Source organism: Caballeronia sp. LZ003 (genome assembly GCF_031451465.1).
GTDB lineage: Bacteria > Pseudomonadota > Gammaproteobacteria > Burkholderiales > Burkholderiaceae > Caballeronia.
This window is the reverse complement of the sequence record NZ_JARUXJ010000001.1, coordinates 1,074,044-1,131,714: the sequence shown is the minus strand read 5'-3', so window position 1 is coordinate 1,131,714 and position 57,671 is coordinate 1,074,044. Positions and strand designations below refer to the sequence as shown.

At 60.8% G+C, this 57,671-nt stretch carries 43 protein-coding genes, 1 tRNA gene and 1 pseudogene (1 of these 45 cut by a window edge); 19 read left to right on the top strand and 26 right to left on the bottom strand.

From position 1 onward, the window contains the following. The 4 genes and pseudogenes from lpdA to aceE form a co-directional block, all read right to left on the bottom strand. A protein-coding gene (gene lpdA, locus QCE79_RS05180) for a dihydrolipoyl dehydrogenase (protein WP_309845202.1) crosses the window boundary here: on the bottom strand, positions 1–889 show its 5' portion. The gene continues 854 nt to the left of window position 1, outside the view; the window shows 889 of its 1,743 coding nt (coding positions 1–889); it begins with the start codon at positions 887–889; the stop codon falls past the left edge of the window. 117 nt (positions 890–1,006) lie between these two features. Beyond that, positions 1,007–1,231, bottom strand: a pseudogene (locus QCE79_RS05175) (biotin/lipoyl-containing protein); the annotation flags it as partial. A 174-nt stretch (positions 1,232–1,405) separates the two neighbouring features. Then, positions 1,406–3,073, bottom strand: a complete 1,668-nt coding sequence (gene aceF / locus QCE79_RS05170) for a dihydrolipoyllysine-residue acetyltransferase (protein ID WP_250464331.1) — start codon at positions 3,071–3,073, stop codon at positions 1,406–1,408. Between the two features lie 79 nt (positions 3,074–3,152). Next, positions 3,153–5,849 (bottom strand): pyruvate dehydrogenase (acetyl-transferring), homodimeric type, encoded by a 2,697-nt coding sequence (gene aceE, locus QCE79_RS05165; protein WP_244827599.1) that lies wholly within the window; start codon positions 5,847–5,849, stop codon positions 3,153–3,155. A gap of 281 nt (positions 5,850–6,130) precedes the next feature. Between aceE and fixL the strand changes: the two genes are divergently transcribed. From fixL to QCE79_RS05135, 6 genes are all read left to right on the top strand, one after another. Further along, a complete protein-coding gene (gene fixL / locus QCE79_RS05160; RefSeq protein WP_244827598.1) occupies positions 6,131–8,683 on the top strand; it encodes an oxygen sensor histidine kinase FixL in 2,553 nt (850 codons plus the stop codon). After that, complete coding sequence (gene fixJ, locus QCE79_RS05155; protein WP_244827597.1) at positions 8,680–9,321, top strand: oxygen response regulator transcription factor FixJ; 642 nt, start codon at positions 8,680–8,682, stop codon at positions 9,319–9,321. The genes fixL and fixJ overlap by 4 nt, the downstream gene beginning before the upstream one ends. 561 nt (positions 9,322–9,882) lie before the next feature. Beyond that, positions 9,883–11,145: a DUF3300 domain-containing protein gene (locus QCE79_RS05150; RefSeq protein ID WP_309845199.1), complete on the top strand. Its 1,263-nt coding sequence runs from the start codon at positions 9,883–9,885 to the stop codon at positions 11,143–11,145. 42 nt (positions 11,146–11,187) lie between these two features. After that, the gene (locus QCE79_RS05145) at positions 11,188–12,093 is read left to right on the top strand and encodes a DUF2950 domain-containing protein (protein ID WP_404989047.1); all 906 of its coding nucleotides are present in this window, start codon (positions 11,188–11,190) and stop codon (positions 12,091–12,093) included. Between the two features lie 218 nt (positions 12,094–12,311). After that, entirely contained in the window at positions 12,312–13,166 is an 855-nt protein-coding gene (folD, locus tag QCE79_RS05140; protein ID WP_309842404.1) for a bifunctional methylenetetrahydrofolate dehydrogenase/methenyltetrahydrofolate cyclohydrolase FolD, read from the top strand. 198 nt (positions 13,167–13,364) lie between these two features. After that, complete coding sequence (locus tag QCE79_RS05135) at positions 13,365–15,470, top strand: M3 family metallopeptidase (RefSeq protein WP_309842402.1); 2,106 nt, start codon at positions 13,365–13,367, stop codon at positions 15,468–15,470. Between the two features lie 51 nt (positions 15,471–15,521). Here QCE79_RS05135 and QCE79_RS05130 read toward each other — a convergent pair whose 3' ends face one another. The 7 genes from QCE79_RS05130 to QCE79_RS05100 all read right to left on the bottom strand — a co-directional run bounded on the left by QCE79_RS05130 (position 15,522) and on the right by QCE79_RS05100 (position 25,344). Beyond that, positions 15,522–16,796 (bottom strand): amidohydrolase family protein, encoded by a 1,275-nt coding sequence (locus QCE79_RS05130; RefSeq protein ID WP_244827594.1) that lies wholly within the window; start codon positions 16,794–16,796, stop codon positions 15,522–15,524. 312 nt (positions 16,797–17,108) lie between these two features. After that, on the bottom strand, positions 17,109–17,699 hold the full coding sequence (locus QCE79_RS05125) for a GNAT family N-acetyltransferase (RefSeq protein ID WP_250464325.1): 591 nt from the start codon (positions 17,697–17,699) through the stop codon (positions 17,109–17,111). A 281-nt stretch (positions 17,700–17,980) separates the two neighbouring features. After that, a complete protein-coding gene (locus QCE79_RS05120; RefSeq protein ID WP_309842398.1) occupies positions 17,981–20,722 on the bottom strand; it encodes a sensor histidine kinase KdpD in 2,742 nt (913 codons plus the stop codon). 32 nt (positions 20,723–20,754) lie between these two features. Beyond that, positions 20,755–21,312 (bottom strand): potassium-transporting ATPase subunit KdpC, encoded by a 558-nt coding sequence (gene kdpC / locus QCE79_RS05115; protein ID WP_309842394.1) that lies wholly within the window; start codon positions 21,310–21,312, stop codon positions 20,755–20,757. 11 nt (positions 21,313–21,323) lie between these two features. After that, positions 21,324–23,456: a potassium-transporting ATPase subunit KdpB gene (gene kdpB, locus QCE79_RS05110; RefSeq protein ID WP_309842391.1), complete on the bottom strand. Its 2,133-nt coding sequence runs from the start codon at positions 23,454–23,456 to the stop codon at positions 21,324–21,326. 14 nt (positions 23,457–23,470) lie between these two features. Continuing rightward, positions 23,471–25,252 (bottom strand): potassium-transporting ATPase subunit KdpA, encoded by a 1,782-nt coding sequence (kdpA, locus tag QCE79_RS05105; RefSeq protein ID WP_309842388.1) that lies wholly within the window; start codon positions 25,250–25,252, stop codon positions 23,471–23,473. Beyond that, complete coding sequence (locus QCE79_RS05100) at positions 25,249–25,344, bottom strand: potassium-transporting ATPase subunit F (protein WP_244827589.1); 96 nt, start codon at positions 25,342–25,344, stop codon at positions 25,249–25,251. The genes kdpA and QCE79_RS05100 overlap by 4 nt, the downstream gene beginning before the upstream one ends. Positions 25,345–25,713: 369 nt before the next feature. Between QCE79_RS05100 and xth the strand changes: the two genes are divergently transcribed. Then, entirely contained in the window at positions 25,714–26,490 is a 777-nt protein-coding gene (gene xth / locus QCE79_RS05095) for an exodeoxyribonuclease III (RefSeq protein ID WP_309842384.1), read from the top strand. Positions 26,491–26,506: 16 nt separating this feature from the next. Here the strand turns inward: xth and ntrC are convergent, their stop codons facing one another. From ntrC to glnA, 3 genes are all read right to left on the bottom strand, one after another. Further along, positions 26,507–27,985, bottom strand: a complete 1,479-nt coding sequence (gene ntrC / locus QCE79_RS05090; protein ID WP_309842381.1) for a nitrogen regulation protein NR(I) — start codon at positions 27,983–27,985, stop codon at positions 26,507–26,509. 133 nt (positions 27,986–28,118) lie between these two features. Then, on the bottom strand, positions 28,119–29,261 hold the full coding sequence (gene glnL, locus QCE79_RS05085) for a nitrogen regulation protein NR(II) (protein ID WP_309842379.1): 1,143 nt from the start codon (positions 29,259–29,261) through the stop codon (positions 28,119–28,121). A 206-nt stretch (positions 29,262–29,467) separates the two neighbouring features. Continuing rightward, entirely contained in the window at positions 29,468–30,883 is a 1,416-nt protein-coding gene (gene glnA, locus QCE79_RS05080; protein WP_244827585.1) for a type I glutamate--ammonia ligase, read from the bottom strand. A gap of 376 nt (positions 30,884–31,259) precedes the next feature. Between glnA and QCE79_RS05075 the strand changes: the two genes are divergently transcribed. Then, a complete protein-coding gene (locus QCE79_RS05075) occupies positions 31,260–31,724 on the top strand; it encodes a rhodanese-like domain-containing protein (RefSeq protein WP_309842374.1) in 465 nt (154 codons plus the stop codon). Between the two features lie 14 nt (positions 31,725–31,738). On the opposite strand, the gene QCE79_RS05070 is transcribed toward QCE79_RS05075, so the two are convergent. The 6 genes from QCE79_RS05070 to hrpA form a co-directional block, all read right to left on the bottom strand. Further along, a complete protein-coding gene (locus QCE79_RS05070; RefSeq protein ID WP_309842370.1) occupies positions 31,739–32,434 on the bottom strand; it encodes a copper homeostasis protein CutC in 696 nt (231 codons plus the stop codon). After that, entirely contained in the window at positions 32,431–33,243 is an 813-nt protein-coding gene (locus QCE79_RS05065; protein ID WP_309842367.1) for a molybdopterin-binding protein, read from the bottom strand. The genes QCE79_RS05070 and QCE79_RS05065 overlap by 4 nt, the downstream gene beginning before the upstream one ends. A 12-nt stretch (positions 33,244–33,255) precedes the next feature. Then, complete coding sequence (locus QCE79_RS05060; protein ID WP_250508843.1) at positions 33,256–34,095, bottom strand: EI24 domain-containing protein; 840 nt, start codon at positions 34,093–34,095, stop codon at positions 33,256–33,258. A gap of 71 nt (positions 34,096–34,166) precedes the next feature. Continuing rightward, a complete protein-coding gene (locus tag QCE79_RS05055; RefSeq protein ID WP_309842363.1) occupies positions 34,167–35,186 on the bottom strand; it encodes a sterol desaturase family protein in 1,020 nt (339 codons plus the stop codon). 88 nt (positions 35,187–35,274) lie between these two features. Continuing rightward, entirely contained in the window at positions 35,275–36,288 is a 1,014-nt protein-coding gene (locus tag QCE79_RS05050) for a beta-propeller fold lactonase family protein (protein ID WP_309842361.1), read from the bottom strand. 150 nt (positions 36,289–36,438) lie between these two features. Continuing rightward, entirely contained in the window at positions 36,439–41,205 is a 4,767-nt protein-coding gene (hrpA, locus tag QCE79_RS05045) for an ATP-dependent RNA helicase HrpA (protein WP_309842358.1), read from the bottom strand. A 22-nt stretch (positions 41,206–41,227) separates the two neighbouring features. On the opposite strand from hrpA, the gene argA reads away from it, so the two are divergent. From argA to proP, 3 genes are all read left to right on the top strand, one after another. After that, on the top strand, positions 41,228–42,598 hold the full coding sequence (gene argA, locus QCE79_RS05040) for an amino-acid N-acetyltransferase (RefSeq protein ID WP_244827577.1): 1,371 nt from the start codon (positions 41,228–41,230) through the stop codon (positions 42,596–42,598). A 65-nt stretch (positions 42,599–42,663) separates the two neighbouring features. Continuing rightward, entirely contained in the window at positions 42,664–42,936 is a 273-nt protein-coding gene (locus tag QCE79_RS05035) for an oxidative damage protection protein (protein WP_244827576.1), read from the top strand. A gap of 669 nt (positions 42,937–43,605) precedes the next feature. Continuing rightward, positions 43,606–45,081 carry a glycine betaine/L-proline transporter ProP gene (proP, locus tag QCE79_RS05030; RefSeq protein WP_309842355.1) on the top strand — a complete coding sequence of 492 codons (1,476 nt, stop codon included), beginning with the start codon at positions 43,606–43,608 and terminating at the stop codon, positions 45,079–45,081. A 57-nt stretch (positions 45,082–45,138) separates the two neighbouring features. Here the strand turns inward: proP and QCE79_RS05025 are convergent, their stop codons facing one another. Next, positions 45,139–45,612, bottom strand: a complete 474-nt coding sequence (locus QCE79_RS05025; RefSeq protein WP_250508840.1) for a metallophosphoesterase family protein — start codon at positions 45,610–45,612, stop codon at positions 45,139–45,141. A 102-nt stretch (positions 45,613–45,714) separates the two neighbouring features. Between QCE79_RS05025 and QCE79_RS05020 the strand changes: the two genes are divergently transcribed. The 8 genes from QCE79_RS05020 to QCE79_RS04985 all read left to right on the top strand — a co-directional run bounded on the left by QCE79_RS05020 (position 45,715) and on the right by QCE79_RS04985 (position 54,932). Next, a tRNA-Leu gene (locus tag QCE79_RS05020) sits at positions 45,715–45,799 on the top strand. Between the two features lie 109 nt (positions 45,800–45,908). Then, a complete protein-coding gene (locus QCE79_RS05015) occupies positions 45,909–46,922 on the top strand; it encodes a hypothetical protein (RefSeq protein WP_309842353.1) in 1,014 nt (337 codons plus the stop codon). Between the two features lie 718 nt (positions 46,923–47,640). Then, positions 47,641–48,783: a hypothetical protein gene (locus QCE79_RS05010; protein ID WP_309842352.1), complete on the top strand. Its 1,143-nt coding sequence runs from the start codon at positions 47,641–47,643 to the stop codon at positions 48,781–48,783. Between the two features lie 39 nt (positions 48,784–48,822). Beyond that, positions 48,823–50,151, top strand: a complete 1,329-nt coding sequence (locus QCE79_RS05005; RefSeq protein WP_309842350.1) for an aminotransferase class III-fold pyridoxal phosphate-dependent enzyme — start codon at positions 48,823–48,825, stop codon at positions 50,149–50,151. 1 nt (position 50,152) lies between these two features. Then, complete coding sequence (locus QCE79_RS05000) at positions 50,153–51,157, top strand: alcohol dehydrogenase catalytic domain-containing protein (protein ID WP_309842348.1); 1,005 nt, start codon at positions 50,153–50,155, stop codon at positions 51,155–51,157. An 80-nt stretch (positions 51,158–51,237) separates the two neighbouring features. Next, positions 51,238–52,002, top strand: coding sequence for a 3-deoxy-manno-octulosonate cytidylyltransferase (locus QCE79_RS04995; protein WP_309842343.1), 765 nt, complete (start codon positions 51,238–51,240; stop codon positions 52,000–52,002). A gap of 430 nt (positions 52,003–52,432) precedes the next feature. Beyond that, positions 52,433–52,765, top strand: a complete 333-nt coding sequence (locus QCE79_RS04990; RefSeq protein ID WP_309842341.1) for a helix-turn-helix transcriptional regulator — start codon at positions 52,433–52,435, stop codon at positions 52,763–52,765. Between the two features lie 568 nt (positions 52,766–53,333). Further along, positions 53,334–54,932, top strand: a complete 1,599-nt coding sequence (locus QCE79_RS04985) for a S8 family serine peptidase (RefSeq protein ID WP_309842338.1) — start codon at positions 53,334–53,336, stop codon at positions 54,930–54,932. Positions 54,933–55,217: 285 nt separating this feature from the next. Here the strand turns inward: QCE79_RS04985 and QCE79_RS04980 are convergent, their stop codons facing one another. The 5 genes from QCE79_RS04980 to QCE79_RS04960 form a co-directional block, all read right to left on the bottom strand. Then, complete coding sequence (locus QCE79_RS04980) at positions 55,218–55,472, bottom strand: hypothetical protein (RefSeq protein ID WP_309842336.1); 255 nt, start codon at positions 55,470–55,472, stop codon at positions 55,218–55,220. A gap of 128 nt (positions 55,473–55,600) precedes the next feature. Further along, complete coding sequence (locus tag QCE79_RS04975) at positions 55,601–56,170, bottom strand: lysis system i-spanin subunit Rz (RefSeq protein WP_309842333.1); 570 nt, start codon at positions 56,168–56,170, stop codon at positions 55,601–55,603. Positions 56,171–56,205: 35 nt separating this feature from the next. Then, entirely contained in the window at positions 56,206–56,703 is a 498-nt protein-coding gene (locus QCE79_RS04970) for a lysozyme (RefSeq protein WP_309842330.1), read from the bottom strand. A gap of 70 nt (positions 56,704–56,773) precedes the next feature. Then, on the bottom strand, positions 56,774–56,974 hold the full coding sequence (locus QCE79_RS04965; protein WP_309842328.1) for a hypothetical protein: 201 nt from the start codon (positions 56,972–56,974) through the stop codon (positions 56,774–56,776). A 306-nt stretch (positions 56,975–57,280) separates the two neighbouring features. Beyond that, positions 57,281–57,577, bottom strand: a complete 297-nt coding sequence (locus tag QCE79_RS04960; protein ID WP_309845193.1) for a pentapeptide repeat-containing protein — start codon at positions 57,575–57,577, stop codon at positions 57,281–57,283. Between the last annotated feature and the right edge of the window lie 94 nt (positions 57,578–57,671).

Sequence of the window (57,671 nt, the reverse complement as noted above, 5' to 3'; positions counted from 1 at the left end):
TTTCCAGCCCGATGATTCCGCCGCCCACCACCAGCATGCGCTTCGGAATCTGACGCAGTTCGAGCGCGCCGGTCGAGTCGACCACGCGCGGATCGTCCGGGAAGAACGGCAACTTCACCGCCTGCGAACCCGCCGCGATGATCGCCTTCTTGAACTTGACGACCTTCTTGCCGCCGTCGCCCTGCACTTCCATGTGGTTCGGATCGACGAACGTACCGACGCCCGTCACCACCTGTACCTTGCGCGCCTTCGCCATGCCCGCGAGACCGCCGGTCAGCTTCTTGACGACGCCTTCCTTGAAGCCGCGCAGCTTGTCCAGATCGATGCTCGGCTTGCCGAACGTGATGCCGTGCGATTCGAGATGCTTGGCTTCGTCGAGCACGAGCGCCGTATGCAGCAGCGCCTTCGACGGAATGCAGCCGACGTTCAGACACACGCCGCCCAGGGTCGCATAGCGTTCGACAAGCACGGTGCTCATGCCGAGATCCGCTGCGCGGAACGCCGCCGAATAGCCGCCGGGGCCTGCGCCGAGCACGAGCATGTCGCACTCGACATCCGCGCTGCCCGAATAACTGCCTGCCTTCGGCGCGGGCGCGGCGCTCGCCTTTTCGGCGGGCTGCGGTTGCGCGGCCGTCGGCTTGGTCGGCACTTCGCTCACGCCTCCGCCCTGACCTTCGAGCGTCAGAATCACGCTGCCTTCGGAGACGTTGTCGCCCAGCTTGACCTTCAGTTCCTTCACGGTGCCCGCGGCGGGCGAAGGCACATCCATGGTCGCCTTGTCGGACTCGAGTGTGACGAGCGATTGCTCCTTCTCGACCGTATCGCCCGGCTTCACATGGATCTCGATGACCGGAATGTCCTTGAAGTCGCCGATATCCGGCACCTTCACGTCCTGTGCGCCGCCGCCCGACGCCGTGGGCGTGGGTGCAGCCGGCTTTGCGGACGACGCTTCCTTCGGCGCTTCGGCCTTAGGTTCCGCAGCGGCGCTCGCGCCTTCGGTTTCGATCATCGCGATGACCGAGCCTTGCGAGACTTTGTCGCCCTGTTTGACCTTCACTTCCTTGATCGTGCCTGCCTGGTCGGCGGGCACTTCCATGGTGGCCTTATCGGTTTCGAGCGTGATGACGCCCTGTTCCTTTTCGATGGCGTCGCCGGGCTTGATATTGACTTCGATGACATCGACATCGGAGAAGTCGCCGATGTCGGGTACTTTTAGTTCGACGAGACTCATATTTGTCCCCTATGTCGACCAGAGCCGGTGCCTGAAGCGCCTGACCCGGGTCCCATGCAAGATGATGGCGAAAAAGAGCGGTTGGAGCAGGCGCGCGCACTGAAGCGCACGCCGGTCCCAGCGTCTCACGTGTCTTGCCCGCACAATCGAGCGAGGAAGACACGCGCCACTTTTTTAGAGAATCACCCGGCGGAAGTCCGCCAGAATGCCCGCGAGATAGGCGTTGAAGCGCGCCGCCTCCGCACCGTCGACGACGCGGTGGTCATACGACAGCGACAGCGGCAACGTGAGGCGCGGCACGAACTGCTTGCCGTCCCACACCGGCTTCATCGCGCCACGCGACAGACCCAGGATGGCCACCTCCGGCGCGTTGATGATCGGCGTGAAGTTCGTGCCACCGATGCCGCCCAGCGACGAAATCGAGAAGCAGCCGCCTTGCATCTGGTCCGGCTTCAACTTGCCTTCGCGCGCGAGCTTCGAGAGATCCGTCATCTCCTTCGCGATATCCATCAAGCCCTTCTTGTCGGCGTCGCGGATCACCGGGACGACGAGGCCGTTCGGTGTATCGGCTGCGAAGCCAACGTGGAAATACTTCTTGAAGACGAGGTTGTCACCGTCGAGACTCGCGTTGAAGGTCGGGAATTTCTTCAGCGCGGAAACCACTGCCTTGATGACGAAAGCCAGCATCGTGATCTTGATGCCCGACTTCTCGTTTTCCTTGTTCAGCTTCACGCGCAGCGCTTCGAGCTCGGTGATGTCCGCTTCGTCGTTGTTCGTGACGTGCGGGATCATCACCCAGTTGCGATGCAGGTTCGCACCCGAGATCTTCTTGATGCGCGACAGCGGCTTTGGATCGACAGGACCGAACTTCGTGAAGTCGATCTTCGGCCACGGCAGCAAGTTGAGGTCGCCACCGCCGCCAGCCGGCGCGGCAACCGCGGCGGGCGCTGCGCCCTGACCCGACATGACGCCCTTCACGAACGCGGTGATGTCGCCTTGCGTGATGCGGCCTTTCGGACCGGAACCGCGCACGCGCGTGACATCGACGCCGAGTTCGCGCGCGAACTTGCGCACCGAAGGCGACGCGTGGCTCGACGTGCGTGTGCCATCGCCTGCGGGAATAGCGGGCGCCTGCGCGAGCGCGGACGGCTGGGCGGGCGCGGGCGCGGGTTTGGCGGGCGCATCGGGCGGCGCTTCGACCGGCTTCGGCGCTTCCTGCTTCGGCGCCTCCTGCTTGGGCGCGGAAGCGGCCGGGCTGCTTTCGCCGCCTTCGAGAATCAGAATCAGCGTGCCTTCTGACACCGTATCGCCGAGCTTGACCTTCAATTCCTTGACGGTGCCAGCGGCAGGCGAAGGCACATCCATGGTCGCCTTGTCGGATTCGAGCGTGACGAGCGACTGTTCCTTCTCCACCTTGTCGCCAACCTTCACGCCGATTTCGATGACCGGGATATCCGTGAAGTCGCCGATATCCGGCACCTTCACTTCCACCGATCCGCCGCCGCTCGAAGCCTGAGCGGCTTGCGCGGGTTGCGACTGCGTGGTCGTGCCGGCCGGCGCTTCCTGCTTGGCGGGCGCGTCGGTTTTGGCGGGCGCGGAAGCGCCGCTTTCCAATACGACGATCAACGTGCCTTCCGACACGTTATCGCCCACTTTGACTTTTACTTCCTTGACCGTGCCCGCGGAGGAGCTCGGTACATCCATGGTGGCCTTGTCGGATTCCAGCGTGACGAGGGACTGTTCCTGTTCAACGACATCGCCCACCTTGACCAGAACCTCGATCACGGGAATGTCCTTGAAATCGCCGATGTCCGGCACTTTGACTTCGATCGCTTGACTCATTATTAGTGTCTCCTGTGTTGCATGCGGCGCGCCCCCGCTTCGGGAGCGCGCCGCATCACAACGCACGGGGGCGATGCCTTTAGACGGTCATCGGGTTGGGTTTAGCCGGGTCGAGGTTGTACTTCTTGATCGCCTCAGCGACGACCTTGCGCTCGATCGTGCCTTCGTCGGCGAGCGCGTTGAGCGCGGCCAGCGTGACCCAGTAGCGGTCGACTTCGAAGAAGTGGCGCAGTGCTTCGCGCGTGTCCGAGCGGCCGTAGCCGTCGGTGCCGAGCACCACGAACTTGTTCGGGACATAGGCGCGAATCTGGTCGACGAGCGCGCGGATGTAATCCGTCGACGCGATCACCGGACCTTGCGCGCCCTTGAGCAGCTTGGTGACATGCGGCACTTGCTTTTCGTCGGCCGGATGCAGCAGGTTCCAGCGGTCGATTGCCTGACCTTCGCGAGCCAGTTCCGTGAAGCTCGGCACGCTCCACAGGTCGGCGGCCACGCCCCAGTCGTTCTTGAGCAAGTCGGCGGCGGCGATCACTTCGTTGAAGATCGTGCCCGCGCCCATCAACTGGACGCGCGGACCCTTTGCCGCGCCTTCGGCCTTCCTGAACGCGTACATGCCCTTGATGATGTCCGCGGCAACTGATTCACCTTGCGGAATCGCCGGATGCTCGTAGTTCTCGTTCATCACGGTGATGTAGTAATACACATCTTCCTGGTCGGCGACCATGCGGCGCAGGCCGTCCTGCATGATGACCGCGAGTTCGTAACCGAAGGTCGGGTCGTAGCTCACACAGTTCGGGATCGATGCTGCCCACAGCAGCGAGTGGCCGTCTTCGTGCTGCAGGCCTTCGCCGTTGAGCGTCGTGCGCCCAGCGGTGCCGCCCAGCAGGAAGCCGCGCGAACGCATGTCGCCCGCCGCCCAGGCCAGGTCGCCGATGCGCTGGAAGCCGAACATCGAGTAGAAGATGTAGAACGGGATCATGATCTCGCCGTGCGTCGAATACGACGTCGCGGCCGCGATCCAGTCACACATGCCACCGGCTTCGTTGATGCCTTCCTGCAGAATCTGCCCGGTTTCCGATTCCTTGTAGAACATCAGCTGGTCGGAGTCTTCAGGAATGTACTTCTGGCCGTCCTGATTCCAGATGCCGATCTGGCGGAAGAGGCCTTCCATGCCGAAAGTACGCGACTCGTCCGGCACGATCGGCACGATACGCTTGCCGATGGCCTTGTCCTTCAAGAGGATGTTGAGCACCCGCACGAACGCCATCGTCGTGGAGATTTCGCGGCCTTCGCCCGTGCCCTTGAGCAGCGGCTCGAATGCCGACAGTTCCGGCACCGGCAGCGACTCCGCCTTCTCGCGGCGCGACGGCAGATAGCCACCCAGTTCCTGACGGCGGGCGCGCATGTATTCCAGTTCCTTCGAGCCTTCCTCGAAGGTGAGATACGGCACGTCGGCAATCTGTTCGTCGGTCAACGGCAGACGGAACTGGTCGCGGAACTTCTTCAGCGTGTCGATCGGCAGCTTCTTCTGCTGGTGCGTGATGTTCATGGCCTGGCCGTGTTCGCCCATGCCATAACCCTTGATGGTCTTGGCGAGGATCACGGTAGGCGAGCCCTTCGACTTCTGCGCCTGATCGTAAGCCGCGTAGATCTTGTGCGGATCGTGGCCGCCGCGGTTCAGGTTCCAGATGTCTTCATCGGACCAGTCGGCCACCAGCGCCTTCAGTTCCGGCGTGTTGAAGAAGTGCTCGCGCACGAACGCGCCCGATTCCGACTTGTAGGTCTGGTACTCGCCGTCGACCACTTCCATCATGCGGCGCATGAGCGCGCCGGTCTTGTCGCGTGCGAAGAGCGCGTCCCAGCGGCTGCCCCAGATCACCTTGACGACGTTCCAGCCCGCGCCACGGAATTCGCTTTCGAGTTCCTGGATGATCTTGCCGTTGCCGCGCACCGGACCGTCCAGACGCTGCAAGTTGCAGTTGATGACGAACACGAGGTTGTCCAGACGCTCGCGCCCGGCCATGCCGATTGCGCCGAGCGATTCCGGCTCGTCCGTTTCGCCGTCGCCGAGGAACGCCCAGACTTTGCGGCCCTGCGTCTTCACGATACCGCGCGCTTCCATGTACTTCATGAAACGCGCCTGATAGATGGCCATGATCGGGCCCAGGCCCATGGACACCGTCGGGAATTGCCAGAAGTCCGGCATCAGCCACGGATGCGGATACGAGGAGATTCCCTCGCCGCCCACTTCCTGACGGAAGTTGTTGAGCTGCGCCTCGGTCAGACGGCCGAGCAGGAACGCGCGCGAGTAGACGCCCGGCGACGAGTGACCCTGCACGAACACGAGATCGCCGCCATGTTCCTTCGACGGTGCGTGCCAGAAGTGATTGAAGCCGACGTCGTAGAGCGTCGCCGCCGAAGCAAACGAAGCGATGTGACCGCCGACATTGGTGTCCTTGCCCGCGCGCAACACCATGGCGATGGCGTTCCAGCGCGTGTACGAACGAATGCGGTGCTCGATGTCCTGGTCGCCCGGAATCTTGGCCTGGCCGGCGACGGGAATCGTATTGATATAGGGCGTATTCGCCGAAAACGGCAGATGCTCGCCATGCACGCGGGCGAATTCGATCTGCTTTTCGATCAGGTAGTGCGCGCGATCAGGACCGACTGCCGAAATGACGCCGTCGAGTGCGTCGAGCCACTCGGCGGTTTCCTGAGGATCGTCGTCTTTGGCATTGGCGACATATTTGAGAACTTCGTCGGGTACAGCGGACATGCTCGTCTCCTGATGTGAGGATCGCTCTAAGAACCGCCGACAGTCGCCCGCCGAAAACCGGGCACTGGCCGCGTGCCGGCAATTCTAAATAGGGTCCAGACTTTGTAGCAAGGAATTTTTCGAATCATGAGAGATGATCTCATAATGCGGAAAATTGCTGCAATGCACCGTCCGATAAGGCTTTTTTAATCAGACTTTTCTCCTCCTTTTCCCGCAATTGAGCCGTCTCTAGCACCTTTTTACGCTAATTAACAATCAGACGCTGCGTTACAATCGCTTCCATGTTGACCGATCGGCTTCTCGCACGCTCGGCGCGGGTCGCGCGCAAGCCGACCGACTCGTCGCCCACCCGCTGGCACCACGGACCGTGGTGGTCGAACTCCTATTTACTCACGCCGCTCATTTCGATCCTCGTTTTTCTGGTCGTCATGAGCCTGATTCTCTGGAGTCTCAACCGCCGCGAGCAGCAGCAGCAGGAAGACACGCTATATCGGAACGTCGCCTGGGCCCAGCAACAGATTCGTCTTTCGATGACGGGTGCGCAAGAGCAGATCCAGGCGTTATCGCGAGACATCGCAAGCGGTCATGGCGACCCTCAGACATTCCAAACGTCTTCCACCGACATCATGCAGGGGCATCCCGAGATCCTCTACATGAACTGGTACACGAGCCAGCACAAACCGCGCTGGCCCAATACGCCGCTGCCGGTACTCGGGTCGCGGCTCGCCAAACCCAACGACACGCAGATGGACGAAGCGGTGCAGGCCGCCTTCGAGGAAGCGCGCACGACGCGTCGCCAGGTTTATTCGCCCTTACTCTACGACGACCTCGGCAACGGCTACATCACCTTGCAAACGCCGGTGTTTCGCGACCGCGAATTCCTCGGGTCCATCGCGGCGGTGTTTTCCATCGAAGGCATTCTGAAGCACGACATTCCGAGCGAGCTGTCGGCGAAGTACAAGATCTCCATCACCGATCTGAACAATCGCGAACTCGCGACGACATCGAGCCGTCCACGCCTGCCGCGCGACATGTTCTACGATCTGCCGCTCGATCCGCCCGGCCAGGGGTTGTCGGTGCGCGTGTATTCGTATCCGCAGCTCACGAACTTCACGAACAACACACTGGTGTGGCTCGTCGCCGGCCTGTCGTGCTTCGTGCTCTGGAGCTTGTGGAGTCTCTGGAAGCACACGCGTCAGCGCTTCGAGGCGCAACAGGCGCTTTACGCCGAAGCGTTCTTCCGCCGCGCGATGGAAAACTCCGTCTTGATCGGCATGCGCGTGCTCGACATGCACGGCCGCATCACGCACGTGAATCCCGCGTTCTGCCGCATGACGGGTTGGGACGAAAGCGATCTCGTCGGCAAGAACGCGCCGTTTCCATACTGGCCGCGCGATGCCTATCCCGAGATGCAGCGCCAACTCGACATGACGCTGCGCGGCAAGGCGCCCTCTTCCGGTTTCGAGTTGCGCGTGCGCCGCAAGGACGGTTCGTTCTTCCACGCGCGTCTTTACGTGTCGCCGTTGATCGACAGTTCGGGCCGCCAGACCGGCTGGATGTCGTCGATGACGGACATCACCGAACCCAAGCGCGCGCGCGAAGAGCTCGCCGCCGCCCACGAACGCTTCACCACGGTGCTCGAAAGTCTCGATGCCGCCGTCTCCGTTCTCGCCGCCGACGAAGCCGAACTGCTGTTCGCGAACCGCTATTACCGGCATCTCTTCGGCATTCGTCCGGACGGGCACTTGCAGCTTGCGGGCGCCGGTTTCGATGGCGCTTCGGGTTCGTCGGAGCTGAGTTCGTCGGACACCATCGACATGGTCGATACCTACGCCGGACTGCCCGCCACCGCGCTGACCGAAAGCTCGGCCGACGCGCAGGAAGTCTATGTGGAAGGCATCCAGAAGTGGTTCGAAGTGCGCCGCCAGTACATTCAGTGGGTGGACGGCCATCTCGCGCAGATGCAGATCGCGACCGACATCACGCAGCGCAAGCAGGCGCAGGAACTCGCGCATCAGCAGGAAGAGAAGCTGCAGTTCACGAGCCGTTTGATGACGATGGGTGAAATGGCGTCGTCGCTCGCGCATGAGCTGAATCAGCCGCTCGCGGCCATCAACAACTATTGTTCGGGCTGCGTCGCCTTGGTGAAATCCGGGCGCATGACACAGGAATCGCTCTTGCCCGCGCTCGAAAAAACCGCGCAGCAGGCGGTGCGAGCAGGCATGATCATCAAGCGCATTCGCGAGTTCGTGAAGCGCAGCGAGCCGAAGCGGCAGGCGACGCGCGTGGCCGATATCGTCGCGGATGCAGTCGGTCTCGCCGAAATCGAGGCGCGCAAACGCAAGATTCGCATCGTCACGGAAATCCGCTCGCGCATGCCCGTGATCTACGTCGATCCCGTGCTGATCGAACAAGTGCTCGTGAATCTGTTGAAAAACGCAGCCGAAGCAATGCATGATGCAAAACCGAATGCCGTCGATCCCGTCATCCGCGTGATCGTGCAGCGGCTCGACGGCGGCGTGGTGTGCATCAGCGTGGTCGATCAGGGCCCGGGTGTGGATGAAGCCACCGCCGAGCGTCTCTTCGAACCGTTTTACAGCACCAAGTCCGATGGCATGGGCATGGGGCTGAACATTTGCCGTTCGATCATCGAATCGCATCGCGGCCGCCTTTGGGTCGTGAACAATGTCGAATCGGACGGACACGTGACCGGCGCGACTTTCCATTGCAGCCTGCCGATCGGCGAAGTGGATGGGTCGGGCACGGACTCGGGCGGCAACGCCGGGTCGCAAAGCGAACATACGAGACAACAAACAGTTACGGGAGAACTATGAGCAGTCCAGTCACCACTCAGGAAACCGTCTTTGTCGTGGACGATGACGAAGCCGTGCGTGATTCGTTGCGCTGGCTGCTCGAGGCGAACGGGTATCGCGTGCAGTGTTTTTCGAGCGCGGAATCGTTCCTCGACGTCTATCTGCCGATCGCGCATTCGGGCGCCATTTCGTGCCTGATTCTCGATGTGCGCATGGCCGGCATGACCGGCCTCGAGTTGCAGGAAAAGCTGATCGCCGAGAATTCGCTTCTGCCGATCATCTTCGTGACCGGTCACGGCGATGTGCCGATGGCCGTCTCGACGATGAAGAAAGGCGCGATGGATTTCATCGAGAAACCTTTCGACGAAGCCGAACTGCGCAAACTCGTCGAGCGCATGCTCGAAAAAGCGCGCAACGAAAGCAGCAGCGTGCAGCAGCAACGCGCGGCCGCCGAGCGGCTTGGCAAGCTCACGGCGCGCGAGCATCAGGTGCTGGAGCGGATCATCGCCGGGCGGCTGAACAAGCAGATCGCCGACGATCTCGGCATCAGCATCAAGACGGTGGAAGCGCATCGCGCGAACATCATGGAGAAGCTGTCCGTGAATACCGTTGCCGACCTTCTGCGTCTCGCGCTTTCAAACAAGCCGCAGCAGCAATAACCGTAGTTCATTGCCTAAAGGCAACCTTCAACCATACGGCCGGCATTCGATGCTGGCCGTATGCGTATTTGCGCTTCCAATTCACGCGCCCTTCTCTCGGCATTCCTTCGTTGTCCGCGCATGCAAAACGTGATATTTCGTGGATCACGTTGACACATTACAAGGGCGGCCCGTAACTTGACCGCACCCTCCTTACGGGAACGAGGTCATGCACGACAACGCATTCGTCGCCTTTTCAAACGGTGCTTCGGCACGCGGGCAAACGTTTGAATTGAGTGCTGCCAAAAGCAGCGTGATTGCCTCGGTGCTTGCTTCGCTTCACTGCCTTCATCGGCTTCGCTCTTACTTTTCGTACCGCCAGTCCATCCCGCTGGTTCACGCTCATCTCTCGCGCATGTCGCGTCATGCGGCGGCGTGTGCGTGTCTGTCGGGCGCCAAGGTCGCGCCCGAAGCATCGAATACCGTGCAACGGAGGAACTGAAATTGACCGCTCATCGCACCCGTTTGACCCGGCCCGCGCGGCAAGCCCGCATGCTCGCGCTGTGCGCGGCGCTTGCCGCCATGCCGCTCGCCGCGCTGCATTGCTCGTCCGTGCTTGCGCAGACTCAAGGCGCGGCCAGTACGGCGCCCAAGCTCGGCAATCAGCAACTCGACGCGCTCACCGCGCCCGTCGCGCTTTATCCCGATGCGCTGCTCGCGCAAGTGCTGATGGCGTCGACGTATCCGCAAGAGGTCACCGAGGCCGCGCAATGGTCGAAGACCAACTCGAACATCAAGGGCGACGATGCCGTCAAGGCCGTGCAGTCCGAGCCGTGGGACCCGAGCGTGCAATCGCTCGTTGCTTTCCCGCAGGCGCTCGCGACGATGGCATCCAAGCCCGACTGGATGACGCAACTTGGCAACGCGTTCATTGCGCAGCCGAGCGACGTGATGGACTCCGTGCAGCGCTTGCGCCGCGCCGCGCAGACAGCGGGCAATCTCAAGAGCACGGAGCAGCAGAAGATCGTGGTCGAGCAGCAGACTATCCAGATTCAGCCTGCCAATCCGCAAGTGGTCTACGTGCCGACCTACAACCCGACGGTCGTGTACGGCGCGTGGCCGTATCCCGCGTATCCGCCGGTGTACGTGCCGCCGCCGCCCGGCTATGCGATCGCCACCGGATTCGCGACGGGGCTCGCGTTCGGCGCGGGCATCGCGGTTGCGAATTCGTTGTGGGGCAATTGCGACTGGAACCACGGCAATGTGAACGTGAACGTCAATCGGTACAACAACATCAACGTGAACAATCGCCTGAACGCGAACAGCAATAACGTGAACTGGAACCGCAACGACCCGCAGTTCAACCGGAACAACGTCGCGAACCGGGAAAACAACTTCAACAATCAGAATCTCGGCGCGGCCAACCGCGATCAGTATCGCGGCCGTAACGACGCCCGCGCGCAGGCCGCACAGACGCTGCAGCAGCGCACCGGCCAGAACCTCAACCAGAATGCGAGTCAGCGCGTGCAGAACATTCGGCAAGGCGGCGGTCAGAACGCGCTCGACAACAACGGCGTGCGGCAGCGTGCGCAGAGCGTGAATCGCGATAACGCGCTGCGCGGCGCGGGCGACGGCAATACGGCCCGGCAGGACGCTCAGCGCGGGCAAGCGAGCAGGCAGTCGTTCGCGAGTCAGCAGAATCGCGTGGGCGACAACGGCGGCGGCGTGCAGCGCCCAGGCCTTGGTGCGGGCGGCGGCGGCGTGCAGCGCGAAGGCGGCTTCGGCGGCGGAGGTTTTCACGGCGGTGGCGGACTTGGCGGTGGCGGAGGTTTTCATCGCCGTTGATCGTGTCGCGCCCCATGTCCCCATCCGCTACAGGAGCCTGAGATGACGTTTAACCAAGCACTCGCACTTTCACGCGCCTTCTGCGCCGCACTCGCTTTCATGTCGTTGTCGATGCCCATGCTCGCGCACGCGCAGGCCATTTATCCGTCGCCAGAAGCCGCCGCGGAGGCGCTCACCGATGCCATCGCCTCCAACGACGAAACCGCGCTTTCCAAGGTGCTCGGCAAGGACCACGCGCAGTATGTGCCGACCGACAGCATCGGCGAGCAGGATATCTATCAGTACCTTGGCTCGTGGGCCAAGGGGCATCGCATCGTCGAAGATGCCAAGCCGCTCGGCGGCCGTCGCAGCGCGCACGTGGAAGTGGGCGACAGCGGCTGGACGCTGCCGATCCCGCTCGTGAAGGCGGCCCAGGGCTGGCGCTTCGACATGCCCGCCGCGCGCGATGAAGTGCTGACGCGGCGCATTGGCCGCAACGAGCGTTCGGTGATCCAGGTCGCGCTCGCTTTCGTCGATGCTCAAAACGACTTTCGGAAGCTCACGAACCACTACGCGCTGCGCTTTCTGAGCACGCACGGCACGCACGACGGCCTTTACTGGGACGCCGCGCCCGGTGAACCCGAAAGCCCGCTCGGCCCGCTCGCCGCCACCATGCCCGACAAGACCGACACGGCCGATGCCTACTACGGTTATCACTACCGCATTCTCACGGCGCAGGGGCCGCATGCGAAAGGCGGCGCGATGAACTACCTGCAGGACGGAAACCTGAGCCGGGGTTTCGCCATGATCGCGTGGCCGGCAAAGTATGGGCAGACGGGCGTGATGTCGTTCATCGTCAATCAGGACGGGCAGGCGTACGAGAAGAATCTGGGCGCAGCGACGCCGCGCACGGCGGCGGCGATCAAGTCGTTCGATCCGGATTCGTCGTGGCAGCCGGTCGCGCAGTGAGAAGGCCGGCCTGAACGATGCGCGCGTCGCCGAATCGGAGCGGCGACGCGCACCGCCCAGAACGCCACGAAGCCCTCGGCGGTATAATTTCGCCCTTCCCCAGGGTGCGAAGACACCCGGCGATGCCCGCGAACAAACGCGGCATCATCGCGCCGGGCGCTGCGAGTCCGACGCCCGGACATCTCTCTCGCCCATCCTCGATCCGAATCCGATTCGCCATGACTGCCCAACTTATCGACGGCAACGCCCTCTCCAAGACTCTTCGCGCCGATGTCGCCCGGCGCGCCGCCGCCCTCACCGCTCGCGGCCAAAAACCCGGCCTCGCGGTCGTGCTGGTGGGCGACAATCCGGCAAGCGAGGTCTACGTGCGCAACAAGGTCAAGGCGTGCCACGACAACGGCCTGCATTCGGTGTTCGACCGCTTTCCCGCGACGCTCGCCGAGAACGAATTGCTCGCGCACATCGACAAGCTGAACGCCGATCCCGCGATCCACGGCATTCTCGTGCAATTGCCGCTGCCCGCGCATATCGACAGCCATAAGGTGATCGAAGCGATCGCGCCGCAAAAGGACGTCGACGGCTTCCACGTCGCCAACGCGGGCGCGCTCCTGACGGGCAAGCCGCTCTTTCGCCCGTGCACGCCCTATGGCGTGATGAAGATGTTCGAGGCGCACGGCATCGACCTGAAGGGCGCGAACGCGGTGGTGATCGGCCGCTCGAATATCGTCGGCAAGCCCATGGCGCTCCTGCTCCTCGAAGCGGGCGCGACCGTCACCATCTGCCACAGCAAGACGCGCGATATCGCCAGCTTCACGCGCAACGCCGATGTCGTCGTGGCCGCCACGGGCCGCCGCAATATCCTAACCGCCGACATGGTGAAGCCGGGCGCAACGGTGATCGACGTCGGCATGAATCGCGACGATGCCGGCAAGCTCTGCGGCGACGTGGATTTTGCGAACGTGAAGGAAGTGGCCGGCTTCATCACGCCGGTGCCGGGCGGCGTCGGACCGATGACCATCACCATGTTGCTCGTCAACACCGTCGAAGCGGCCGAACGCGCGGCGCTCGACTGAGCGGTCAAGCGACCAAGCGACCAAGCGACCGGAGCTGGCACGAAAAGAATTTCATCCATTAATCGGCCCGTTAAAAACAAAACATTGGATTTTGCCCACGCCGCCCTTAAATAATGCTCGAATAGAGCAAACGAACGAAGGTTTGGGCGCCTCGCGCCCGCACCCGAATCAGCATGTATTAGCAAGTAAGGGAGAGTCATGAGCGATACCATCCAAGCCACCACGAACGCCGCAGCCAATCCGCTGCTCGATTTTTCCGACCTGCCGCGTTTTGGGGACATCAAGCCCGAACATGTGACGCCCGCGCTCGACGTGCTGCTCGCCGCCGCGAAAGCCGCCGTCGATCGCGCGAGCGCGCCCGAGACGCCCGCCACCTGGACGGATATCGTGGAGGCAGTCGAACTCGAATCGGAGAAGCTGTCGCGCGCGTGGGGAGTCGTCGGCCATCTGAACGCGGTGGCGGACACGCCCGAACTGCGTGCCGCTCACGCCGCGAATCTGCCGCGCGTGACCGAGTTCTCGGCGAGCGTCGGTCAGAATCTCGCCCTCTACGAAAAGTACAAGGCGATTGCGGCCGGCCCCGACTTCGAGAGCCTCTCCCCCGAGCGCAAGAAGATTCTCGAGAACTCGCTGCGCGACTTCCGTCTGTCCGGCGCGGAGCTTTCCGAGGACCGCAAGCCGCGCTTCGCCCAGTTGCAGGAAGAACAGGCCGCGCTCTCGAAGGCGTTTTCGGATCACGTGCTCGATTCGACCAACGCATATGCGTATTACGTCACGCAGCAAAGCGAACTTGCAGGCCTGCCCGACGACGTGATCGAAGCGGCACACGAAGCCGCCCAGCGCGAAGGCAAGGAAGGCTGGAAGTTCACGCTGCACTTCCCGTCGTATTTCCCGGTGCTGCAGTATTCGGAGCATCGGCCGATGCGTGAGGCGATGTATCGCGCGTATGTCACGCGTGCGTCGGAACTCGGCGAGACCTACGGCAAGGGCCGGGCCGAGTGGGACAACACGCGGAACATCGTGGAGAACCTGGCGCTGCGTCTCGAAGAAGCGCGCACGCTTGGCTACCAGAACTTCGCGGAAGTGTCGCTTGCACCGAAGATGGCCGAGTCGCCCGCGCAAGTGATCGCGTTCCTGGAAGACCTCGCAAAGCGCGCGCGTCCCTATGCCGAAAACGACTGGATGGAACTGCGCGCGTTCGCCGCCACCGAACTCGGCATGCCCGAACTGCAACCGTGGGACATCGCGTTTGCGGCGGAGCGTCTGCGTCAGAAGCGCTATTCGTTCTCCGAGAACGAAGTGAAGCAGTACTTTCCGCAGGAAGCCGTGCTCAAGGGGCTGTTCAAGGTCACCGAAACGCTCTTCAACGTCTCGATCCGCCGTGACGAAGCCGCCGTCTGGAACAAGGACGTGCGCTTCTTCCGTGTGGAAAACCAGGACGGCACGCTCGTCGCGCAGTTCTACCTCGACCTGTACGCGCGCGAAGGCAAGCGCGGCGGCGCATGGATGGACGACGCCCGCTCACGCCACAAGCGCGCGCAAGGCGGCGTGCAGACGCCGGTCGCCTATCTCACCTGCAACTTCTCGGCGCCCGTCGGCAACAAGCCTGCGTGCTTCACCCACGACGAAGTCATCACGCTGTTCCATGAATTCGGCCACGGTCTGCATCACATGCTGACGCGTATCGAGGAAATGGGCGTGTCGGGCATTAACGGCGTCGAGTGGGATGCGGTCGAATTGCCGTCGCAGTTCATGGAGAACTTTTGTTGGGAGTGGGACGTGCTGACCGACATGTCGTCGCACGTCGAAACGGGCGCACCGCTGCCGCGCGAACTCTTCGACAAGATGCTGGCGGCCAAGAATTTCCAAAGCGGTCTCGGCACCTTGCGGCAGATCGTGTTCTCCATGTTCGATCTCGTCCTGCACACGTCTTACGATCCGGCGGACAGCACGCAGAACGTCAACGACCTGGCGCGCGAGATCAACGAGAAGTTCCACGTGATTCCGCAAACCTCGTTTTCGCGCTGGCCGAACACGTTCAGCCATATCTTCGCGGGCGGTTATGCGGCCGGCTACTACAGCTACAAGTGGGCCGAAGTGCTTTCCGCCGATGCCTACGCCGCGTTCGAGGAAGCCGCGAAGCTCGCGAACGGTTCGGTGCTGGACGCGCAGACGGGAACGCGGTATCGCCGGGAGATTCTCGAAGTCGGCGGCAGCCGTCCCGCGATGGATTCGTTCAAGGCCTTTCGCGGACGCGAGCCGAACATCGACGCGCTGTTGAGGCATAACGGCATGGCGGGATAAATCGAAAAGGGGGCTTCGGCCCCCTTCGTTTTTATCCGCGTTATTGTCCGCCTAGCGCCAGAGTTTGAAGTCGACGCTTGGCGGCCGTCCCTCCAGCGCAAGCGTTGCGCGCACGGCAGGACTTCGGCTCACGACCTTTCCTCGTCTCACCACGGCCACGCGCGCCGCGCGCAGGCGAATGGCTTCGATCGGATCGCGTGCGTCGAGCACGACGCAATCCGCGTTGCATCCCACTTCCAGCCCGTAACCTTCGATGCCCAGAATGCGCGCAGGCGTCGTCGTCACCGCATCGAACGCGGCGCGCATGCCGTCCTGGCTCGTCATCTGCGCGACGTGCAATCCCATGTGCGCCACTTCAAGCATGTCACCGGAGCCCAGGCTGTACCACGGGTCCATCACGCAGTCGTGTCCGAAGGCAACATCGACGCCCGCCGCCATCAGCTCGGGCACGCGCGTCATGCCCCGCCGCTTCGGATACGTATCCGATCTGCCTTGCAACGTGATGTTAATGAGCGGATTGGCAATCGCCGCGACGCCCGACTCGCGAATCAGCGGGATGAGCTTGCTCACGTAGTAGTTGTCCATCGAATGCATGGACGTAAGATGCGAGCCGGTCACGCGGCCTTGCAGACCGAGCCGGTGCGTTTCGGCGGCGAGCGTTTCGATGTGACGCGACATGGGATCGTCCGATTCGTCGCAGTGCATGTCGACACGCAAACCCTGCTCCGCCGCGTATTCGCACAGCAGTTTCACGGACGCCGCACCGTCGGCCATGGTGCGTTCGAAGTGCGGAATGCCGCCGACCACATCGACGCCGAGCGCAATCGAGCGCTTGAGATTTTCGAACGCGCCGGCGCTGCGCAGCACGCCGTCTTGCGGAAACGCGACGAGTTGCAAATCGAGATACGGCTTCACGCGCCGCTTGACTTCGAGCAAGGCTTCGACCGCGAGCAGACGCGGATCGCAGACATCGACGTGCGTGCGAATGGCGAGCAAGCCGCGCCCGACCGCCCAGTCGCAATATTGCATCGCGCGTTCGACGAGCGCTTCCTGCGTGAGTTCGGGCTTGAGTTCGCCCCACAGCGCGATGCCTTCCAGCAGGGTGCCGGACGCGTTCACGCGCGGCAAGCCGTAAGAGAGCGTCGCGTCCATGTGGAAGTGGGCATCGACGAAAGGCGCGGTGACGAGCGAACCGTCGGCGTCGATTTCCTCGCGCGCGGTGGCGCTCAAATGCGGCTCGATGGCGACGATGCGTCCCGCTTCCATGCCGATGTCGACCAATTCGCGACCGCGCACGAGCGCCGCGCGGCGAATGATGAGATCCATGTTAGAACCCTCCGCTGTAAGGCTGTTCGTCCGATTGTAGCGGGACAGAAAAGCCGTGCGGGCTTGTTTGGATGACGCGCAAAGCGCGCTAGTGGGCTGTGCGTTGCGATGTTGCGGCGTTTGGAGGACAGATGCCACGTTAAGACAACGTGCCGACCTTGCCGGATGACGCGCGTTACAAGCGCGTGCTCGTCTCGCGCGGCAGAGCGGCGTACTAGCGAAAAGGCGCATCGCCTCGCATGGCAAAGCGCACGCGACGATGCGCTCACGCGCCACTTCGTCGCCTTCATGCACGCGCGGAGAAAGACCCCGCTACGCCTGGCCTTCGAGCTTGGCAAGCAACGTCGCTTTGACGCCGGGCCATTCGTCGTCGATGATCGAAAAGCGCACCGAGTTGCGCTTGCGGCCATCGGGCATGATGCGTTCGTGCCGCACGATTCCTTCCTGTTTCGCGCCGATGCCGAGTATCGCCGCGCGCGACTTCGCATTGAGTTCGTCGGTGGTGAACTGCACGCGCACGCACTGCATGGTTTCAAACGCGTGCGTGAGCAGGAGCAGCTTGGCTTCGGTGTTGATGCCCGTGCGTTGCGCCGATGCCGCGAGCCACGTATGACCGATCTCCTGCTTGCGGTTCGCGCGATCGATTTTCCAGAAGCGCGTGCTACCGACAACCTTGCCCGTATCGCGGCGCACGATCACGAATGGCATGACGGTGCCGGCATCGCGACCGGCGAGCGCGGCATCGATATAGCGGGCGATGGTGTCGGCGTTCGGCACGACGGTGACCGCGAGATTCCAGAGCTCGCCGTCGGCGGCGGCATCGAGCAAGGCTTGGGCGTCATCGCGTTGCAGCGGGCGAAGCTGAACGCGCGGTCCTTCGAGCGTCGGTTGAGGATCGGTCATGGCGTTTTGTGAGCGTGGCGGCGAATGGCATGATCGCATGGAGGCGCGGGCTTCGGCACGCCGCCAGACGGCCGAGGTCTACAGGAAGCCAAAGTGTGCCCGCTGATTCATGGCATTCGTGAATGGCGACGACCCTATTGAGCCGGGCAGCACCGCTCGTCGTCTGCGCGTCCGATATCGTGAGAACGCGTCCGGTTCGTCTACGGAGCCGCAAGGTAAACGTTAATCGAAAAGACCGCGCGCCCGACACGCGAGATTTCCGGCTCGAGCCATCACGCCGCTCAACCCGCCATATCGCCATCCCGTTGCGGCGCTTCAGCCTCCTCGTCCTGCGGCATGTCCCTAGGCATCGCCTCCTCCACCGGCAACGTGAACCAGAACCGCGCGCCGCCATCGGCACGATTCTCCGCGCCGATGCGCCCGCCATGCGCCTCGACAATCGCCCGGCAGATCGCAAGCCCAAGCCCGATGCCCGGTTTCGCCGACTCCTTCTCCCCACGCGTGAACTTCTCGAACAAGCGCCCTTCGCTACCGGCAGGCACGCCCGGACCGTCGTCGTCGATACACACGCGCACGACGCGGCCATCGCCATCCTGCTCGGCCGCCGCGCTTATGCGTATGGCGGAACCCGCAGGCGTGTACTTCGCCGCGTTCTCCAGAAGGTTCGCGAAGAGCCGCTCCATCAGCACGGCATCGAGCATGAGAAGCGGCAGATCGGCGGGAACGCGCACCTGCACCGGACGGCCGGCGAGCGTCCGGCGCATGACGTTGAGTGCCGCGCCGACGGTCTCCTCGAGCATCGACCATTGACGGTTGAGCCGCACCGCGCCCGCCTGCAAACGCGCCATGTCGAGCAGATTCGTCACGAGCCCGCTCATGCGCAACGCTTCCTCGTGGATCGCATGAATCAGCTCGCGCGACGACGCTTCCGACGCCCCGCCCTCCAGCAACGACGCAAAGCCGACGATCGATGTCAGAGGCGTGCGCAGATCGTGCGATATCGCGGCCAGCAAGGCATTGCGCATGCGCTCCGATTCCATGTTGACGAGCGCGTCCTGCGCGATCTCCACGTAATGCACGCGCTCCAGCGCCAGCGCGATTTGCGCCGCGAAGGTTTCGATCATGCGCCGCTGCTCCGGCACGGCGAATTCGGCCTCGCGTCCCGTGACGAGCGCGAGCACGCCGCGCGTGCGCATCGGCGCCTTGAGCGGCAAGTAGAGCGCCGCAGCGGCTGGCAGCGTTTCCGCGCCATGTCCCGCGGGCTTTTGCTGATCGTAGACCCACTGCGCGATATCGATATCCAGACGCGCGGCATCAAGCGCCGTGTCGGGATTCGGCTCGCCCACTTTCTGGCGCACTTGTTCGGCGGCATCGGGCAGCAGAATCGCGACCTTCGCCTGAAAAATCTCCGCGACATGGCGCGTGCCGATCTCGATGATCTGCTCGGTCATCAACGCGGCCGCAAGCTCCTTGGTCATCGCGTACATGGCGCTCGTGCGCCGTTCCCGTTGCGATGCAATGCGCGCCTCGCGCCGCAAACTCGACGTGAGATGGCTGATGGTGAGCGAAGTCAGCAGCATCACGATGAAGGTCAGCAAATACTGCGTGTCCGTCACGGAGAACGACAGCGTCGGCGGCACGAAGAAGTAATCGAACGCGGCGACGGAGAGAAACGAGAGCATGACGCCCGGCCCGCGTCCGAGCCGTACCGCCGCGAAGATCACGCCCAGCAGATACAGCATCACGAGATTAGTGATCGCGAAATGGCGCGCTTCCAGGAAGTTCGCGACGACCGTAATGGCCGCACCGATGACGAGCGCAAGAAGGTACGCATGCGGCGGCGAATGCGCGGTAAACGACATTGCGTAGTTCGTGCGCGGTTCGTCGCGTGGACCGGTGGACACGAGCGTCACGTCGATATCCGCCGCCTGCCGCACGATGCGCTCGGTCATCGGCGTATCGAAGAGGCGCCGCCATCCGCCGGGCAAGGACGCACCCGCCACGAGCTTCGACACGTTGCGCATGCGCGCATAAGCGATGAGCGTGGCCGCCGCATCGGCGCCATCCAGCGTGACGGTTTCCGCGCCGAGTTCGGCGGCGAGCTTGAGGGCGTCGAAGGTGCGTTGACGCGTGTCATCGGGAAGGCGTTGCAGGCGCGGCGTCTCCACGTACACCGCGAGCCAGTCCGCCTTCAGCGCGCTCGCGAGCCGCGCCGCCGCACGCACCAGCGCCGCGCTTTCCGGGCCCGGACCGATGCACGCGATCAGCCGTTCGCGCGCGCGCCAAATGCGCTCGATGGACTGATCGGCACGATACTCGCGCATCTGCGCATCCACGCGATCGGCGGTGCGCCGCAACGCCAGTTCGCGCAGCGCGATGAGATTGCCCTTGCGAAAGAAGTTGCGCACCGCATGCTCGGCCTGTTGCGGCAGATAGACCTTGCCGTCGCGCAGACGGTCGAGCAACTCTTCGGGCGGCAGGTCGACGAGCGTGACTTCGTCGGCGCGATCGAACACGCGGTCGGGCACCGTCTCCCATACGCGAATGCCGGTGATACGCCCGACGATATCGTTGAGACTTTCGAGGTGCTGGACATTGACCGTGGTGTATACGTCGATGCCCGCATCGAGCAGTTCCTGCACGTCCTGCCAGCGCTTCAGATGCCGCAAACCTTGCACGTTCGCGTGCGCAAGTTCGTCGACGAGGATCAGTTGCGGCTTGCGGGCGAGCGCGGCGTCGAGATCGAATTCGGCGAGAAGCCGCCCGCGATACTCGATGCGCGCAGGCGGCAGAACGTCGACTCCTTCGAGCAGCGCAAGCGTCTCTTTCCGCCCATGCGTTTCGACGACGCCCGCGACCACGTCGACACCCTCTTCGCGCAAACGCCGCGCGGCCTGCAACATGGCGAACGTCTTGCCTACACCCGCCGATGCTCCGAAAAAAATCTTCAGCCGGCCGCGCTGACGCTGCGCTTCCTCACGTTGCAGCTTGTCGAGGAGTTCATCGGGAGTGGGACGGGTCATCGTGGGCGGCGGATTGCTTCAAGCGTGATCGATCATCGAACATCGTCGAGCGCGAGATTCAATTTAAGCACATTCACTCGCGGCTCTCCGAAGAGACCGAACTGTCTACCGGACGTTGCCCGCGCGACGAGCGTTTCGACCCGTGCGCGCGGCAGGCCGCGCGCCTTCGCCACGCGTTCGACCTGATACGCCGCCGCTGCCGGACTGATCTCGGGATCGAGCCCGCTGCCCGAAGACGTCACGAGGTCGACAGGCGCGGACGCCGGATCGTCGAGCGCGGTGATCCGCGACTTGATCTCATCGGCGAGCGCGGGATTCGTCGGACCGAGGTTCGAGCCGCTCGACGCGCTCGCGTTATACGGGTTCGGCGTGGTCGCCGAGAGACGGCCCCAGAAGTAGCGCGGGGCATCGAATTGCTGGCCGATCAGTTCCGAACCGACCGCCTTCCCATCTCGCTCGATGATGCTGCCGTTCGCCCGATGCGAGAACGCCGCCTGTCCGAGCGCCGTCACGATGGCCGGATAAAGCAAGCCGGTCACGACAGTCAGCGCGAGCAGCAGCACGATCGCGGGACGCAAGAGGTTCTTCATGTTCATCTCCATTATTGCCAGCCGAGTGCGCTGATGGTCATGTCGATCAGCTTGATGACCGGAAACGGCAACACGATGCCGCCCAGCCCGTAGATCAGCAAATTACGCCGCAAGAGCGAAGCTGCGCCGAGCGCGCGATACTTCACGCCCTTCAACGCGAGCGGAATCAGAAACACGATGATCAGCGCATTGAAGATCACCGCCGAGAGAATCGCCGACGACGGCGACGCGAGATGCATCACGTCGAGCACGCGCAATTGCGGATACGTCGTCGCGAACGCGGCCGGGATGATCGCGAAATACTTGGCCACGTCGTTGGCGATGGAAAACGTGGTGAGCGAACCGCGCGTCATCAGCATCTGCTTGCCGATCTCGACGATCTCGATCAGCTTGGTCGGATTCGAATCGAGATCGACCATGTTGCCCGCTTCCTTCGCGGCCTGCGTGCCGGTGTTCATCGCGACGGCGACATCGGCCTGGGCGAGCGCGGGCGCGTCGTTGGTGCCGTCGCCGGTCATCGCCACGAGCCGCCCTTCGGCCTGATGCGCGCGGATGGTCGCGAGCTTCGTCTCCGGCGTGGCTTCGGCGAGATAATCGTCGACGCCCGCTTCGGCGGCAATCGCGGCGGCGGTCAAGCGGTTGTCGCCCGTCACCATCACGGTCTTGATGCCCATCTTGCGCAGTTCGGCAAAGCGCTCGCGAATACCGCCCTTCACGATGTCCTTCAGCTCGATCACGCCGAGCGCGCGCGCGCCGCCTTCGAGCATGCGTTCCGCGACGACGAGCGGCGTGCCGCCGCGTCGCGCGATTTCATCCACGGCGCTCTGCACTTCCTGCGGAAAACGCCCGCCGTGTTCCTCGATGTACTTCTTCACCGCGAGCGCCGCGCCCTTGCGAATCTCGCGGTCGGGAAGATCCACCCCGCTCATGCGCGTCTGCGCGGAGAACGCCAGAAACGTCGCGTGCAAGGTGGCCATGTCGCGTTCGCGGATGTTGAAGCGTTGCTTGGCCAGCACCACGATGCTGCGTCCTTCCGGCGTTTCGTCGGCGAGCGAGGCGAGTTGCGCGGCATCGGCGAGTTCGCGTTCATCGACCCGCGGCGCGGGCGCGAACGACGACGCCTGCCGGTTGCCGAGCGTGATCGTGCCGGTCTTGTCGAGCAGGAGCACGTCGACATCGCCGGCGGCTTCGACCGCGCGGCCCGAGGTCGCGATGACGTTCGCCTGCATCATGCGGCTCATCCCCGCCACGCCGATGGCGGACAGCAGGCCGCCGATGGTCGTCGGGATCAGGCAGACGAGCAAGGCCACGAGCGCGGTGATGCTCACTACGTGGCCCGCCTTCGCGGCATCGACGGCGAACATGGAGAACGGCAAGAGGCTCGCGGTGGCGAACAGCAAGACGAGCGTGAGCGCGACGAGCAAGATGGTGAGCGCGATTTCGTTCGGCGTCTTCTGACGCTTCGCGCCTTCGACCATGGCGATCATGCGGTCGAGAAACGCCTCGCCCGGATTCACGCTCACTCGCACGACGATCCAGTCCGACAGCACGCGCGTGCCGCCCGTCACCGACGAGAAGTCGCCGCCCGACTCGCGGATCACGGGCGCGGATTCACCCGTGATCGCGGATTCATCGACCGATGCCACGCCTTCGATCACTTCGCCATCGGCGGGAATCGCGTCGCCGGCTTCGACGAGCACGACATCGCCGCGCCGCAGATCCGTCGATGCGACGATGCGGATCGGCGACTTCGGATGCGGCTCGTTGAGCTTTTTGGCGACCACGTTGTGCTTGGCGTTGCGCAACGACGCCGCCTGCGCCTTCGAGCGCCCTTCCGCGAGCGCTTCCGCGAAGTTGGCGAAGAGCACCGTGAACCACAGCCATAACGCGATCGCGAGGATGAAGCCCGCGGGCGCTTCGGCCTGGCCCGCGAGCGCGGCGATCCAGAGCACGGTCGTGAGAATGCTGCCGACGTACACGCAGAACATCACGGGGTTTCGCAACTGCGTGCGCGGCGCGAGCTTGACGAACGAATCGACGATCGCGGGCTTCACGAGCGCGGGATCGAACATCGAACGGGCCGCCGTGCGCGTCTGCCCGGTATTGTCCGGACGATGCAGCGGCGCTTGATTCATTTGATTCATGCTTTCCTCGAGATTCAGTGGCCGGCGATCATGCCGAGATGCTCGACGACCGGCCCGAGCGCGAGCGCGGGGACGTACGTGAGCGCGCCGACCAGCACCAGCGTGCCGAGCAGCAACACGACGAAGAGCGGTCCGTGCGTGGGCAGCGTGCCCGCCGTCACCGCGAGGCGCTTCTTGGCCGCGAGCGATCCCGCGATGGCGAGCACCGGAATGATCGAACCGAAGCGGCCGAACCACATCGCGATGCCGAGCAGGACGTTATAGAACGGCGTGTTCACCGAAAGGCCCCCGAACGCGCTGCCGTTGTTGTTGGCGGCGGAACTGAAGGCATAGAGCACTTCGGAGAAGCCGTGCGCGCCGGGATTGGCGATACCCGCCGTTCCCGCCACGCTCAGCACGGCGATCGAGGTGCCCGCGAGCACGATGAACGGCGTGAGCAAAATGGTGATCGACACCATCTTCATCTCGAACGATTCGATCTTCTTTCCCGCGTATTCGGGCGTGCGGCCGATCATCAGCCCCGCGACGAACACCGCGAGCAACGCGAACACGAGCATGCCGTAAAGCCCCGACCCGACGCCGCCGAAGATCACTTCGCCAAGCTGGATGAGCAGCATCGGCACGAGCCCGCCGAGCGGCGTCAGCGAATCGTGCATGTTGTTGACGGCGCCGCATGAGGCCGCGGTCGTCGCCACCGTGAAGATGCCCGATTGCGCAATGCCGAAGCGCGTTTCCTTGCCTTCCATGTTGCCGCCCGATTGCAGCGCGGACGCGGTCGTATCGACATGCAGCGACGCATAGACCGGATTGGCCGACTGTTCCGCCGCGATCTCGCTCCAGCAGGCGGCGGCGAACGCGATGGTCATGGCCGCGAGCACCGCATAGCCTTGCCGCTTGTCGCCGACCATGCGCCCGAAGACGACGCATAACGCCGCCGGAATGACGAGCATGGCGAGCATCTGCACGAAGTTTGCAAACGGCGTCGGGTTCTCGTACGGATGCGCGGAGTTTGCGTTGAAGAAGCCGCCACCGTTGGTGCCGAGCATCTTGATGGCTTCCTGCGACGCGACGGGGCCCATCGGCAGCGTTTGCTTGTCGTTCTCGAGCGTTTGCGTGACGGCCTTGCCTTGCGCGTCCGTCGACTGCGTCTGATACGTCGTGACTTGCAGCGTCGAGACGTCCCGATACGCCTTGAAGTTTTGGATCACGCCCTGACTCACGAGCAACACCGACACGACGACAGCAAGCGGCGCGAGCACGTACAACGTTGTGCGCGTGAGATCGACCCAGAAGTTGCCGATGGTCTGCACCGAATGCCGCTTGAAACCGCGAATCAGCGCGATGACGACGGCGATGCCCGTCGCCGCCGAAAGGAAGTTCTGCACGGTCAGGCCGAGCATTTGCGCGAGATAGCCGAGCGTGCTTTCACCGCCGTAGTCCTGCCAGTTCGTGTTGGTCACGAAGCTCACGGCGGTGTTGAAGGCGGCGTCGGGCGTCATCGCGCCGAAGCCTTGCGGGTTGGCGGGCAGCAGATGCTGCACGCGCAGCAAGCCGTACAGCGCGAGCGTGCCGAGCGCGTTAAAGAGCAGCACGGCGAGTGCGTAGTGCTTCCACGACATTTCCGCTTCGGGGTCGACGCCGGCCATGCGGTAGATGAATCGTTCGACGGGTCGTGTCTTTCTCACGATCACCGATGAGCCATCGAGCACGTTCGCGATGTATCGGCCGAGCGGGATGGCGAGCGCGATCAGCACGACGATGAAGAGTGCTGTCTGCATCAGCGAATTGGCGTTCATTCTAGGTTCTCCGCGTCGAGAAGCGCATAAACGAGGTACGCGAAGAGCAGCAGCGTCGAGGCGGCGGCGAGCCACATCATCCAGGCGTTCATGCGCGGCCTCCCTGAACGCGGTTGCGCAGTAGCGCGCAGCCACGCGTGAGGGCCACGCACAGGGCCCAGAACAGGGCTATGCCGGCGAGGTAAAGCAGGTCCATTGAGACGTTCTCCCCTATCGGTTTTCGGATAGGGTGGAGATTAGGGGAGGACGCGTAAAGGGTTGGATAAGGTTGGAGGGGGCGGTGTAAAAATGGTGTAAAGAGGCGCTTCGACCGCAGCTTCGCGAAGCACGCGCCAGGCTGCCGAAGCCGATCCGCCATGACATGGCGGTATCATTCGGGATGGCTATCCGCACTTGAATTGCCTTGCGCACGAAGTCCGGCGCACTCGACCTCACCAGAACCAAAGATAATCGTCGTCCCCATGAAAATCGCCACCTGGAACGTCAACTCGCTCAAAGTCCGCCAGCAGCACGTCATCGACTGGCTGGCTTCCTCCAACGTCGACGTCCTGTGTCTTCAGGAACTCAAGCTCCCCGACGAAAAGTTTCCGCGCGCCGAACTCGCGGCTGTCGGTTTCAAAAGCTGGTTCGCGGGACAGAAGACCTATAACGGCGTCGGCATTCTGGTGCGCGACGGCATGGAAGTGGACGAGGTGAACGTCATTCGCAACATCCCCGGTTTCGAGGATTTGCAGCAGCGCGTGATCGCGGCGACGGTGGAAGGCGTGCGCATTGTGTCGGCGTATTTTCCGAACGGCCAGGCGCCCGGCACCGAGAAGTTCGCCTACAAAATGCGCTGGCTCGACGCGCTGCGTGAATGGCTGCGCGGTGAGATGGCGCATCATCCGAAGCTCGCGTTACTCGGCGACTACAACATCGCGCCAGACGACCGCGACGTGCACGACCCGAAAGCGTGGGAAGGACAGAATCTCGTATCGCCCGAGGAGCGCGCGCACTTCGTGCAACTCGTCGAACTCGGCCTGACCGATGCCTTCCGCAAGTTCAAGCAGCCCGAAAAGCTCTACACGTGGTGGGATTATCGAATGATGGCGTTCCGCCGCAATATGGGTCTGCGTATCGACCATATCTTGTTGTCGGCGGAACTCTCGGCGCTATGCACTTCATGCGAAGTCGATAAAGCGCCGCGCAAATGGGACCAGCCATCCGACCACGCGCCGGTGATCGCGACGCTCGGCTGACCCCATCTGCTCCAAATCACGCGTCCAGATGCAGTTCCTGAATCTTGCGCGTGATGGTATTGCGGCCAATGCCCAGACGCTCGGCCGCTTCTACTTTCCGGCCGCGCGTGAAGTCGAGTGCTTCGCGAATCACGGCAGCCTCGAAACGGCGCGCGAGTTCGTCCATGACATCGGCCGAATTCTCACGCAAAAGGCGCGCGACTTCCGTGCGCAAGCCGTTCTCCCAGACGCCAGCCGGCGTTTCGGCCAACGGCGCCGCGACGCCGTTGGTGACTGCGGGCCCCGCCGTCATCGCGCCATCGGGCAACACCGCAATGCTCTCCGCCGACGCATAGTCCTGTCGCGGCGTGAGGTCGGGTGGCAAGTCCTTCTGCTCGATGACTTGCGCGGGCGCCATCACCGTCAGCCAGTTGCACAAGTTCTCCAACTGGCGCACGTTGCCCGGAAACGGCAGCGACGCCAGATAAGCAATCGCTTCATCCGAAACGCGCTTGGGCTCGACGCCCAAATCACGCGCGCTCTTCTGCAAAAAATGCCGCGTGAGCAAGGGAATGTCTTCGCTGCGTTCACGCAACGCGGGCAAGCGCAGGCGAATCACGTTGAGCCGGTGATACAAGTCCTCGCGAAACAAACCCTGCCGCACGCGCGATTCGAGATTCTGATGCGTCGCCGCGATCACGCGCACGTTCGCCTTGAGCGGATTGTGTCCGCCCACGCGATAAAACTGTCCATCGGAGAGCACGCGCAGCAAGCGGGTCTGCAAGTCGAACGGCATGTCGCCGATTTCATCGAGAAACAGCGTGCCGTTTTCCGCCTGCTCGAAACGCCCTTGCCGCATGGCCTGCGCGCCGGTGAACGCGCCGCGCTCGTGACCGAATAGTTCGGATTCCAACAGATCCTTCGGAATCGCCGCCGTATTCAGCGCGATGAACGGTCCGTTCGCGCGCGGGCTATGTCGGTGCAAGGCGCGCGCGACAAGCTCCTTTCCGGTGCCTGATTCGCCCGTGATGAGCACGGTCGCCGCCGAATGCGACAATCGGCCGATGGCGCGAAACATGTCCTGCATGGCCGGCGCCTGGCCGAGCATCTCGGGCGTTTCCGTCACGCGCTCGTCGAAGGCGGACTCGCCGCGCATGGACTCGTCGACGGCGCGGCGGATCAGCTCGACGGCCTTGTCGACATCGAAAGGCTTCGCGAGATATTCGAACGCGCCGCCCTGGAATGCGGCCACCGCGCTATCCAGATCCGAGAACGCCGTCATGATGATGACTGGCAAGCCCGGCAAGCGGTCACGCACCGTTTGCAGCAATTCGAGGCCCGAGCCGCCTGGCATGCGGATGTCGGAGACGAGCACTTGCGGGCTGTCGTGCTCGAGCGCGGCGAGCGCATCGCGCACGCCGGAGAAACTGCGCGTCGTGAAGTTCTCACGTGCGAGTGCTTTCTCAAGCACCCATCGGATTGATTGGTCGTCGTCTACTATCCAGATCGGCTTCATATCGTTCGGCGAGAAGTCTTCGTGTGGTTCGGTGTGAGCCCGTCGAAACGGTCAGGCTTCAAGGCTTGGAGCGCAATCGCGTCGTAAATTGGCGGCCAGGAATGTGCGTCGTTTGGATTCAGGTCGATGATCCTCAGTTTCCGAATGGCAACAGCATGGCGAACTCGGTGCAACCGGGCTTGCTCTCCACTTCGATCAGCCCGTCGTGCTGATGCACGAACGACTGCGCGAGCGTAAGACCCAGACCGCTGCCATCTTCCCGGCCCGACACGAGCGGAAAGAAAATCCGGTCGCGAATCTCACTAGGAATGCCGGGACCGTTGTCAGTGATATGCAAGTCCAATGCCAGTATGTGCAGCTTTTTGCCAATGGTCACCTTGCGCGCAATGCGCGTACGCAGTTCGATCTTCGCGTCGCCTTGCGAGATGCGCTCTCTCAACGCTTCGGCCGCGTTGCGCACGATGTTGAGGAGCGCTTGAATCAGTTGTTCCTTGTCGCCGCGCAGGTCGGGCACGCTCACGTCGTAATCGCGTTCGATGGTGAGGCCGCGCGGAAACTCCGCGAGGATCACCGCGCGCACGCGCTCGCAGACTTCGTGGATGTTCACATCGCCGACGATATGCGGATGCCGGTGCGGTTCCAGCAAGCGATCGACGAGCGTCTGCAGCCGATCCGATTCCTTGATGATGACCTGCGTGTATTCGCGCAACTCGTCGCGTTCGCGCGCGCCGAGTTCGAACTCGAGCAGCTGCGCGGCCCCGCGAATGCCGCCGAGCGGGTTTTTGATCTCGTGCGCGAGGTTGCGGATGAGCTGCTTGTTCACCGCCGTGAGATCGTGAATGCGCTCTTCGCGGTCGGTGCGCAAATGCCGTTCGTTCTCGAAGAGTTCGAGCAGCACGTAATCGGTGGCGACTTCCAGATACGCGACGATCGCATGCACGTGAAACGCCTCGCGCCCGGGGCGTTCGAGCATGGCATCGAGCCGCGTCGCGTTGAAGCGGTTTTCCGCGATGGATGCGATGGTCGTCGCCAATTCCTCGGAGTTGGCGAAGAGATTGGGCCAGTGCGTCTGCGTGAGTTGCTTGCGCGACATCTCCAGCATCGACTCCGCCGACGGGTTCGCGTACGCGATGCGCTGCGTGCGTTTGTCGAGCACGAGCACGACGGTCGGCAACGCTTCGAGTCCCGGCAGAAGACCGGTTCCCGCGAGTTGGGTGTCGTCGGAGAGTGCGTCGGCATGCCCTTTGCGGGCCTTGATCAGATTCTTAAGCACCATCGAGCTTTAAAAAGGGTGGCCAATGAGGTCGCTCGTGAAACTCGATCTTCTTCTTTCTTTGTGACTGCATGTGACACGCATCAGCCACGCGGCGATTAAAAAAGGGACGGCGCGCCGTCCCTTTTTCGTGTTCGCCTAGGGCATGCGCCGCGCGCTTCATCGACCAGCCGTCTACGAAGCGCATCGACGTCATGCGTTGGCGGCGCTTACAGCGAGTAGTACATCTCGAACTCGACCGGATGCACCGACTGACGATAACGTTGCAGCTCGTTCGTCTTCAGTTCGATGTACGCGTCGAGCATCGAATCCGTGAACACGCCGCCGCGCGTCAGGAACTCGCGATCCGCGTCGAGTGCGTCGAGTGCCTGATCGAGGCCGGCACACACGGTCGGGATCTTTGCATCTTCTTCCGGCGGCAGGTCGTACAGATTCTTGTCCGCGGCTTCGCCCGGATGAATCTTGTTCTGCACGCCGTCGAGACCCGCCATCATCAGCGCGGAGAAGCACAGGTACGGATTCGCGAGCGGATCCGGGAAGCGCGTTTCGATACGGCGGCCCTTCGGGTTGCTCACGTGCGGAATGCGGATGGATGCCGAACGGTTGCGAGCCGAGTAAGCCAGCTTCACAGGCGCTTCGAAGTGCGGCACGAGACGCTTGTACGAGTTCGTACCCGGATTCGTGATCGCGTTCAGCGCGCGTGCATGCTTGATGATGCCGCCGATGTAGAACAGCGCGAATTCCGACAGCCCCGCGTAGCCATTGCCCGCGAACAGGTTCTGACCGTCCTTCCAGATCGACTGGTGAACGTGCATGCCCGAACCGTTGTCGCCGACGATAGGCTTCGGCATGAACGTCGCCGTCTTGCCGTACGTATGCGCCACGTTGTGGATGATGTACTTCATCTGCTGCAGCCAGTCCGCGCGCTGAACCAGCGTCGAGAACTTGGTGCCGATTTCGTTCTGGCCCTGGCCCGCCACTTCGTGGTGGTGAACTTCGACCGGAATGCCGATCTGTTCGAGCAACAGGCACATTTCAGAACGCATGTCCTGGAACGTGTCGACCGGCGCGACCGGGAAATAGCCGCCCTTCGTGCCCGGACGGTGGCCGGTGTTGCCGCCTTCGAATTCCTTCGCCGACGACCACGGCGCTTCTTCCGAGCCGATCTTGACGAACGTGCCCGACTGATCCGTGTTCCATTGCACCGAGTCGAAAATGAAGAATTCCGGCTCCGGACCGAAGAACGCGGTGTCGCCGAGACCCGAGCTCTTCAGATATGCCTCAGCGCGCTTCGACAGCGAACGCGGGTCGCGCTCGTAGCCCTTGCCGTCGGCCGGCTCGACCACGTCGCAGGTCAGAACCAGCGTGGATTCTTCGTAGAACGGGTCGATGAACGCGGTATCCGCATCGGGGATGAGCAACATGTCCGATGCTTCGATGCCCTTCCAGCCGGCGATGGACGAACCGTCGAAAGCGTGGCCGCTTTCAAATTTGTCTTCGTCGAATGCCGAGACCGGCACGGAAACGTGTTGTTCTTTGCCGCGCGTGTCGGTGAAGCGGAAATCGACAAACTTGACGTCTTCGTCCTTGACGAGCTGAATGACGTCGGCCACGGATTTACTCATTACCTATCTCCTGATTAACAAAAGTCGGCGAAAACCTTTCGCCGCCCCGACCGAATCCTGTACCGCTGAAACAATCGTGGTTTGAAAAGCAGCTTCCATGCCAAGCGCACCAATCTTGCGCTAAGCAATTGAAGCGGCGCGCGTTTTTTGTGAAACGATGATGCTTTATCGAGCCGGCCGCTTAGTCGTAAGCCGACCGTTCGCACTAATTCGGTGCGCGACAATTCGGATCTACCGAGGCGCGCCCGATTTTCGTGCATTCGTCTTATCTTGCACCAATTTGACGCAGTAAGGTTGCCGCGATTCCAGCCCTCGGCACCGCTCAGAGTCTGGCACGCTAAAATGAATTTTTGCGCTTTACCGGAGACTACGCGCCATGAGCACGCTCGAACAACTTTATGGCCAGGCCGCGAGCCGGGCCACGGAAAACAAGCTGACCTACGCGGGCGCCTTCCTTCCCGCCGAAGCCTTCGAACTGCTGCAACTCGACCCGCGTACGCGTCTCGTCGATGTCCGCACACGCGCCGAACTCGACTGGGTCGGACGTCCCGCTGTCGATGGCGCGCAATACGCGCATATCGAATGGATTCGCTATCCCGGCTCGGTGCCGAACGGCGAGTTTATCGAACAATTGCGGCAGGTCGCCACTCCGGATACGCCGGTGCTCTTTCTGTGCCGCAGCGCCGCGCGCTCCAAGCTCGCCGCGGTCGCCGCGCAGAAAGAAGGGTTCATGAAAGCGTATGACCTGCTCGAAGGTTTCGAGGGAGACAAAAACGGGCAAGGGCATCGGAAGACGGTGTCGGGATGGTGCTTTCGCGGCTTGCCTTGGATGGGCGCATAAGCGTCGCCGTTCGTTCACTCGCCTGCGTCGAGCAACGCCCGCACGCGCGCCACGCGTAATTCGTCGACCGGCTCCGAGCCTTTTCCATCCACGCGCACGCCAGAGCCGAAATGCACGGCCTTCACGCCTGTCGCGGCGGCGAACGGTGCGACCGCATCCACGGTGAAACCAGCGCCCGCGAGCACCGTGCAATGCGTTCCCGCCGCTTGCGCGACGAGCGCCTTGATAACCGGTCCGGCTTCCAGCACGGAAGGCTTGCCGCCCGATGTCAGCACGTTCGTGACGGCGTCGAAGCGCAAAAGCGTCTCGAACGCAGCGGAAAAATCGCGGGCTTCGTCGATCGCGCGATGGAAGGTGAGCGGCAAACCGTCGGCGGCATCGATCACGCGCTCTAGCGCTTCGGTGTCGACATCGCCATGTGCGTTCAACATGCCGACGACGATCGCGTTGGCGCCCGTCTTCGCGATTGCGCGGACGTCGCGTTCGATGACCGCGAAATCGTCAGCATCGTAGACGAAAGAACGGCTGTGCGGCCGCACGATGACGTTCACCGGAATGCGCACCGCCTCCACCACCGACTCGATCAGGCCGACGCTCGGCGTTAAACCGCCTTCGCCCATCGCCGTGATCAGTTCAAGCCGATTGGCGCCGCCACGCTCGGCGGCGCGCGCGTCGGAAACAGTCGTTGCGATGACTTCGAGCAGAATCACGCCGCGTCCTCCGGCGGCGCTTCGACCACTTCGCCGCCCAGGGCGAGCACGCCCTCGCGCAACACTTCGAACGCGGCGTTGGCCTGATCCGGCTCGCCCTTCACGCCGAGGTCGATATGCGAACGCGCACATAGCGCGCCGCGCGCGGCATCGCCCACGCTCGGCAGGCTGAAGGCGCGCACGCCGTCGAAATCGCGTTCGATGGTCACCATGAGCGGCGTGATGCGCGACTCCGGCAGCCCGAACACGAGCAACGAGCGCTCGATATAAGGCGTCGCGTGATGCAGATGCGCGTACTTGGTATCGAGCACCCATTCGATCATTGGCCACGCCATGACGGGAAAGCCCGGCACGAAATGATGATCGCCGACGGAAAAGCCCGGAATCTTGTTGTAGCTGTTCGGAATGATCGCCGCGCCCTGCGGAAACGTCCCCATGTTCAGCCGATGCAGATTCTCCGGCGAATCGAGGTCATACGGTTTGTCGCCGGCCGTCTCGCGGATGCGCTCGCGGATCAGTTCCGCCGCTTCCGGTTGCAGTTCGAGCGGCCGGCCGAGCGCCTTGGCCGCGCATTGACGCGTGTGATCGTCGGGTGTCGCGCCGATGCCGCCGGTCGAAAACACGATATCGCTCGAAGCAAAGGTGCGCGCGAGCGTCGCGGTGATGCGCGCGGGATCGTCGCCGACGTATTCGGCCCAATCGAGCGAGAGCCCGCGCGCGCTCAGCAATTCGATGATTTTCGGCAGATGCTTGTCCGTGCGCCGGCCTGAAAGAATCTCGTCGCCGATGATGATGACGCCAATGCCCATGAATGCTCCTTCTCAGAATGGAACGGTGATGGCCGACACTTGAGGCGCCGCATTCGCCCGTAGTCGTTCGAGCGCGTGCAGGCAGTAATGCGCGAACCAGAGCGCCGAAAACACCAGAATGAATGCGTATGCCCAGATGGTCGCCGCCGCGACCACGGGAAAGAGTGGCAAGAGCCATACCGACCAGGCCCACAACATGGTCGGCACCGAACCGAGCAGGCCGCTCACGATGCCAATGACAAGCAGCGGCCAGCGCGCATCACGCACGATCACACGGCGTTCCTCGGCGCTCGCGTGCACGGCGAGCGCATCGTAAGTCATCACGCGATAGGTGAGCCAGCCCCACAAGAGCGGTGGAATCAGCGCGAAAAACGGTGGAATGAGCCACAGCGGCAACGTGACGACGAGCGCGATCAGGCAAACGAGCGTGGTAATGACCGAGTGCCCGAGACTGCCGTACCACGAGCCGCCGTGACGCTCTTCGAGCAGCGCGTAATGACCGCCCGGCCGGCGCGTGAGCAGCTTGATGACGCCTGGCATGGAGAGCGTGGCGATCAGCAGCAGCACGGTCACGAAGATCAGCGGAATCGCCATGATGACGACGAAAAACGGCGCGATCACCGCATGCAGCGAGGAGAAGCCGACGGCATCGAACAGGCGGTACATCGCGGCGGTGAGCGCCCAGCCGTCGAGCCAACCGGTTGCCGCGCCTGTCAGCGTCTGCCAGAAGAACCAGAGCACCGCGCCCCAGCTCAGCGTGGCGACCGCAAATGGCATGAAAGTCAGCCAGAGCATGCGTGGGTGAAAGGCATGCGCAATGGCGCGCACGAACGAACGCAGCAAGTCATTCATGCGTGATTCGACGAAGAGAGTGGAAACGACAGCATAAACCAGCGCACCGAACGGGCGCTGGTGATGGAGACTCAGACAGCCGCCGAGCTCTTGTCGGAAGCCGAATTCGCGCGACGCGAAGACAAACGCGCGCCGATCCGCTTGAACGCGAGCCAGTGCTGTTCGACGAAGCCGTCGCCGTAACGCACGGGCGCGACGCCCGGCGCGCCGAGTTGATCGCGAATACCGGTCGGTTCCACGGTGCGGTCGAACGAAGCCGAGCGAAAGAGAATGTCCCAGAACGCGAACAGCACGCCGAAGTTGCAGCCGTACGCCGTGCCTTCGTGGCCGAAGCCGATTGCATGATGACGACGATGAAACGACGGGCTCACGAAGAGCCGGTCGCCCAGCCAGCCGTAATGCAGGCGAATATTGGCGTGCTGCACGCTTTGCATGAGGTTCGTAATGGCGACCAGTACGACGAACTGCGACGGCTCCACGCCGATCACGAGCGCGACAGTGGCGAAGAACCCCGCCTGCAGGATGTCGTCGAGCAGATGGTTACGGTCGTCCGACCAAAGCGACATTTGCTGCTGGCTGTGATGCACCGCGTGCAGTTCCCACCAGATGCCGATGCGATGCTCCAGCCGGTGATACCAGTAACCGGCGAAATCCAGCAGCACCAGATAGATCACGAACGTGACCATGGGTTGCGTGGTCACGCCCGGCCAGAGATTGTCGATTTCCAGATTCGGGATGTCATGCAGGCGCAGCCAGCTTTGCAGCGAATCGAAAACCGGCTGGAACGTGAAGAAGAAAAAGAGGTTCAGAATGCCGAGCTTGACGATCCACGTATAAAGCACGTCGATACGCACGCCCTTGCGATCCTGCCATTCCTCGGCCGGTCGCAGCGCTTCGAGCGGGCGAAGCACGGCGTACATCGCGAGCACTTCCAGCACGCCGACGATCACCCAGTAAAGAGCGTCGTAGGTGTCTTCGTCATAGTCCATGAGGCCGACCTTGAACAGGAACGGCTGGACCACGTCCACGTAGAGCATGGTCTGCAGGGCGGAGACGAAGCTGTCGAGCGACGAAAGAATGGAATGAAACATGATGCTCCGTGTGACTCAATACGGCCTGACTCAATCGTATTACAGGGCGCCCGTAAGCGCCCTTTTCCCTCTGCTTTCGCGGGCAGCCTCAGGCGCCGTTAGGCGAGGTCACCGGCGCGCGATTGAAGAAGTAGATTCCGTGCGGCGAACGGCCAACCTTGATGGTTTGGATCAGCTTACGATCCGCAAGGTCGATCACGCCGACATGCTTCGCGAAACGAAACGTTACCCAGAGATACTTCTTGTCGGCGGAAAGTTCCATGTCATCCGGCCCCGGCAAGAGGCCCGTGATGTCGCCGACGTTCGTGAGCGTGTCTTCGTCGATGATGCTGATGGTGTTCGCCACCCGGTTCGACACGGCCACATGCTTGCCGTCCACGAGCGAGCGGAAGTTATGCGCGCCCTTGCCGGTCGTGATGGTCTTGACGATCTTCTGATTGCGCCAGTCCACCACGGCGACGTAATCCGCGCCCGTCATGCCAACGAGCAAATACTTGTCGCCCGGCGTGAACCATACGCCCGCGGGCGTCGGGCCGACTTTCATCTTCCACTTGACCGTCTGCGTCGCCAGGTCGATCGCGGCGATTTCGTTCGACACCTGCAGCGAGATGAACGCGGTCGTGCTGTCGTTCGAAAACGCGATATGGCTCGGCATGGTGGCGAGCGGCAAGCGCTTGGCCACGGTCAGATTCTTGCCGTCGAAATGATAGATATCGAGGCGGTCGAGCCGCAGACCCGTCGACACGAACCACTTGCGATCCGGCGAAAAGCCGATTTGATACGGGTCTTCGATATCCTGCACCCAGCGCTGCACGGCGCCGGTTTTCGGATCGACGAACATGAGATTGTTCGATACCGAGTTCGCAACGATCAGCGATGACGCGTCCGGCGTGGGCATCAAGTGATGCGGTTCCTTGCCCGTGGGCACGGTGCCGACGACCTGGCGCGTGTTTTCGTCGATAAGACTCAGCGTGGCTTCAGCCGAGTTCAGGACGATGACGTTATTGGCAAATGCCGCGGTGGCGATGGAGGCCGCGCCGATAGCGAGCGCGGCGCGTGAGGCAACCGCCCGAAAGCGGCCAGACAGAAAAGATGAGCGCATGAAAAAGTAGACGTCCGAAGGCAGGCGTCATTGTAGAACGTTTGCGCTTGTCGTCGCGTTGACGAAACGCCTGTTTTTGCGCAATTTCGTTTAACGGCGCAAGAAATGCCGTTTTTTTGGCGAAAAATCGGCATTGCGCTACTTCGTCTTTTAGCGCTGCATCGCTTCCCAGACTTTATGCAGGCGCTTCACGGAAATGGGCATGGGTGTGCGCAGTTCCTGCGCGAACAGGGACACGCGAAGTTCTTCCAGCAGCCAGCGGTATTCCGAGAGCCGCGCGTCCGCCACGCCGCCGCGTTGTGCGAGCGCGCGCTGATATTGCTGCACGAGCGGATGCAGATCCGTGGAAATACGCGCATCGCGAGCCGGATCGGCCTTCAGCTTGTCGATTCGCAGCCCGATGCCCTTCAAATAACGCGGAAAATGCGCGAGTTGCGCGTAAGGCGTGTCGATCACGAAGCGCTTGCCGATGAGCGCGTTCAACTGCGACTGGATATCGGCGTAAGCCTGGGCGAACGGCTTCGCCTGCGCGAGCTTCCTTAGAAGCGCCGCGTATTCGCCGAGGATCGCGCCGACCAGCCGCGCGATCTCCTGCGCGAGCAGCGTGAGCCGGCCTTTCGCGGCATCGCGGCGAGCGTGGAAGCTCACGTCGTCGTCGGGTAGCGGGTCTTGCAAACATGCGCGATCCAGCGCCGTATCGACGATCTGATCGCGCAACTCGTCGGCGGTGCCGAGCGCCATGAACTGCATCGACATTTCGCGCAGCCCCGGCAGATTCTTTTCCAGATAGCGGATCGGCTCGCGCAATTGCAGCCAGAAGAGCCGCCGCAAGCCCGCGCGATGAATCCGCGCCGCCTCCTCCGGCGAATCGAACACTTCGACGTCGCAATGCGCGCCGCGATCGACGAGCGCCGGATAGCCGAACAGCGTCTGCCCGCGACGTCGAATTTCCAGCAGCTCGGGCAGCTTGCCGAAATTCCACGTCGTGAGGTTTTCATAGAGCGCGGTGCCGGTGGACGCGCTCGCGGCCTGCGTCTGCGGCGCGTTTGGCGAATCGGCGGAAAGTGCATCGAAAGCCGCGCTTGCCGTCAGCTTCTGGAAATGCTGCTGCGCCTGACCGCCGAGTTCCGCTCGCAATTGCGCGAGATTGCGGCCCATGGCGAGCTGGCGGCCGTGCTCGTCGATCACCTTGAAGTTCATGAAGAGATGCGCAGGCAGCGTTTCGAGCTTGAAATCCGCGCTCTTCACGGCGACTTGCGTCTGCTCCCGAATATCGGCGATGAGCGCATCGACCAAGGCGCCCGCGCCGAACCTCGGCCCCGCGTTGCGCTCGACAAAGCCCGCCGCGTAATCCGGCAAGGGCACGACATGCCGGCGCAGCTTTTGCGGCAGCGACTTCAGGAGCAGTTGCGTCTTTTCCTTGAGCATGCCGGGCACGAGCCATTCGACGCGGCGCGCATCGATCTGATTCAGGCCATAAAGCGGCACCGTGAGCGTCACGCCGTCGCGCGGCGCGCCCGGCTCGAAGTGATACGCGAGCGTCATTTCGATGCCCGACATCGTCATGCGCTTCGGGAACAGGTCGGTGGTGACGCCGGCGGCCTCGTGACGCATCAGGTCGTCGCGCGAAAGGAACAGCAGTTGTTTGCCGCCCTCCTTGCGCTGCTCGTCGCGATACCAGCGTTCGAACGCCGCGCCGGTCCAGATGCCTTCGGGCACGAGCGAATCGTAGAAGCCGTGGATGAGTTCGTCGTCCACGAGCACGTCCTGACGGCGCGACTTGTGTTCCAGTTGCTCGATGTCCGCGACCAGCTTGCGGTTGTGCGCGAAGAACGGCAGACGCGTGTCGAACTCGCCTTCCACCAGCGCGCCGCGAATGAACAACTCGCGCGCGTACTTCGGGTCCTGCTGGCCGTAACTCACGCGCCGCCGCCCGTAGACCGTGAGACCGTAGAGCGTCGCGCGTTCATACGCGACCACTTGCGCGGCCTTCTTCTCCCAATGCGCCTCGGAAAGCGACTTGCGCAACAGATGCGGCCCGACCGTTTCCAGCCATTCCGGCTCGATCTTCGCGATGGTCCGCGCGTACAGCCGGCTCGTCTCGACGAGTTCGCCCGCCATCACCCAGCGGCCCGCTTTCTTCAGCAGCGCGGAACCCGGCCACAAATGGAACTTGATGCCGCGTGCGCCGAGATAATGCGGCTCGTCGTCGGCCTTCATGCCGATGTTGCCTAGCAGCCCCGTGAGAAGCGAAAGATGCACTTGCTCGAACGTCGCGTCGGATTCGTTCAGACGCCAGCCATGTTCGCGCACGACCGTGAGAAGTTGCGAATGCACGTCGCGCCATTCGCGCAATCTCAGATGCGAGAGAAAGTTGGCGCGGCACGCATCGGTCAACTGTCGATTCGACTTCTTGTGCGCAATGGCTTCGTCGAACCACTTCCAGATGCGCGTCCATTGCAGGAACTCGGAGCGCTCGTCGACGAACTGCCGATGCGCCTGATCCGCCTGCTCCTGCGCTTCGATCGGACGATCGCGCGGGTCCTGCACCGACAACGCCGACGCGATGATCAGCACTTCCGTCAACGCGTGATGATCGCGGGCGGCGAGAATCATGCGGCCCACGCGCGGATCGAGCGGCAGCCGCGCGAGTTCGCGGCCGAGCGGCGTGAGCGCATTGTCGTCGTCGACGGCGCCGAGTTCGTTCAGCAACTGGTAACCGTCGGCGATCGCGCGACCCGGCGGCGGCTCGATGAACGGAAAGGTTTCGATCGCCGTCAGATGCAGCGACTTCATGCGCAGGATCACCGCCGCGAGCGACGAGCGCAGGATCTCGGGATCGGTGAAGCGCACGCGCGACTGAAAGTCGGCTTCGTCGTAGAGACGAATGCAGACGCCGTCCGCAACGCGCCCGCACCGGCCCGCGCGCTGATTGGCGGCGGCCTGCGAGATCGACTCGATCTGCAACTGCTCGACCTTGTTGCGATACGAATAGCGCTTCACGCGCGCCATGCCGGTATCGACGACATAGCGAATGCCCGGCACCGTCAGCGACGTTTCCGCGACATTGGTCGCGAGCACGATACGCCGCGCGTTCGACGCCTTGAACACGCGCTCCTGTTCGGCAGCGGAGAGGCGCGCGAACAGCGGCAGGATTTCCGTATGCGGCGGATGGTGCTTACGCAGCGCCTCGGCGGCGTCGCGAATTTCGCGCTCGCCGGGCAGGAACACGAGCACGTCGCCAGGACCGACGCGGCAGAGTTCATCGACGGCATCGACGATGGCTTCCATCAAATCGCGGTCCGCCTTGCGGTCGTTGCGCTTTTGCAGCGTGCCTTGCGCCGATTTGACGGCGGCGCTGTCTTCCTCCACCGGCCGGTAGCGCACCTCGACCGGATACAGCCGCCCGCTGACCTCGATCACGGGCGCGGGCTTTTCGTCGCTGCCGAAGTGGCGCGCGAAGCGTTGCGCGTCGATGGTCGCGGACGTGACAATCAGCTTGAGGTCCGGGCGCTTCGGCAGGATTTCCTTGAGATAGCCGAGCAGGAAGTCGATGTTCAGGCTGCGTTCGTGCGCCTCGTCGATGATGATCGTGTCGTACGCGCTCAGCAGCGGGTCGGTTTGCGTTTCCGCGAGCAGAATGCCGTCGGTCATGAGCTTGACCGATGCGCCCGGCGCGAGGTTGTCGGTGAAGCGCACCTTGTAGCCCACCACTTCGCCGAAAGGCGTTGCGAGTTCCTCGGCGATACGCCGCCCCGTCGCCGATGCCGCGATCCGGCGCGGCTGCGTATGACCGATGAGACCGCTGCCGCCCGCGCCGAGACCGCGTCCGAGCGCGAGGCAGATCTTGGGGAGCTGCGTGGTTTTGCCGGAGCCGGTTTCGCCGCTCACGATCACGACCTGATTCCCTTCGATCGCGCGCGCGATCTCCTCGCGACGGGCGGAGACGGGAAGTGCCTCGGGAAAGGTGATCGGCGGGATGGGGTTGGGGGTGACGGCGCGCCCCTCGCGGCGCGGTGGGCGTACGTTGTGTTGCCTCGCGGGCTGAACTGCGGAGACTTCGCCTTGTTGCTTGGCGCGTGGTTCGCTGGCTCGCGCCGCGCGCGCTTCACGTGGTGAACGCTCGTCGCTTACGTGGCGAACCTGCCCGGCTTGCGCGTTGCGCGCACTCGAGTGCGTTTGCGCTGCGGCCTGCTCTCGATGGGATCGGTCGTCCGGTCGTGCGCTTCGATCGACTTGCCGCGCCTCGGCCTTGTGCCGTTCGTCGCGCGCGCTGTGTTCGGCACGCGTAGTCTCCGCGCGAGAATCGTTTTTTGAAGGTCGGGTGCCTTGTGCCTCGACCGGCCGCGCGGTTGAAGCAGAAGTCGTTTGGCGCGCCTGCGTGCTGCGCTGTTCGCCGCGAGCATCGTGCGAACTACTTGCATCGCGCGAAGAGGAAGGTTTGGCGATATCGCGTGCGCTTGCCGGGCGCGCGAGCGACGTGTTCCGATCAGCCGATGCATCCAGCTTTCGCGACGACGGTTCCTGCGGCGCTTTGCGCTCCACGCGACTTTGCGGTGCGACTCCTCGCGACTCCTGCGTGACCGGAGACTGCGGCTTCGGCTTTTGCGACTTGGCGGCAGCCCCTCCGGCCGCTTGCTGCGCGCCGCGCCGAGGCTGCGAAGCCACCGGCGTCGGCGACTTCGCATTCCGCCCGTGCGAACCCGAAGTCCCAACCGCGCCCTCAACCGCGCCGCCGCCCGCAAATCGCCGCGCGGCCAGTTCCTTCTTGCTGAGACCGGCAGCCTCGTCCTCGCCTGTCTGCGCGTCGCGCAGCAAGCTTTCGCGCAGTTTCTTCAACTGCTCTTGGGTATCGAGCGACTTGTCGGCGGATGGCGGCTTGCCGCCTTGGGTGGGGCGTCTGGAAACATTCGGCATAGCATCGCATTATAATCCCGGCATGAATTCCCCTACCGACCTCGCCATCCCGTCGCAGCCGGCCGCAGTCGAAGCCGAAGCGCCGAATCCCCACGCCCAGTTCGTCGACTGGATGCGTTCCGTTGCGCCCTATATTCACGCGTTCCGAAACAAAACCTTCGTGGTCGCGTTTGGCGGGGAACTGGTGCAGGAAGGCCGCCTGAACGCACTCGTCCAGGACGTCGGACTGTTGCACGCCATGGGCATCCACGTCGTATTGGTGCACGGCTCGCGTCCGCAACTCGACGAGCAACTGAGTCTGCACGGCGTCGAATCGTCGTTCTCGCACGGGCTGCGCATTACCGACGCGCGCGCGCTCGAATCCGCGAAGGAAGCCGCCGGCGAAGTGCGCCTCGATATCGAAGCCGCCATCAGCCAGGGCTTGCCGAACACGCCGATGGCTCACGCGCACATCAGCGTGGTGTCGGGCAACTTCGTGACGGCGCGGCCGGTCGGCATTCTGGATGGCGTCGACTTCCAGCACACGGGCGTCGTGCGCAAGATCGACGGCGATTCCATCCGCCAGTCGCTTGCGAGCAACAAGCTCGTGCTCTTGTCGTCGCTCGGTTTTTCGCCAACTGGCGAAGCGTTCAATCTGTCGATGGAAGACGTCGCGTCCGCCGCGGCCATCGCCTTGCGCGCCGACAAGATCATCTTCGTGACCGAGATTCCCGGCCTCGAAGATCAGGAAAACGAACTCGTGCGGGAAATGTCGCTCGACGACGCTTACCGGCTTCACGAAAGCGGCGAGCTTCAGGGCGATACCGCGTTTTATCTCAAGCACGCCATTCGCGCCTGCCGCGGCGGCGTGGCGCGCGCGCACATCATTCCGTACAAGCTCGACGGCAGCGTGCTGCTCGAACTCTTCCTGCACGACGGCGTCGGCACGATGATCTCCTACGAGAATCTCGAAAGTCTGCGCGAAGCGACGCCGGACGACGTCGGCGGCATTCTCACGCTGATCGAGCCGCTCGAATCCGACGGCACGCTCGTGCGGCGCGGACGGCATCAGATCGAACGCGACATCGACCACTTCTCGGTCATCGAGCACGATGGCGTGCTCTTCGGCTGCGCGGCGCTTTATCCGTACACACAGGAGCGCATCGGCGAGATGGCGTGTCTGACCGTCGCGCCCGAAGCGCAAGGTTCCGGCGATGGCGAGCGCCTGCTCAAGCGCATCGAACAACGCGCGCGCGCTCGCGGTCTCACGCGCATTTTCGTGCTGACGACGCGCACCGAACACTGGTTCCTCAAGCGCGGTTTCGTGAAGGTCACGGTGGACGACCTGCCGGAAGACCGCCGGCGACTCTACAACTGGCAGCGCAAATCGCTCGTCCTGATGAAACAGCTTTGAACCGACATTGCACGCGCCGTGCGCACGAACGCACGCGCTCCGCTACTCAATAGGAGAAACAGACGATGGCCCGAATGATCCAATGTGCGAAGCTCGGCAAGGAAGCCGAAGGACTCGACTTTCCGCCGCTGCCGGGCGAACTCGGCAAGCGCATCTATGAAACGGTGTCGAAGGAAGCGTGGCAGGGCTGGCTCAAGCAGCAAACCATGCTGATCAACGAAAACCGGCTCAATATGGCCGACCCGCGCGCGCGCCAGTACTTGCTCAAGCAAACGGAGAAGTACTTCTTCGGCGAAGGCGCCGACACCGCGACGGGATATGTGCCGCCGCAAAGCTGAACTTAAGCCTAACTGGCTTTCAAAGAAACCGGTCCGAGTGGCCGGTTTTTTGTTGCGCGCTCGTCCTTTTCAGCAAGCGCTTAAGGACAAATTCGATTAAGCGTAATCCTAAGCCCAGCAAGGGATTGCGCGTTTTCAAGAGAGCGCCCGGACAGGCTGGTTTGCGCTTCGTCTGTCATCGTGTTATCATCTTACTCGTTATCAACAGCAATTCACCATCATTCGCGCGATCAGTTCGAGCTTAAAGCCTGAATCCGAACGCGGCAGTGACAGTTTCATACAAAGAGGCTTGTCGGTTTTCGAGCGACATCAAAACGTCGCGCCGGCCTTTTTCGTTTCAAGCCTTGGTTTTCGCCGACGTCGCGGCCCACCCGCGGCACTCACTGAGTTCGCCGTCCGCACGTCAAATTCGTTTTGCTCTTACCCGAGTGCAATTTCGCGACTTCTTCCGCGAGACACCGGCACCGCATTTGCTAAGCACTTTTCAGCACTGACTTCATTCAGGGCTGCGCGGAGCCATCGATTTCGGCCATTGGCTGAAAGTACGCATGCGGCGCCGTCGCGAAACTGCACTATTCCGGCCGATATCGGCAGTAGTCGCCGCCCTCGGAGCGGCGCACCCGGCGCTGGCATCGCGCGCGCGGGGTTGAACACGGAGTCTCTCGCACTATGAATGCTTCACATGACGGCCTCTGGCGCAAACGAGGCGCATCGAACCAGGCGTCCGATATGACGCTCGACGACATCACCATCGTCGATCAATCGCTTCTCAAACGCGCGGTCGGCGCCATGGCTATCGGTAACGCGATGGAATGGTTCGACTTCGGCGTGTACAGCTACATCGCCGTGACGCTCGGCAAGGTTTTCTTTCCGTCGAGCAGTCCGGCCGCGCAGTTGCTGGCCACCTTCGGCACGTTCGCGGCCGCGTTTCTCGTGCGCCCGATCGGCGGCATGGTGTTCGGTCCGCTCGGCGACCGCATCGGCCGCAAGCGCGTGCTCGCGATGACCATGATCATGATGGCCGTCGGCACCTTCTGTATCGGTCTCATTCCGAGCTACGCGAGCATCGGCGTGATGGCGCCGGTGCTGCTGCTCGCCGCGCGTTTGTTGCAAGGCTTTTCGACGGGCGGGGAATACGGCGGCGCGGCGACGTTCATCGCCGAATTCTCGCCGGACAAAAAGCGCGGCTTCATGTCGAGCTTCCTGGAACTCGGCACGCTCGTGGGCTATGTGCTCGGCGCAGGCGTGGTCGCGGTGTTGACTGCCGCGTTGTCCGAACAGGCGCTCCTCAGCTGGGGCTGGCGCATTCCATTCATGATCGCGGGTCCGCTCGGGCTGATCGGCTTGTATATTCGGATGAAGCTCGAAGAGACGCCCGCGTTCCAGCGCGAGGCGGAAAAGGCCGAAGCCGTGTCGCACGAAACGACCAAGCAGCAGTTTCGCGAAACGCTCGTGCAGCAATGGAAGCCGCTCTTGCAGTGCGTGGGCCTCGTGCTCATTTTCAACGTGACCGACTACATGGCGCTGTCGTATCTGCCGAGCTATCTCTCGGCGACGCTCAAGTTCAACGAGACGCATGGCCTTTTCATCGTGCTCGTCGTGATGGTGCTGATGATGCCGCTCACGCTGTTCGCGGGCCGTCTGTCGGATACGATCGGCCGCAAACCGGTGATGCTCGCGGGTTGCGTCGGCTTATTGCTGCTGTCGATCCCGGCGCTCTCGCTGATCCGCCTCGGCACCGTGCCTTCGATCTTCGCGGGCATGATGATTCTCGGTGCGCTTCTGTCGTGTTTCACGGGCGTGATGCCGTCGTCGCTGCCGGCGCTGTTCCCGACGAAGATTCGTTATGGCGCGCTCGCCATCGGCTTCAACGTGTCGGTGTCGCTGTTCGGCGGCACGACGCCGCTCGTGACGGCGTGGCTCGTCGACAAGACCGGCAATCTGATGATGCCCGCGTACTATCTGATGGGCGCGTCGATCATCGGCATCGTTTCGGTGCTCGCGCTGCGCGAGACGGCCAAAAAGCCGCTGAAGGGCTCGCCGCCTGCGGTGGCATCGCATTCGGAAGCGCATGCGATTCTGCGCGGTCATCGCGAGGCAGCAGAGATGGATGGCTCGTTTCCCGAGAATACCGTTCGGGCTTGAGCATCGAGGTTGAGTCGTTAGAACAAAAGCCGGCGCGTGCAAGAGCGCCGGCTTTTTTTATTCGATGAGCGTAACGATGCGCGCCTTTATGTCCGTGTCCTCAGAGTCACCCGTCTCGCCGATTTCGAGCAGACCGACCGTGATCGGCAACTTGAACCTGCGCGGCCCCGCGCTACCTGGATTCACGAACAGCACGCCATTGCGCTTCTCGACGAGCGGCTTGTGCGAATGCCCGGTCACGACGACATGAACGCCATCGAGTGCTTTCGGCACATCGGCAATATCGTGCACGACATGGATTGTCGCGCCCGCCAAGTCGATGCGCGCGTGCTCGGGCAGCATCGCGACATCGTCGCCGATATCGTTATTGCCGCGCACGACGGTCAGCGCAGCCAGTTGCGCCAGCGTATCGAGCACTTCGCGCTTGCAGATGTCGCCGGCGTGGATGATGTGTGCAGAGCCGCGCAGGGCCTCGAGCGCTTCGGGGCGAACGAGATTGTGCGTGTCGGAGATGAGGCCGATGAGGGTCATGTTTTCTCGTCGATATGCGCTCGGAGCGCGGGCCATTCACTTGCTGTCGTCGCGTTGTTTTGGCGCGCTGCATGGCAGTGGTAGAATTCGCGTCCGCCCTCTGCCGGGGTGATGAAATTGGTAAACATAGCGGACTTAAAATCCGCCGCCTAACGGCTTGCCGGTTCGAGTCCGGTCCCCGGCACCAGATATGTAGCAAGGACTTCGGCAAACACGGTACCTGAATTCAGTTAAAACTGTGTGCATTTTTCTGCCGTTCAGGAAAAGACCTTGCACTGCGCCGGAGACGCCTCTGCATGGACGGTTACAAGAAAATCACTATTAGAAATGACGAAGAAGCGTTCAGCCTGCTACGACAGGCTGTCGAGGAAGAACTAGGCAATAGTCCACTTGACCTTTCGTTCGATGGATGGCCCAAGGTCGAAATTCGACTAGATGGTGCAGGCTATGACAGTACAATCACCCCTGACATAGCTGCGGCAATTGTGGAAATGCAAGCGGCCGTCAATAGAGCTTACGCGCGCTTGGCGCGTGGAGGGCTATCGGCTCGTTCGTTAAGCCTAGCGGAAAAGGACGAGATTCGTCTCAAAGCGAAGGTAGAAAAGGGAAGCTCCTTAATCACCATCGATTTGGGAAAGTTTGGGGAAGTACTTTCACATGACCTCGTCGCAAAAATGACTCCAGAACATCTCGTGATTGCTGTCATCTCGGTCGCTGCGGTAGCAGGAGCAACGGTCGCGTTCAAGGCCTTCCTCAAGCATCGGAGCGAAGACAAAAAGGTGTCTGTCGCTGCGCAGCAGGCTGTTGCATTAAGCCAGCAGGAAACGCAGCGCCTGGAAATTTTAGCGAAGGCACTGAAGCAGAACAAAGAACTTGTTGCTGTGAAACACGATTTCGATGAAGTCAGAAACGACATCTTACGCGGTGTCGGCGACGCAAAAACGCTTTCGGTAAATGGGGTGTCGCTTGACCACGATACCGTCAAAGTCGTGGCTATGCCGAAACGTGTTGCTGCCGACGAAGCACAACTGAATGGTACGTACCATATCCTTGCTACCGACTTGAGAAATCCCGAGCTCGTAAAGCTTAGGGTGCGACGGCTTCAAGATGAGATGGAATTTCTCGCCACATTCCAGGACAGCAGCTTGGATCGAACGCAGGTTCAGCAGCTGCAAGAGGCTGAATGGGGACGACAGCCTGTCTTTTTGAGCATCAATGCCCTTATGCTGCGAGGCGAAGTCACAAAGGCGACAGTAATCTCGGTCACGCCACAACCCGCTGACAACAAGCAGAAGGACTGGCGTAATTAGTGGCGTCAGTCTTACCGACACGCCGTGTGGCAATTCATTCAGTCAGGATTGCAAAACGGGGTCGCCGCCACAAAAAACTTGATCGTAGCGCAGCGTGCCTCCTGACTTCCGCTCACGTCGAATAGACCAAAGTTCATCTCATCTCGATTTGTGTTCGAGGGTTCGTCGCGGCGTCATAGAGCTGATACAAGGCAATGTGGACGATTGTCGTCTTCGCTCCATTGGACTGACGCCCTGCTGGTTGCGCTCAAATGTGCGGTATGGGCATTACCTACCAAAAATCTAGACCCGCAAAATAGATAAACACCTATTCGACGACTGCCCGCGGCAGGCTGAGCTTCCTTTGGTGACAAGCGTGCGGCACATTAATCATTTCCCCCTCGCGCGTTACGAGTTCTCTTAATAACATTAGGTAACGCCTGCTAGTCTCTTAACCACGACGACGCTAGGTGTATGGTTCCTTGCGTCTTCAGTTCTCAATTGAACGCCACCGCGATGTGCATTCACTTTCAAAGCGATGACCATCGGCGCGACTGAGAAGCATTTTTTGAATACGCGCCGCGAAACGTGAGCACTGCGTTGAACAATCACCTTGGATTATTAAGTGGCTAACCAAAAGACTATCGCAACGGAGTCGACGATATTTTCATCGCCTAACCCTCAACAGATATGGTGCTATACACCTGCTCTCATTAAAACATCGACCGGAAGACTGATCGTGACTTTCGATGTCGGCGGCCCCGGTATTTCAAACGTTCCGCATGTCTCGAAAAAGACTAGTAAGGAAGCGATTGGAATAGTGATGGTGTCCGACGATAGAGGGGAATCTTGGAAAACGCAGCAGACCTTCCCGTTTTGGCACGCGCGGCCGTTCGCTATTGGCACACAAATATACATACTCGGTAATGCCGGTGACCTTTTTATTATTCGATCGGATGACGATGATGAAACATGGTCGGTTCCACATGCCCTTACAAGCGACGAGCTTTGGCACGGCTCAGCGACAGGATACGTGTTAGAAGGCTCCAAAGTTTACATCTGCATGGATAAACGATCCCGACTCGACATCAAAGGCTGGAATGTGGCCGGACTCACTCCTGTCGTCTTGAGAGGGAATGCTAGCTCCAACCTGCTCAACCCAGAATCGTGGACGTTTTCTAACGGTCCATCCTATGCCGATCTTTGCCCAAGTGATTGCGGGGATTTCTTCGGTGTTCCGTTCTATCCCTGCGGCACCCGAGAACCTGCGATGCTCGAATGCGGACGGGTTGCCTCTCCGCCAGGCTGGCTAGAAGGGAATGTCGTGCGAATTAGCGACGCAAGGCACATCTGGCACGACTCAACTCAATCCACTCTTCACCTTTTCCTTCGTGCGAATACCAATGGACACGGATATGCCGCGGTTGTTCGAGCCGTAGAAAAGCATGACGGAAGCATCTGCATCGAGCCGGTGTCAACACCTTCCGGCCGTAAACTCGTTCATCTACCGATGCCAGGAGGAAGTCTAAAATTTTACATTTCTTATGACGCTCAATCTGCAATGTATTGGTTGGCATGTAGCGTAGTCGATGATTCGATGTGCAAAATTTCAGCATTACCAGAGGGACGCCACAACTTACCAAGCAACCAAAGAAACAAGCTCGGTTTGTACTTTTCTCGCAACTGCGTCGATTGGATGTTTGCAGGGATGATCTCTCAGGGAAACACTGAACGCGAGGCGAGAAATTATCCCTCCTTTATCTTTGACAACGACGATCTCTTGATCGCAGCTAGGTCTGGCGACACCGAAGCCAAAGATGGGCAATACACGAACTTAATAACGCTGCATCGTGTTCTCAACTTTCGCTCTTTGTTGTATTGAACCTGATCTGCCGTCAACGAACTGGGAAGGAAGAACAATATGTCACTTACTTTAGAGGTCTCTCATCAACTGTTTCGACGTGCATGCAAATCTATACCGGGCGGGGTTTCAAGCAACAATCGCGCGAATTGGCATCCGTTTCCACTATTCTATTCGTACGGAAAAGGCGCTTACATTTGGGATGTCGACGGTAATCAATACATTGATTTCGTGCTTGGCCGTGGCCCCCTCATTCTTGGACATTCGTGTGAACCAGTAGTCGCAGCGATCGAACGACAGGCGCGAAAAGGGCAACTGTTTGCTGGCCAGACACTCGCTGAGATCGAACTTGCTGAGCTTATTAGCGAATTGGTTCCGGGCGCAGTACAAAGTCGCTTCTGCAATTCTGGATCAGAGGCCGTCCATGCGGCTCTTCGACTCGCCCGTGCAGCGACCGGAAGGACCGAAGTTATACGCTTTGCCGGTCATTACCACGGCTGGTATGACAATATCAGTTGGGGATTTAAAGGTATGGATACCGAAGGAATCGCTTCGAAACCCCTGGCATTGTCAGAGGGACAGCCTTTATGTGACCGCGAGAACATTTCTTGTCTTCAATGGAATGATTTGAGAAGCTTAGAGGCGACAATTAACGAAAGGGGCGCACGCATAGCGGCAGTCATTACGGAGCCAATCATGTTCAATGGTTACTGTAGCAACATCCTTCCGTTACCCGGATTCTTACAAGGCATGAGAGAACTTTGCCGAAGACACGGGATCCTGTTGATATTCGACGAAGTGCAGACCGGCTTTCGGACTCATATTGGGGGTGCTCAGTCTTATTTCGGAGTGCGACCTGATATCTCTGTGTTCGGCAAAGCGATGTCGGGCGGTGCTAGCTTGGCCTGCGTATCTGCCGCGGAAACGTTGATGAGTTCATTTGCGTTAGGCAAATGTATCCACAGTGGAACATCCAATGCTTCACCAATTGCTATCTCAGCGGCCCTTGCACACCTTCGAACTCTTAGCGATGTATCCGCTCGCTACTTATCAATCGTCCACGAGCTTAGCAATGTACTGGCGACTGGCCTAAGCTCAATGGCTACGATGTATGGCGGCGCCATGCAAGTCCGAAGTAGCCCCGGAGCGGTCACAACAACATTCCGCACGCATGTCGATCAGCCAAAGGACCACATAAGCGCCACGCACAATTTATCTGAAGCAACGTTGAGACGGTGGCACGCGGCGCTACAACAGGAGGGCGTGCGCATAACGCCCGAAGGCTTGTGGTATGTCTCGGCTGCGCACTCGATGGAGGATATTGAAAGAGCCTTACAAAAGGCTCAGAAAGTTTTGCCAACGGTGATTACAGCAGCGAGGCAACGTTGAGATGAACAAAAATCAAATCGCACATCTGGTCCGGCCGCGAGAATTTGTTTTGGAGACGATTACTTTACCCGACGAGCCCCAAGCTGATTTCGTCCGCGTTAAGATATCGCACTGCGGCGTATGCGGCACTGACATGTCCTTCTACCTCGGGCATCGTTGCGAAGGGTATCCGATATCCCTTGGCCACGAGCACTATGGAACGGTATGCGCGAAGGGGTCCAACGTTAATACGGTTTTGATCGGTGACACCGTCAGCATCGACCCAAACTACAGATGTGGCCATTGCCGCTTCTGCGCTCGAAGCCAAGGGCATTTGTGCGAGCATTCTGGAAGCACGCCTTACACAAATCGTGGCTATGCACAGCTGATTGACATTCACTATAGCCAACTGACGAAGCTACCCTTCCTGCACTCAGAGTATATGGGCGCGCTTGTAGAACCGCTATCCGTAGCGTTAAATGCCTTGTCACTTACAGCGAATCCATTTACAGACCGACGAGTGCTTGTGCTCGGTGCAGGAAACATTGGTACGATGCTTACATTCGCGCTAATGGAGCAAACTGATGCCGACCTTACATTACACGATCATGTGGCTGAGAAAGTTGATAACTTACGAAGTCTCTATCCAGCGCGGATCAATACATTAGCTCAAAGCAGGCATGAATCATGGGACATGATATTCGAAGCGAGCGGCGCATCTAGTGGATTCAATAGCGCATGCTCCCTACTCGACAAAGATTCGCAGATAATCGTGCTCAGCCGTTATCACGCTGACGCGCCGCGACTGCCCGACCGCCTACCTTGGAAGCAGCCCATGCTTCGTTTTTGCCACTTGAACGGCAACGGGGAATCCATGCGTGCTGCCGCGAATCTTTTGCGCGACAGGTGGACGCCCCATCACGGTTACTTAACGAAAACTTATCCGTTTGCCGAGATCAATCGAGTTTTTCAAATTGCTGATCAAGACCCAGCTAATAAGAAGATTATTGCGATGGACGACGTTTAGCGCCATCACCGTCGCGCGTAGCCGCAGTAGCTAGCAATCGTTGATATATAACTGTCGGAAAATATCTTTTGGTCCGTATCATGACAACAATTACCGTCATTCCCTCGCGTTTAGCATCTACCCGTTTACCAAACAAAGCTCTTTCAGACATCAATGGCTCTCCGATGATCGTCCACGTATGGCGCCGGGCGATCGAAGCTAATTTGGGCCCTGTGATTGTCGCGTGCGCGGACGAGCTAATTGCGCAAGCCATTCGTTCCGCCGGGGGCACTGCAATCCTTACAGACCCAGCTTTGCCAAGTGGATCTGATCGAGCCTACGCCGCGCTTAAGGAGTTCGATCCAACAGGATACTATCGAAAAGTGGTAAATCTGCAAGGAGATATGCCCACCGTAGAGCCGTGCGCGCTGCGTTCTTTGATGGTGCCATTCGAAGATCCGAAAGTCGAGATAACAACCCTGGCCACCGTTATTAAGGATGCTAAGGAGTCGACATCTGAATCAATCGTCAAAGTAAGCGCAGTATTTCGCGAAGGAACGCTTTTAGGAGCATGCGCCGACAATCAATACGCTTTTCCGATCATCGGTCGTTGCATTTACTTCAGCCGTAGCCCGATTCCTTGGGGAGAGGGTCCGGGACTGCATCATGTTGGCCTATACGGCTATCGGCGGGACACTCTCAAAAGATTTTGCAGTCTTCCCATGGGGCAGCTGGAGCAGCGTGAGCGACTCGAGCAACTGCGCGCCATCGAGGCGGGGATGCACATTGGTTTAGCAGTAATCGAGACTAACCCACTTGGCGTCGACACGTACGACGACCTTCAGCAAGCACGGCGCCTGCTGTGATCATGCGAATAACGGCGCGCCCACAGACTGTCCACACGAGAGGATGGCACCCGCCAAAGTCGTTAGCGTAGTTTCGCTGACGACAAGATCGCGAGAGGTGCGCGAAATGTAGCGAGCGTTACCTCTATCTCGGAACATTCGGCGGTTAAGCGCACACAAACTGGATCGACCGATACCGATGGAACTGCTTAAAGCAGTTAACCTACGAAGCAACACCGACAGGGCAGATAGCGATCTAAGTTTGAGAATGCGCCGATTTATGAAGAATTCCATAACGGTTTCACGCTCGCCGTGGTTCGGCGGTCAGATGCCGTAGATGGCGCCTTCAACACCTCTCCAAATATTTCCTTCGCTAAGGAGAAAGCGCAGCGTGGGCGCATTGGAAATCGCTTCTGCCCTTGACTTTAAGTGAGAATGCTTGGGGGTATGGATGCGAAGCAAAATAGAAGCATTTAGGATTCGACTGCGTCGCGTCCGCATCGAACTAGGTGAGTCTCAGCGGAAATTTGCAGCGCGAGGCGGGGTGACAGAGAAGACCCAATCCAACTATGAAAACGGCTCGCGCGAGCCGAATTTACTCTATCTCTATAATCTTGGCATATCGGGAATTAACCTCAGCTATTTGTTGACAGGTGAAGAATTTGAATCTCAACTTCACCCGAACGAACAGCATTTGATACGCGAGCTTCGAAAACACGACTGCGAGAAGCGTGACAAGCTTCTCTCTGCCGTATTAGCGATGCTCAGTGCGTCCCGCTTGTAACGACTGAGGCATCCGATCTTCGATTAAGTGTTGACTCGTGGCATGTTGCTGGATCAACGCGGTCAGGCGCCGCCTCATTTTTAGCGCAACTCCAGAAAACCACAGCAATGCGGTCTCTTACGCCGTACCCCCGCCGAGACCCTCTTGTTGTTGATGAACGGGGACTTTCTACTTAAACAGCGGTCGACCCAAAATTTTCAACAAACGAGGGGCTTCCGAAGTTGAGCATGTTCAAACACACATCTAGTGAATATCATTTTAGATCATGCCAATCCACTTACACTATCAGACCGGTACGAAATTCGCACGGTTGCAAGCACCGCTCGTTCATTTAAATGGCTCCGACGAAATCGCTATGGAATCTGGAAAGATAGCCCGATAGATAGGCTGCATCCGTATGTCTAGCATTCATTGGGCTGCGACAAACGCGTGTTCGACTTCAATCCGTGCGTCGAAATGATGCTAACGCCGTTGAGCGGCATTTTCCGATAACCCAGATAGCTGGTCGTCTCGGCTTCTCCGCAATCAGTAATCGACCCGCCCTTTCTACTCAAAGAGGAAAAGAAGCATGAGAAACGAATTAATTCTATTTAGAAATTTCGATTTCGACGGTGTCATATCGGTTCGATATATCGGTCCCACCTGCACCAAACTCAATAACTTGCAGGTTTTTCGCGATAATGTGGTTGTCGAAACGCGCCAGTCGATGCCTCCGGACCAGGATCTTTATTTCGAGAATATGCCTATCGGAAAGTACAGGGCAAAGGTAATTCGCACCCTGCCTGACGGCACAGTGTCGGCACTCGAAACAGCAGAAATCGACATCACCGGAAGCAACCTGATACCGTCCGCAATCGACACGCGCCAACCTGGAAGAAAAAGCCTCAAGGGCGGCCACCGACTCTACGATAACATCGAGGAGTACTACATCGAAGTCAAGTTCGAGCCCGGCGGCCTTAACAAGTTGAGGCGAGAGGCGGCCGCGGCGATGCCACTTTTCCTCGGGTCGAAGGGTGCGCTAACATTTTCGCCGGTTTATTCGCCCGGCACGCTGAAAAAGCGTGGACGTGAGCATTTCGCAGAATTTTATCGAATCGCCGGCTCCATTCCCAAGGACCAGTTGATCCCGCTTGCTCTCGAGCTGGAGACGCGAGATTACGTAATCTATTGCTCGGTGACACCTAACACGGCCGGCATGGCACCGCCAGAGTCCCCGCCCAGAGATGGTGCCGCGACGAGAGCGGAAAGTCCCCCGCTCGCTCCGAATAGCGCCACGCCAGATTTCGCCTCCCAGCAGACTTATCTGGAGGGCGGCATGGGAATGAATGTCCGGAGTGCCTGGAAAGCGGGGGCCACCGGCTATGCCGCAACAGTCCGTCACCTCGACTTCGGTGTGTACCGCAACCACGAGGATTTGCGCAACATTACGGTCGTCACAAGCCGTCCCGAGACTGACAACTGCAATCATGGCACCGCGTCCACTGGATGCGTGGCAGCCACCGCCAACGGTTTTGGTGTGACCGGTGTCGCGTTTGATTGCCGCTTCTACTTCTACGATATATCCGACATTGACCGCCTCGTCAGCGATGCGCGGGAGGGTGACGTGATCGGCTTGAACATCCAGTTTATGTGGAATAGCAAGCTTATTCCGGTGATCGACAACAAGTCGTGGTGGGACAAAATTTACGCGCTTTACCAGCTCGGTGCCACGGTTATTCTTGCTGCAGGCAACGGAGGGCTCGATCTGAGCCGACCCGGCGTCATCAACGACTACGGTGATTGCGGCGGCCTGCTTGCCGGGGCCTGTGATCACAGCACGGGCAGGCGAGAGTATTCCTCCAACTATGGCCATCACACGTCACTGATCAATTCGTGGGGCGACTGGAGTGTAACGACCACCGGCTACGGAGACCTGCAAGCCTTACCGGGAAATGACCGTAACTACACGTCAAAGTTTTCAGGAACTTCGAGCGCCACGGCACTATCGGTCGGCGCTGTTGCGGTGGTCCAAAGTCACTCTTTATACAAGTTCGGCGTAATGCTTCATGCTGGACGAATAGGTGCGATCCTTGCGCTGACTGGGGCGGCGCAGGCCCTAGAGGACGGCATCGGTCATCGCCCGGACGTCGGGATGGCCACTCAGTTTATTGATATGCACTTCGAATAGCGAGCCCTCAAATCCTCGGCGGGGGAAATCCACATGGAGGTGCTGTCCTTGTTGTGCCGCTGGCGCGCTTCGATGTGACGCTAAGCCGTCCCCCTCTAAGACTTATCGTACAGGACACCCATCGTAGACGAAAATCCCACGCACTATCGCTCGCGGACATTCGTTGATTAATGTCAAAGGAGATGCGCTTACTCCGCTCCTTGGTTGGTCTTTCGAAAGCTTCGATCTTTAACATCCGTTAGTCCATTTACGGCGTGCATTTTAGTGCAAAAAACTTTGGCGAACTCACAAGTCTTTTCCACGCCTACAATGCAAACGCAACCAAAAGCCACAACTCTGGGTAAAGGAATGATTAAAAACACCGAAGCCGCGAAAATGCTCTATATCGCGTTGCTTGAGGCTAGTCACGATTTGAGCGATGCGATGGTGCAGATATGGGATCTTCTCGACGAAGATGAGCGAGTACGTTGCAAGAAAGCCGTTGCTCGAATGATAGCGGAGATCTATTTCGACGGCATCGCTAGCATTGAGCAGATGCATTCAGGCTTCAGTGCGAGTAAGCACGCAAATCAGCGTGCACATGTCGGCACCAAGGCGAGTCCTGCACGCGGGAGCGCAGCGCCTATGCTCAATCGACTCGCGAGGCCCAACCATATTTCAGCCGCAAATCAATGTGAACGCTGCCCTAACTGCGCCCCGTCTCGCTCCACCATATTAGAAGCTTCGCCGTTTTCATCGGAACAACGGCCTGATACAACTCCACGCGTTTGAAGCGCGCAGATATACGCTTGAAGGTATTCGGCCTTCGCGCGAGCATCGCTATCTGCATCGTCGACTATTCCGAAAAGATCTTTTCCAACCGCTGGTGATAACTCGGCGTAGCGACGGGTTCCATCGCCCATGCCGCCGGCGGCGGCGCTTGGATCCGAGGTATGCTCATTTCCTGCGTTGGCGATTGCGATGCGCAGCCGGCGAGTACCATCAGCAACAGCGGCGCGATTTTTTGCATTTTCAGCGTCATGGGATGTCCTCTCACGGTGGTATTGATCGTCGAGCGCAGCGATACGCGCGGCGGCCGCGTTGTGAGCCACGATCGCGGCGATTCCGGCCTTCGCTGCGCCTTCCAAGAGGGACGCGAGCTTTTGCGCGTTCGCCCCGTTGTCCCGCGCATGAGCCGTCTGCTCCTCGGCGAGTTTGCTGCCGTCGAAAACGTGCATCGAGGCGCCGCCGAGCGCCATGCCGATTGCACAAGCGACGAGGTGCGGGGCATACCTCATAGGCCTCGCTCACAAAGCGCACGCTCCTCGGCCCGCCGCTTTACAAGCCCCGGGAGCACCCTACCGCGCGAGGTCACCCACTGCGCGCGTCCATCGTCTGACTCGTTCATCGCTCGACATGCACCGCTCCAGTCGTGCGTGTTGAATCGCTTTGCGGTCGCGCTGCTGCAATAGGCCTCGCCGCCAATGTTGTAAGCGAAGCTCACGGCTGCGGCGAGTTGGTTCGGGTGGTCCCTCAAGACTGGCGTGCACTTGAGCACGTCGTCGGCGTGCGCCAGAAGCTGCTCGTTCAACGACACCCAACATTCGGCATCACTGTACGGGCGTCCTACGAAGACGTCGTGGGTGTCGCCGCTGCACTTCGTGGCAATACCGACGGGATCGAAATAACCGCGATGCACAACACCTTCAAATCGGGGGACGATGCAGTACAACATCGCGGCGGCGGCCGTGCCGACCACGCCAGCAAGCACGCCGTTTGCTAAATTTGCCATCAACAGCCTCCATAAACGACGAAGCCCCGACTGCCGACGACAGACGGGGCTTGATTGCTGTTCAATCGAATCAGACGTGAGCCGACTCGCGTTCACGCGCGCGTTGGTCACGCCGGTCTTTTCTCCAGGCGAACACGAAACTCGCGCCGATGTAGGCAAGCGTCGCCACCGCCACCCACCAGTTGATATCGTGCTTGCCTAACCACAGCCACATGTTTCCGCCTACCACGGGCGCGCACCTCGCCGCGCTCGCAACAAATTCATCGTTCATCGCCTCTCCCAAATCCATACTGGTGAGCGATCGCGCAAGCCGTTCCGTTGCAATGGTTAAAAAAAGCCGCCCGGGGGCGGCTTAAAGACCATCACCATGCTTCAAGATACCTCACCGTGCGCCGCAGTCCCGACGCGGGCGAACGCACTACTGCAAGGCAAGGCCGATTTTGGCAACACAGCGTTTCTGACGCAAGCGCTTGTGGGCGCGCTTCAGATGCAAACGGTGTGGATTTTCGGCTGTACGTGATCACTCGTTCCTATTTAGCTTCATCGCCCTTCACAATTGCTAAAGAGCGCATTTCTCCTACCGCTCTATGTCCGTCATCCCGGCCCCGCGCAGATTCGCCCCTGCCAGGTCCGCCCCCCGAAGCTTAGCGTTCTGCAGACGCGCGCCATCTAGGTCCGCGCCGCTTAGGTCAGCTCCGCGCAAGTCAGCTTCGGACAGGTCCGCGCTGCGCAGACATGCTCCGCTCAGATTCGCACCTTCAAGCGCCGCTCGCACGAGAATCGCGCCTCGCAAATCAGCGCCACGCAGGTCTGCACATGTGAGCTTTGCTGCAGTGAAGTCGACATCGCAAAGTGAGGCGTTCGCGAGTTTCACATTCACGAGCGGCGCACTGCCCCGATGCTCGCCGCCAAGATCTGCGTGACTTAAATTCCTGTTCGCGGCTTGACTGAGATCGTCAGCAAGGTTG

Excerpts from the sequence above, each read along its gene's own strand:
- QCE79_RS05050 (WP_309842361.1), bottom strand. The coding sequence starts at position 36,288 with ATGCGCTCATCTTTTCTGTCTGGCCGCTTTCGGGCGGTTGCCTCACGC.
- folD (WP_309842404.1), top strand. The coding sequence starts at position 12,312 with ATGACTGCCCAACTTATCGACGGCAACGCCCTCTCCAAGACTCTTCGC.
- QCE79_RS05000 (WP_309842348.1), top strand. The coding sequence starts at position 50,153 with ATGAACAAAAATCAAATCGCACATCTGGTCCGGCCGCGAGAATTTGTT.
- aceF (WP_250464331.1), bottom strand. The coding sequence starts at position 3,073 with ATGAGTCAAGCGATCGAAGTCAAAGTGCCGGACATCGGCGATTTCAAG.
- QCE79_RS05145 (WP_404989047.1), top strand. The coding sequence starts at position 11,188 with ATGACGTTTAACCAAGCACTCGCACTTTCACGCGCCTTCTGCGCCGCA.
- QCE79_RS05100 (WP_244827589.1), bottom strand. The coding sequence starts at position 25,344 with ATGAACGCCTGGATGATGTGGCTCGCCGCCGCCTCGACGCTGCTGCTC.
- QCE79_RS04970 (WP_309842330.1), bottom strand. The coding sequence starts at position 56,703 with ATGGCAAATTTAGCAAACGGCGTGCTTGCTGGCGTGGTCGGCACGGCC.
- QCE79_RS04990 (WP_309842341.1), top strand. The coding sequence starts at position 52,433 with ATGCGAAGCAAAATAGAAGCATTTAGGATTCGACTGCGTCGCGTCCGC.
- glnA (WP_244827585.1), bottom strand. The coding sequence starts at position 30,883 with ATGAGTAAATCCGTGGCCGACGTCATTCAGCTCGTCAAGGACGAAGAC.
- QCE79_RS05005 (WP_309842350.1), top strand. The coding sequence starts at position 48,823 with ATGTCACTTACTTTAGAGGTCTCTCATCAACTGTTTCGACGTGCATGC.
- QCE79_RS05125 (WP_250464325.1), bottom strand. The coding sequence starts at position 17,699 with ATGACCGATCCTCAACCGACGCTCGAAGGACCGCGCGTTCAGCTTCGC.
- proP (WP_309842355.1), top strand. The coding sequence starts at position 43,606 with ATGAATGCTTCACATGACGGCCTCTGGCGCAAACGAGGCGCATCGAAC.
- aceE (WP_244827599.1), bottom strand. The coding sequence starts at position 5,849 with ATGTCCGCTGTACCCGACGAAGTTCTCAAATATGTCGCCAATGCCAAA.
- argA (WP_244827577.1), top strand. The coding sequence starts at position 41,228 with ATGAATTCCCCTACCGACCTCGCCATCCCGTCGCAGCCGGCCGCAGTC.
- ntrC (WP_309842381.1), bottom strand. The coding sequence starts at position 27,985 with ATGAAGCCGATCTGGATAGTAGACGACGACCAATCAATCCGATGGGTG.
- fixL (WP_244827598.1), top strand. The coding sequence starts at position 6,131 with ATGTTGACCGATCGGCTTCTCGCACGCTCGGCGCGGGTCGCGCGCAAG.
- QCE79_RS05065 (WP_309842367.1), bottom strand. The coding sequence starts at position 33,243 with ATGGGCATTGGCGTCATCATCATCGGCGACGAGATTCTTTCAGGCCGG.
- QCE79_RS05060 (WP_250508843.1), bottom strand. The coding sequence starts at position 34,095 with ATGAATGACTTGCTGCGTTCGTTCGTGCGCGCCATTGCGCATGCCTTT.
- kdpC (WP_309842394.1), bottom strand. The coding sequence starts at position 21,312 with ATGAAGAACCTCTTGCGTCCCGCGATCGTGCTGCTGCTCGCGCTGACT.
- QCE79_RS05015 (WP_309842353.1), top strand. The coding sequence starts at position 45,909 with ATGGACGGTTACAAGAAAATCACTATTAGAAATGACGAAGAAGCGTTC.
- QCE79_RS05130 (WP_244827594.1), bottom strand. The coding sequence starts at position 16,796 with ATGGATCTCATCATTCGCCGCGCGGCGCTCGTGCGCGGTCGCGAATTG.
- QCE79_RS05075 (WP_309842374.1), top strand. The coding sequence starts at position 31,260 with ATGAGCACGCTCGAACAACTTTATGGCCAGGCCGCGAGCCGGGCCACG.
- xth (WP_309842384.1), top strand. The coding sequence starts at position 25,714 with ATGAAAATCGCCACCTGGAACGTCAACTCGCTCAAAGTCCGCCAGCAG.
- QCE79_RS04980 (WP_309842336.1), bottom strand. The coding sequence starts at position 55,472 with ATGCATCTGCTCAATGCTAGCGATGCCGTCGAAATAGATCTCCGCTAT.
- QCE79_RS04965 (WP_309842328.1), bottom strand. The coding sequence starts at position 56,974 with ATGAACGATGAATTTGTTGCGAGCGCGGCGAGGTGCGCGCCCGTGGTA.
- QCE79_RS05135 (WP_309842402.1), top strand. The coding sequence starts at position 13,365 with ATGAGCGATACCATCCAAGCCACCACGAACGCCGCAGCCAATCCGCTG.
- glnL (WP_309842379.1), bottom strand. The coding sequence starts at position 29,261 with ATGGTGCTTAAGAATCTGATCAAGGCCCGCAAAGGGCATGCCGACGCA.
- QCE79_RS04995 (WP_309842343.1), top strand. The coding sequence starts at position 51,238 with ATGACAACAATTACCGTCATTCCCTCGCGTTTAGCATCTACCCGTTTA.
- QCE79_RS05055 (WP_309842363.1), bottom strand. The coding sequence starts at position 35,186 with ATGTTTCATTCCATTCTTTCGTCGCTCGACAGCTTCGTCTCCGCCCTG.
- hrpA (WP_309842358.1), bottom strand. The coding sequence starts at position 41,205 with ATGCCGAATGTTTCCAGACGCCCCACCCAAGGCGGCAAGCCGCCATCC.
- QCE79_RS05035 (WP_244827576.1), top strand. The coding sequence starts at position 42,664 with ATGGCCCGAATGATCCAATGTGCGAAGCTCGGCAAGGAAGCCGAAGGA.
- kdpA (WP_309842388.1), bottom strand. The coding sequence starts at position 25,252 with ATGAACGCCAATTCGCTGATGCAGACAGCACTCTTCATCGTCGTGCTG.
- QCE79_RS05025 (WP_250508840.1), bottom strand. The coding sequence starts at position 45,612 with ATGACCCTCATCGGCCTCATCTCCGACACGCACAATCTCGTTCGCCCC.
- kdpB (WP_309842391.1), bottom strand. The coding sequence starts at position 23,456 with ATGAATCAAATGAATCAAGCGCCGCTGCATCGTCCGGACAATACCGGG.
- QCE79_RS05150 (WP_309845199.1), top strand. The coding sequence starts at position 9,883 with ATGCCGCTCGCCGCGCTGCATTGCTCGTCCGTGCTTGCGCAGACTCAA.
- QCE79_RS04985 (WP_309842338.1), top strand. The coding sequence starts at position 53,334 with ATGAGAAACGAATTAATTCTATTTAGAAATTTCGATTTCGACGGTGTC.
- QCE79_RS04975 (WP_309842333.1), bottom strand. The coding sequence starts at position 56,170 with ATGGCGCTCGGCGGCGCCTCGATGCACGTTTTCGACGGCAGCAAACTC.
- fixJ (WP_244827597.1), top strand. The coding sequence starts at position 8,680 with ATGAGCAGTCCAGTCACCACTCAGGAAACCGTCTTTGTCGTGGACGAT.
- QCE79_RS05120 (WP_309842398.1), bottom strand. The coding sequence starts at position 20,722 with ATGACCCGTCCCACTCCCGATGAACTCCTCGACAAGCTGCAACGTGAG.